The organism is Pseudomonas sp. M20 (genome assembly GCF_045037865.1).
Taxonomy (GTDB): Bacteria; Pseudomonadota; Gammaproteobacteria; order Pseudomonadales; family Pseudomonadaceae; genus Aquipseudomonas.
This window is the reverse complement of record NZ_CP173611.1, coordinates 5602746-5658128: the sequence shown is the minus strand read 5'-3', so window position 1 is coordinate 5658128 and position 55383 is coordinate 5602746. Positions and strand designations below refer to the sequence as shown.

The following is a 55383-nucleotide window of genomic DNA, read 5'->3' as shown; positions in this document are numbered from 1 at the left end:
TGACGTCGGAGGGCAGTTTCTCAACCCAAGGGTTGATCACGGGCTCAAAAGCGTAGCAGTGCGGGCAGCCGTACCAGAACAGCTCGACCACTTCGATCTTGCCAGGCTCTGCAACCGGAACCGGGTTGGCCAGTTCCACGTAAGGGGCGGCAGGGGCTTCGGCGGCTTGAGCGGTCACGCCGAACAGGCTGGCAGCGACGAGAGCGGCGCTGATGATCAGATTACGCATGCTTTACTCCTGGACAATTTTGGTCGCCTCGCGCGACCTGTTTTCAGACAGATCCTGGCGGGCATGAGTTCTGTAGTGTAACGGCAGCGGCCACAAAAAAGGGCGGCCAAAGCCACCCTTTTTATACTTGCTGCGACGGATTAATCGAGCGTTAACATTGCCGGAGATATCAACTCCTGCATTGAATCACGCAACACCCCTGTAGGAGCTGCCGAAGGCTGCGATCTTTTGATCTTCAGCCTCGCTCAACGCCCGATCCGGCGCGCTTAGTGCAAACCCTGAATGTAGCTGGAGACCGCCGCAATATCTTCGTCGCTGAGGCGCTTGGCGATGGTCTGCATGGTCATGGTGTCGCCGTCGTTGGTGCGGCCACCTTCTTCCTTGCGGAAATCGGTCAGCTGCTTGGCGATGTATTGAGCGTGTTGGCCACCCAGGTGCGGAAAGCCGGCAGCCGCGTTGCCGGCGCCGTTCGGTGAGTGGCAGCCGGTGCAAGCTGGCAGGCCCTTGGCCAGGTTGCCGCCACGGAACAGGGCCTCACCGCGTGCAACGATCTTCGGATCGGCGGCGCCGACACTGCCCTTCTGGGTGGCGAAGTAGGCGGCGATGTCGGCCAGATCCTGATCGCTCAGGTTGGTCAGCAGGCCGGTCATTTCCAGAACGGTGCGCTTGCCCGACTTGATGTCGTGCAGTTGCTTGGTCAGGTACCGTTCACCTTGACCTGCCAGTTTCGGAAAGTTTGGCGCCATGCTGTTGCCGTCCGGGCCATGGCAGGCTCCGCAAACGGCGGCTTTTGCCTGGCCCGCTGCGGCATCACCGGCAGCATGGGCGAAGCCTGAGATTCCCACGGTCAACAGCAGACTCACGATCAATTTGTTCATCAGCTAATCCAACTACGGCTAAGGGTTAAGTTATGGACCGGGTTTACTCGCTCATCCAAAGGATGATGGCTTGGTAATCCTCGGCACTGCAGTCCATGCACAAACCACGCGGCGGCATCGCCTTGAAACCCTGGGTCACGTGTTGCACCAGCGTCCCCATACCTTTCGCCAACCTCGGCGTCCAAGCTTCCTGATCGCCTCTTTTGGGCGCCATGGGTAGTTGGCCGGAATGACAGGCACCACAAACACGGTTGTACACAGCTTCCGGATCCTGTGTAGCCTGTGCGCTGTAAAGCGGCATCAAGACTCCGGCAGCCAGCAGCCATTTCGTCATAAAACGACCTTTTCAGGGTTGAGAGCGTTCTGCGTTCTAATGCGCAATCAAAGTCTGTCGCTCTCGTGAACTTCATCCTTCGCTGGGACAAAGCACACACAAAATCTGCGGCATTATATACTGGCGTCACTGAAACGGAAGCGACACCGCGTTCCGCGCCCAATCCCGGCGCCGCCCACATCGGAAATCCCATGCAACTCAAGAATCCCATCCTCGGCCTGTGCCAACAGTCCACGTTCATGCTCAGTGCCGCCAAAGTCGATCAATGCCCTGACGACGAAGGCTTCGAAGTAGCGTTTGCCGGTCGTTCCAACGCCGGCAAATCCAGCGCGCTGAACACTTTGACTCACGCCAGCCTGGCGCGCACCTCGAAAACTCCGGGTCGCACACAGCTGTTGAACTTCTTCAAGCTAGACGAAGATCGCCGTCTGGTCGACCTGCCGGGCTATGGTTACGCAAAAGTACCGATCCCGCTGAAGATGCACTGGCAGCGTCACCTTGAGGCTTACCTCGGTGGCCGCGAGAGTTTGAAGGGTTTGATTTTGATGATGGACATCCGTCATCCAATGACCGACTTCGACCTGCTCATGCTCGACTGGGCCGTTGCGGCCAGCATGCCGATGCACATCCTGCTGACCAAGGCCGACAAACTGACCTACGGCGCAGCCAAAAACACCCTGCTCAAAGTGCAGTCGGAAATTCGCAAAGGCTGGGGCGATCAAGTCACCATCCAACTGTTCTCCGCACCAAAACGCATGGGCCTGGAAGACGCCTACACTGTACTGGCCGGCTGGATGGAACTGGCAGACAAAGGCGCCGAGGCGGCAGCCGAGTAAGTCGGGATTGGGAAAAATTGGTTGTAGTGTGGTCAGGCAAGGCAAAGGTGATGCTCAAAAGCGGAGTTTAGGGGACCTAAATGAGCATTTTGAGTAGCGCCTTTAACGCAGCATGGCCGCGCTACAGCCGATTTTTGGGCAAAAAAAGCCCCGGATTTCATTGGGGAGGGAGAAATTCCGGGGTTTAAGTTCCGAACCGCTAGGGCGGGGTTCAGATATCTGCCAACACTTAACACAACATAGGAGCATCGAAGGGCTTCACCAGCCATTCAGTATCTCTGAGTAGTGTCCTTCCAGATTAGTTCAGATTTTTTTCAAAAAGCTTTGGAATAATCCCAAGCGCTTTTCGAAATAAGCAGATTTTCCGGGGCTGCCGCGACGTCATGTCGCGGCAAAACCGTATTCAAATGGCTCAGTGAGCCTCATCCCAATTGTTGCCCACACCCACTTCGACCAGCAGTGGCACATCCAGCTTCGCCGCTTCGCTCATGTGCACGCGAATCTCGGCGCTGACCTGTTCGACCAGATCCTCGCGAACCTCCAGCACCAATTCATCGTGTACCTGCAGGATGACTTTGGCGTCCAGTCCGGACGTCGCCAGCCAGTTATCCACAGCCACCATGGCCTTCTTGATGATGTCGGCGGCCGTGCCTTGCATTGGCGCGTTGATCGCCGTGCGTTCGGCGGCGGCGCGCTCCTGCGGCTTGTTCGAGTTGATTTCCGGCAGGTACAGGCGACGACCGAAGAAGGTCTCGACATAACCCTGATCCGCCGCCTGCGTGCGGGTGCGATCCATGTACTCGCGAACCCCCGGATAACGGGCGAAGTAGGTGTCGATGTAAGCCTTGGCAGTTTTGGTGTCTACGCCGATGTCCTTGCCGAGTTTCTGCGCGCCCATGCCGTAGATCAGGCCGAAGTTGATCGCCTTGGCGCCACGGCGCTGGTCGGAAGTCACCTCGTTGAGTTCGACCTTGAACACTTCGGCAGCGGTGGCGGTGTGCACGTCCAGATTGTTGCGGAAGGCGTTCATCAGGCCTTCATCTTTGGACAGGTGCGCCATGATCCGCAGTTCGATTTGCGAATAGTCCGCCGCCAGCAGTTTGTAGCCCTTTGGCGCTACAAACGCCTGACGGATGCGTCGACCTTCAGCGGTGCGCACCGGGATGTTCTGCAGGTTCGGATCGCTGGAAGACAAGCGCCCGGTCGACGCTACGGCCTGGTGATACGAGGTGTGAATACGCCCGGTGCGCGGGTTTATCTGCTCTGGCAGGCGATCGGTGTAGGTGCTTTTCAGCTTGCTCATCGAGCGGTGCTCCATCAGCACCTTCGGCAAGCGGTGATCGTCTTCAGCAAGTTTCGCCAGCACTTCTTCAGCAGTGGACGGCTGACCTTTGGCGGTCTTCTTCAGCACCGGCAGGCCGAGTTTCTCGTAGAGAATCACGCCCAGTTGCTTCGGCGAGCCGAGGTTGAATTCTTCCCCGGCGATTTCGAAGGCTTCGCGCTCCAGCGCAACCATTTTGTTGCCCAGCTCGATGCTCTGGATGCCGAGCAGCTCAGCGTCGACAAACGCGCCTTGGCGTTCGATGCGCGCCAGCACCGGCACCAACGGAATCTCGATGTCGGTCAAAACGCTGGCCAGACTCGGGATCGCGCTGAGTTTTTCGAACAGCGTCTGGTGCAGACGCAGGGTGATGTCGGCGTCTTCGGCGGCGTACGGCCCGGCCTGCTCCAGCGCGATCTGGTCGAAGGTCAGCTGCTTGGCGCCTTTGCCGGCGATGTCCTGGAAGCTCACGGTGGTGTGATCCAGGTACTTTTGCGCGAGGCTGTCCATGTCGTGGCGGGTCGCGGTGGAGTTGAGCACGTAGGACTCAAGCATCGTGTCGAAGGCGATGCCGCGCACGGTGATGCCGTTGTTCTGGTCGCCACCGATGGCGCAGTTGGCCAAAATGTTCATGTCGAACTTGGCGTGCTGGCCGACCTTCAGCTTGCTCGGGTCTTCGAGAATCGGCTTGAGCGCGCGCAGCACGGTGTCGCGATCCAACTGCTCCGGCACGCCGATGTAGGAGTGGGTCAGCGGAATATACGCGGCTTCGTTGGCCTGCACGGCGAACGACAGGCCGACCAGTTGCGCCTGCTGCGCGTCGATGCCGGTGGTTTCGGTGTCGAAGGCGAACAGTTTGGCGTTGTTGAGTTTTTCCAGCCAGACGTCGAAGCGCGCCTGATCTAGGATGGTTTCGTAAGCGGCTTCAGCAGGAACGGCAGGCGCTTCTTCTGCTGGTGCGCTGAACAGATCGCCAGCCGGCGCAGGCTCGCTGCCTGCGCTCAATTCCAGACGTTTGGCGTCGCGATCCAGATCGTTGATCCAGCTTTTGAATTCCAGCAGCGAGTACAGCTCGTAGAGCTTGGCCGGGTCTTCCGCGCCCATCTGCAAGTCATCGAGTTCGACGTCCAGCGGCACATCGACCTTGATGGTCGCCAGTTGATAGGAGAGGAACGCCATCTCCTTGTGCTCTTCAAGCTTGGCCGGCAGGGTTTTCGCGCCGCGAATCGGCAGGGTCGGGACGATGTCGAGATTGGCGTACAGCTCGGTCAAGCCGCCGTTGACGCCGACCAGCAGGCCGGAAGCGGTCTTCGGGCCAATGCCCGGAACGCCCGGAATGTTGTCGGACGAATCGCCCATCAGCGCCAGATAATCGATGATCTGCTCCGGTGCGACGCCGAATTTCTCCTTCACGCCTTCGACGTCCATCGAGCTACCGGACATGGTGTTGACCAAGGTAATGTGGCCGTCGACCAGTTGCGCCATGTCCTTGTCGCCGGTGGAGATCACCACCGGGCGATCCGCCGCCGCGCTGCTGCGGGCGAGGGTGCCGATCACGTCGTCAGCCTCGACGCCTTCGACGCACAGCAGCGGGAAGCCGAGGGCGATCACGCTCTGGTGCAGCGGCTCGATCTGCACGCGCATGTCGTCGGGCATGCTCGGGCGATTGGCTTTGTATTCGGCGTACATCTCATCGCGAAATGTCCCGCCCTTGGCGTCGAACACCACGGCGAACGGGCTGTCCGGGTACTGCTTGCGCAGACTCTTGAGCATGTTCAGCACGCCTTTGACCGCACCGGTCGGCAGGCCTTTGGAAGTGGTCAGTGGTGGCAGCGCGTGAAACGCGCGGTACAGGTAAGACGAACCGTCCACCAGGACGAGGGGGGCTTGGCTCATGAGCAGGATCAACCTTTTCGGCGGGTCCGGCGCTAGAATAGCGGGACCGTTGACGACAAAGGGACAAGGTTATCATGCGTACGTTAAATCGCTTGCTGCTGGTCGGTCTGATTGCTGCCTCACCGTTGGCCGCGATGGCGGCGGATGATGCGCCGTCGGGAGATCCTGAAGTCACCATTCGCACGGAAGGCGACAAGACGATTCAGGAGTACCGTCAAAACGGGTTCCTGTACGCGATCAAAGTCACGCCGAAGGGCGCACCACCCTACTTTCTGGTGCGTGCAGACGGGACGGATGCAAACTTCATCCGCTCGGATCAGCCGGATATGCTGATTCCGTCGTGGAAGATTTTCGAATGGAAGTAGATTTTTAATTCACCCGGCGCCGCAATTGGCGGCGCCCGTACTGGCAGTTAAAACATGTCTGTGTTCACTCCCCTGGCTCGGCCCGAGCTGGAAACCTTTCTCGCCCCTTACGGGCTTGGCCGTCTGCTTGATTTCCAGGGGATCGCCGCCGGCAGCGAAAACACCAACTTCTTTATCAGCCTGGAGCAGGGCGAGTTTGTCCTGACCCTGGTTGAGCGCGGCCCGGTGCAGGAGATGCCGTTCTTCATCGACCTGCTCGACGTGCTGCATGAAGCCGACTTGCCGGTGCCGTATGCACTGCGCACCACCGACGGCGTGGCGTTGCGTGAGCTGAAAGGCAAACCGGCGCTGTTGCAACCGCGCCTGTCCGGCAAGCACATCAAAGTCGCCAATGCTCAGCATTGCGCGCAGGTTGGCGAATTGCAGGCGCATCTGCACCTTGCGACCCAGGGCGAGCGCATGATCAAGCGCAAGACCGATCGTGGCCTCGACTGGATGCTGGAGGAGGGCACGGAGTTTCTTTCGCACCTGAGCGATGAACCGCGTGCACTGCTGCAAAAGGCGCTGGATGAAATCACCGAGCGCAAAGACAAGATTCTCGCGCTGCCGCGGGCGAATATTCATGCCGACCTGTTTCGCGATAACGCGATGTTCGAAGGCACGCACCTGACCGGGCTGATCGACTTCTACAACGCCTGTTCGGGGCCGATGCTGTATGACGTGGCGATTGCCTTGAATGACTGGTGTTCGGACGAGGACGGTTTGATCGATGGGCCGCGAGCCCGCGCGTTTCTCGGCGCCTACGCGGCGCTGCGGCCATTCACGGCTGCGGAGGCCGAGTTGTGGCCGACCATGCTGCGCGTGGCCTGTGTGCGGTTCTGGCTGTCGCGATTGATCGCGGCGGAGCAGTTCGCCGGGCAGGATGTGTTGATTCACGATCCGCAGGAGTTTGAGCAGCGCTTGGCGCAGCGGCAGCAGGTGCAAACACCTTTGCCTTTCGCGCTTTAAGATCAAAAGATCGCAGCCTTCGGCATCTCCTACAGGATTTACATCAATCCCCTGTAGGAGCTGCCGAAGGCTGCGATCTTTTTCTATGGCTTACAACGATTCCAGGCACCCGGCCAGATCATTGCCGAGCTTTTCCAGAACCTGCTCATAACCCTGAGCCGTCGCCGGGGTGTACCCGCCCAACGCATCCAGCTCAGCCAGTTTCACCGGCAGCCCGGCCACCAAAGTCTCGGCCAGACGCGGGCGCAACGGCGGCTCGCTGAACACGCAAGTCTTGCCCACTTCCTGCAACCGCTTGCGCATCGCCGCAACATGCTGCGCACCCGGCTGCACTTCCGCCGCAACGCTGAACACGCCGGTGTGCTTCAGGCCATAAGCCTCTTCAAAATAATCAAACGCCTCGTGAAAGACGAAGTACGGCTTGCCTTCAACGCTGGCCAGACGCTTCTTCAAACGCTGATCCAGTGCATCGAGACGCTCGTCGAACGCCTTGGCGTTGCTCTGATAGCGCGCGGCGTTGGCCGGGTCGGCGGCGCTGAGGTCTGCGGCCATTTTGTCGGCAATCACCCGCGCATTCACCGGCGATAACCACAAATGCGCATCCAGCGTGCCCGGGCGGTGATCGTGATCATGCTCGTCGGCGTCTTCGGTGTGGGAATGGCTGTCCTCGGCAAAACGCCGCAGTTTCATCCCTGGCAGATCCTGCACGGCGACGCTCGGCAGCGTACGACCGTTCAGCACGCGCGGCAGGAAACCTTCCATATCCGGGCCGATCCAGTAGAGCAGATCCACCGACTGCACCTTCCGTACGTCGGATGGCCGCAGCGCGTAATTGTGTGGCGAAGCACCCGGCGGCAGCAGCACTTCGGGAACCGCCACGCCGTCCTGCACGGCCGCTGCAATCAGCTGCAACGGTTTGATGCTGGTGAGGACTTTGACCTCGGCCTGAGCCGAACCGATCAGCAGAAAACTGGCGACAAAAGCCACAAAAACAGAAAAAAGTCGGGACACGATGACCACTCAAGGAGGCGAGAACGGGTAACATAATAACGTCTCTATCAAAACTCGTCGCCGCCCATGCCTATTACACCGATTGCCAGCCGTCCCCACGACCACTCTCATTGCGTACACAGCGCTTTGTCCGAGGCCGATACCTTGTGCGCCCAGAAAGGCTTGCGCCTGACCGCGTTGCGCCGCCGGGTGCTGGAATTGGTATGGCAGAGCCACAAGCCATTGGGCGCCTACGATATTCTCGCGGTGCTGAGCGAGCAGGACGGCCGCCGCGCCGCGCCGCCGACCGTGTACCGCGCGCTGGATTTCCTCCTGGAAAACGGCCTGGTGCATCGCATCTCTTCGCTCAACGCCTTCGTCGGCTGCGTGCACCCGGAACACGCGCATCAGGGCCAGTTCCTGATCTGCCGTGACTGTCACGCTGCCATCGAACTTGAGCAAAAAGTGATCAGCGACGCGATCATCAACAGCGCCAAAGACGTTGGTTTCATCGTCGAAGCGCAGACCGTCGAAGTCGTCGGCCTGTGCTCCGGTTGCCAGGGGGCTTGATGAGCAATGCGCTGATCCGTCTGGAGCAGGTCGCCGTCACGTTTGCCGGGCAGACTGTGCTGGACAACATCGAGCTGAGTGTCGAGCCGGGGCAGATCGTCACCCTGATCGGTCCCAACGGCGCTGGCAAGACCACGCTGGTGCGCGCCGTGCTCGGGCTGTTGAAACCAGACAGCGGCAGCGTCTGGCGCAAGCCGAAGCTGCGCGTCGGCTACATGCCGCAAAAACTTCACGTCGATCCGACCTTGCCGCTGTCGGTGCTGCGCTTTCTGCGGCTGGTGCCGGGCGTTGACCGTCCGCGTGCGCTGGCGGCATTGAAAGAAGTCGGCGCCGAACACGTCATCGACAGCCCGGTGCAGAGCGTTTCCGGGGGGGAAATGCAGCGCGTACTGCTCGCTCGGGCGCTGCTGCGCGAACCGGAATTGCTGGTGCTCGACGAGCCGGTGCAGGGCGTCGACGTCGCCGGGCAAGCCGAGTTGTACAGCCTGATCACCCGTCTGCGCGATCGCCATGGTTGCGGCGTGTTGATGGTGTCCCACGATTTGCATCTGGTGATGAGCACCACCGATCAGGTGGTCTGCCTCAACCGTCACGTCTGCTGCTCCGGGCATCCCGAGCAGGTCAGTGGCGATCCGGCGTTCGTTGAGCTGTTCGGCAAGAACGCGCAGAGCCTGGCGGTCTATCACCATCATCACGACCACGCTCACGACCTGCACGGTTCAGTGGTCAAAGGGCCGGTCATTGGCCAGCCTCACGTTCACGGAGACAACTGCAAGCATGGCTGATTTTCTGTTGTATGCCCTGCTTGCAGGTCTGGCGTTGGCGATCGTTGCAGGTCCGCTGGGTTCGTTCGTGGTCTGGCGGCGCATGGCTTATTTCGGCGATACCTTGTCCCACGCCGCGCTGCTCGGTGTGGCGCTGGGCTTTTTGCTGGATGTCAGCCCGACCGTTGCGGTCACCGTAGGCTGTCTGTTGCTGGCGGTGCTGCTGGTCACGTTGCAACAGCGTCAACCGCTGGCGTCTGACACGCTTTTGGGAATTCTCGCACCGAGCACGCTCTCTCTCGGTCTGGTGGTACTAAGCTTCATGCATGAAGTGCGGATCGACCTGATGGCCTATCTGTTCGGCGACCTGCTGGCGATCAGCCCGACTGATCTGGCGTGGATCCTCGGCGGCAGCGCGGCGGTGCTGGTGTTGCTGGTGACGCTGTGGCGGCCATTGCTGGCGATTACCGTGCACGAAGAGTTGGCCAAAGTCGAAGGCCTGCCGGTCGCTGGCCTGCGCATGGCACTGATGCTGTTGATCGCGGTGGTGATCGCGGTGGCGATGAAAATCGTCGGTGTGTTGCTGATTACTTCACTGTTGATCATCCCGGCAGCTGCGGCACAGCGTCACGCCCGTTCGCCGGAGCAGATGGCACTGGGCGCGAGCCTGCTGGGCATGCTCGCGGTGTGTGGCGGGCTGGCCTTGTCGTGGTTCAAGGACACCCCGGCAGGCCCGTCAATCGTTGTGACGGCGGCCGCACTGTTTCTGCTGAGTTTTGTTCTGCCCCGTCGTGGGGTGTAGACTTGGCCGCTTTTTGCGCAAATAGAGAGTCGCAGGAATGAAGCCGTTCGCCTCCCGTTATCTGCTCCTTGTCGCATTTTCAGTGCTGCTGGGCGCCTGCCAAAGTACCCCACCGGTGGTTGAAGCCCCCGATGCGCGGGCTACGGCCATCGCACAGCTGGAGCAAAGCCTGGCCAGCAGCGAACTGGCCACCGCTGAAGACCAATTGGCTGCTTTGCAGAAAGACGCCCCAAACGATCAGTCCCTTGAGCAGTACCAGCGGCAGCTTGCCGAAGCGTATCTGCGTCGCAGCCAGATCGTGTTGCAGAAGGGTGATGTGAATGCCGCCGCCACAGCATTGAGCCGTGCCCGCGTGCTGATGCCCAAAGCGCCGGCGCTGACCGGTGGCGTCAACGGCGCCATCACCGAAGCGCGCAAGGCTGAGCTGGAAAAGGCCGAAGCAGCCTTGCTGGCCGCCGAGGCGAAGCCGAAAGCCAAGGTGATCGATCCGACTGCAGAGAGCACCACGGTTGCGTTGAATATCACCGATAGTCGCAAACTTCGCCGTCAACTGGATGCGATCGCTGCTGATGTGGTGAATTATGAGTGTGGGGTGACCATTCAGGCACCACGGACGAATGACTATCCATGGTTGTCGACGTTGCTGACCAAACGGGTAAAGAAGCTGAACCCGGATTTTGATCTGAAGATTGAGAAGCAGATCGTGCGCACAGTGCCGGCGCAGATGGTTCTGAGCCCGCGTAAACCCTAAAAAGCTTCGCGAGCAGGCTCGCTCCCACAGTAGATTTTCGTCGATCACAGGAATTGTGTTCACTGAAAATCCCAATGTGGGAGCGAGCCTGCTCGCGAAAGCGTCCTCTCAGCCAGCAAAAATCTTAAGCTGGAATGGCCTTGGCCTTAGGCTCGCGATCCCAAACCCGATGCTGCCCGATCGCCGTAAAGAACGGCTTGGTTAGCGCCGGTACATCCTTGCCCTGCAACAACCCGGCATCCGCTTCCAGTTTCAGCAGATCCTGCAACTGCTTGGCATCCCCGTGCAACGCAATCGCCTTCAAATGCTTGTACGCCTCCAGCAGGTAATGCAACGCCACGCCGTCACCGCTCAACGCCTTCACCGACGCCGCACCGCCCGGCACAAACACCGCATCGAAAATAACCGACGGCATGCCTTCCATCGAAGCATCCACAGGCAACATTTTTCCGTCCGCAGTTTTCACCGGCGCCGAAGTCGGCCCCAGCAACTTGGCATGCGCACCTTCAGCCGCCAATGCCTTCTTCATCGCATCAATCGCCGCACCATCGACGCCGTTAGCAGCAAGAATCGCCACTTTTCGTGTCTTGATGTTTTCCGGCAGCAGATTCGCCTGGCTCAGTGCTGGCGAGTGATCGAATGACACCTTGCGCACATCCACCGTGCCTTTGCTCGGCGCAGGCAGACCCAGATTAGCCGCCACGCGCTTGGCCAGTTCCAGATCGATGTTGGCCAGAATCTCGTTCACTTCCCGCGCACGGATGAACTCGCGCTCAACCTTGCCCAGCTCGAAGCTGTAAGCGGCAATGATGTGCTCCTTCTCGTGATCGCTCATGCTGTTGAAAAACAGAGTCGCTTGGGAGAAGTGATCGCTGAACGACTCACTGCGCTGGCGGATCTTGTTCGCATCAATGCGCTCTGGATAACTTTCGAAACCACCGTCCTGCGCGGCCGGCGGGGTTTCTTTCGGCCAGCCGCCATCAATCGAGTTCGGCTCATACGAAGCGCGCCCCTTGTCGATCACCGAGCGGTGCTGGGCATCACGCTGGCCGTTATGAAACGGTGCGACCGGGCGGTTGATCGGCAGCTCATGAAAGTTCGGCCCACCGAGTCGGCTGATTTGCGTATCGGTGTAGGAAAACAGTCGGCCTTGCAGCAGCGGGTCATTGGAGAAGTCGATGCCCGGCACGATGTGGCCAGGGCAGAACGCGACCTGCTCGGTCTCGGCAAAGAAATTGTCCGGGTTGCGGTTCAGGGTCATTTTGCCGAGCGGCGTGATCGGCACGATTTCTTCTGGGATCAGCTTGGTCGGGTCGAGGATGTCGAAATCGAAGTCGTGCTCGTTTTCCTCCTCGATGACCTGTACGCCGAGTTCCCATTCCGGGTAATCGCCCATCTCGATCGCTTCCCAGAGGTCGCGACGATGGTAGTCGGTGTCTTTACCGGCGAGCTTCTGCGCCTCGTCCCAGACCAGCGAGCACGTGCCGGCAGTGGGGCGCCAGTGGAATTTGACGAAGCGCGATTTACCCTCGGCGTTGATCAGGCGGAAGGTGTGCACGCCGAAGCCCTGCATGCTGCGCAGGCTTTTCGGGATCGCCCGGTCGGACATCGCCCAGATGACCATGTGCGCGGACTCCGGCACCAAGGACACGAAATCCCAGAAAGTGTCGTGGGCCGAGCCGCCGGTAGGGATTTCATTGTGCGGCTCGGGTTTCACCGCGTGGACGAAGTCGGGAAACTTGATCGCGTCCTGGATGAAAAACACCGGCATGTTGTTGCCGACCAGATCGAAGTTGCCTTCATCGGTGAAGAACTTCACCGCGAAACCACGCACGTCACGCACGGTGTCGCCGGAGCCACGCGGGCCCTGCACGGTGGAAAAGCGCACGAACACCGGGGTCTTTTTCCCCGGATCCTGTAGGAAACCGGCCTTGGTCAGCGTCGAATGGTTCTCGTACGCCTGAAAGAAACCATGCGCGCCGGTGCCGCGGGCGTGAACGATGCGCTCCGGGATCCGCTCATGGTCAAAATGCGTGATCTTTTCCCGCATGATGAAGTCTTCAAGCAGCGACGGCCCACGCGGGCCGGCCTTGAGGGTGTTCTGGTTGTCGGCGATCTTCACACCCTGGTTGGTGCGCAGCGCCTGGCCGGTGGCGTCGGAGCGAAACTTTTCCAGGCTGTCGAGTTTGGCGTTGGTGTTGGCGCGATCCGGGGCATCGGTTCCGGCCATCTGGCTTTTGTCGGACGTAGGCTTCTTGCTCATCAGTCGTAAACTCCTCGGTTGACCCCGATGCTGGCCGGGGACTCTTGAGTGGTTCCCGGGCACGGTACCCAGGGTTTTCAAGTCGCTTACTTAGTGACTGATGGGCTGCTTTGGACGTTCCTTTTTTATGACCTTTGATCTTGTTATTGCCAAATCGAAGGTTAATTGCGAAATAAATGCTAAGAACCTCTATACGGACAGGCTAAAATGCGCGCCCGGCTAACCGCTGATCCTTTTCTAACGCGCCCCACAAGGTTCGCTACGTGATCGAGTTTCAAAACGTCCATAAGACTTACCGCGTCGCCGGTAAGGACATTCCCGCGCTGCACCCGACCAGTCTCTCTATCGAGAACGGGCAGGTGTTCGGCCTGATCGGCCATTCCGGTGCGGGCAAAAGTACCCTGCTGCGTCTGATCAATCGCCTGGAAGACTCCAGTGGCGGCAAGATCTACGTCGACGGCGAAGAAGTCACCGCGCTGGATGCCAACGGCCTGCGCCGTTTCCGCCAGCAAGTCGGGATGATCTTCCAGCACTTCAACCTGCTTGCCTCCAAGACCGTGGCCGACAACGTTGCGTTGCCGCTGACCCTGGCCGGCGAACTGTCGAGCAGTGACATCGACAAGCGCGTTGCCGAGTTGCTGGCGCGAGTCGGTCTGTCTGACCACGCCAAGAAGTACCCGGCGCAATTGTCCGGCGGCCAGAAGCAGCGCGTCGGCATCGCCCGCGCCCTGGCGACCAAGCCGAAGATTCTGCTGTGCGACGAGGCCACCAGTGCCCTCGACCCGCAGACCACCGCGTCGGTTCTGCAATTGCTGGCCGAGATCAACCGCGAACTGAAACTGACCATCGTCCTGATCACCCACGAGATGGATGTCATCCGTCGCGTCTGCGATCAAGTCGCGGTGATGGATGCCGGCGTAATCGTCGAGCAAGGTTCGGTGGCCGATGTGTTCCTGCATCCGAAGCACCCGACCACCAAACGCTTTGTTCAGGAAAGCGAGCAGATCGACGAAAGCGAGCAGCGCGATGACTTCGCTCACGTGCCGGGCCGCATCGTGCGTCTGACCTTCCAGGGCGAAGCGACCTACGCGCCGCTGCTCGGTACCGTCGCCCGGGAAACCGGCGTCGACTACAGCATCCTTGCCGGTCGCATCGACCGCATCAAAGACATTCCGTACGGGCAATTGACCCTCGCCGTCACCGGTGGCGACATGGAAGCGGCCTTCGCCCGCTTCACCGCCGCTGACGTTCACATGGAGGTATTGCGCTAATGGAAGACCTGATCAGTTTCTTCACCAATATCGACTGGTACGAAATCTGGCTGGCCACCGGTGACACCATGCTGATGCTCGGTGGTTCGCTGCTGTTCACCGTGTTGCTCGGCCTGCCGCTGGGCGTGTTGCTGTTCCTCTGCAGCCCGCGTCAGTTGCTGGAAAACCGTGGCCTCTACGCGTTCATGTCGCTGGCGGTGAACATCCTGCGTTCGCTGCCGTTCATTATTCTGTTGATCGTGATGATCCCGTTCACCGTGCTGATCACCGGCACGTCGCTGGGCGTGGCCGGTGCGATTCCGCCATTGGTTGTGGGTGCGACGCCGTTCTTTGCGCGTCTGGTGGAAACCGCGCTGCGTGAAGTCGATCGCGGCATCATCGAAGCGACCCAGTCGATGGGCGCGACCACGCGGCAGATCATCATCAACGCTCTGCTGCCGGAAGCCCGTCCGGGCATCTTCGCGGCGATTACGGTGACGGCGATTACACTGGTGTCCTACACGGCGATGGCCGGTGTGGTCGGTGCCGGTGGTCTGGGTGACCTGGCGATCCGTTTCGGCTATCAGCGTTTCCAGACTGACGTGATGATCGTCACCGTGGTGTTGCTGCTGATACTGGTGCAAGTGCTGCAGATGGTCGGTGATCGACTGGTCGTGCATTTCTCGCGCAAATAACCGGTTTTTGTAATCAAGAGATGAGCCGGCCATTCGCTGGCAGGCGCCAGACGGGCGCTTTGAAAAGGAGTTAGCTGAATGAAAAAACTGATCGCTGCATTCGCTGCCGTTGCGGCATTCTCGGCCCATGCCGAAACCCTGACCGTTGCTGCCACCCCGGTGCCGCACGCAGAAATCCTCGAGTTCGTGAAACCGGCGCTGGCCAAAGAAGGCGTGGAGCTGAAGGTCAAGGTGTTCACCGACTACATTCAGCCGAACGTACAGGTCGCGGAAAAGCGTCTGGACGCCAACTTCTTCCAGCACCAGCCGTATCTCGATGAGTTCAACAAGGCCAAGGGCACTAGTCTGGTTGCCGTGACCGGTGTGCACCTGGAGCCGCTGGGCGCTTACTCGAGCAAGCTCAAGGACCTGAAGGATCTGCCAAGCGGCGCCAACGTGGTGATCCCGAACGACGCCACCAACGGCGGCCGCGCGCTGTTGCTGCTGGCCAAGGCTGGCGTGATCACTTTGAAGGATCCGACCAACATCCTGTCGACCGTCAAAGACATTGCGACAAATCCGAAAGACCTGAAAATCCGTGAACTGGAAGCCGCGACCATCCCGCGCGTGCTGACTCAGGTTGATCTGGCACTGATCAACACCAACTACGCGCTGGAAGCCAAGCTTGATCCGTCCAAGGATGCGCTGGTGATTGAAGGTAATGATTCGCCGTACGTGAACATCCTCGTGTCCCGCGCGGACAACAAGGACAGCGACGCGATGAAGAAACTCGCTGCTGCGCTGCACAGCCCGGAAGTGAAGAAGTTCATTACCGAGAAGTACAAAGGCGCGGTGCTGCCGGCGTTCTGATTGGGCTGGCTGCAATGAAAAAGGGGACGCTAATGGCGTCCCCTTTTTTGTGTCTGGTGTTGGGCTTTGGACCTGCTGTGAAGCTTCCCCTCACCCCAGCCCTCTCCCGGAGGGAGAGGGGGCCGACCGAGGTGTCTTGCGTTCTACATCGACCTGACAGACCGAGTTGATTATGGATTCAGCGGATAACTTTCAGGTCGGCGTAACTCTTGAATATCCCCCAATCAGTTCCCTCTCCCTCTGGGAGAGGGCTAGGGTGAGGGGCTTTTGCCTTTAGGCGATTACTTGCGATTAAGCATGACCGGGAGTTGCGCAACCAGTTTGGCGTTATTCAACGGCGCTCGAATAAACCCACGCTGCGTCCCGTCCGGCCCGATCACTGCCAGATTGCCGCTATGGTCGACGGTGTAATTCGGCTTACTGGTATCCGCCGGAATAAACGGAATACTCACCGCATTCGCCACCTTCTGCAGTTCTTCAATCGAGGTCGGCGTCAGGCCGACAAACTGCGGATCGAAGTAACCCAGATACTGCTTCAACTGCTTGGGGTTATCGCGGTTCGGGTCAACGCTGACCAGCACGATCTGTAACTTGTCCACAGCGTCCTTGGGCAACTCGCTCTTGATCTGCCGCAGTTGCGCCAACGTGGTCGGGCAGATATCAGGGCAGAAGGTATAGCCGAAAAACAGCAGACTCCATTTACCTTTCAACTCATTGATCGCCACCGGTTTGCCGTCCTGATCGGTCATCGTCACGTCAGGCAGATTACGGCTTTGCGGCAGCAGAATGATGCCAGCGTCGATCAGCGCGGTGGGGTCGCCCTGGCCCTTGCCGCTCAGCACTTTGTTGACGGTCAGGCCGAGGATCAGCGCGATCACGGCGACGAGGATGAAGACGGTTTTCTGGGTTCGAGTCATAGGTTCAACAGTAAGTAGTGGTCTACGAGCAGGGCAATGAACAGCAAAAACAAGTACCAAATAGAGTACTTGAAGGTGTTGATCGCCGCGTGCGGCCGAGTGCCACGGTACAGCACCACGGCCCATTGCAGAAACCTTGCGCCCAGACCGAGAGCGCAGATCAGGTAGAGCACACCGCTCATGTGGATCACGTACGGCAACAGACTCACCGCCAGCAGCGCGAAGGTGTACAGCAGAATGTGCACTTTGGTGTAGTGCTCGCCGTGGGTGACCGGCAGCATCGGGATGTCGGCCTTGGCGTATTCCTCTTTGCGATGAATCGCCAGCGCCCAGAAGTGCGGCGGCGTCCAGGCGAAGATGATCAGCACCAGCAACAATGGTTCGGCGCTGACGTGACCGGTGGCGGCGGTCCAGCCAAGCAGCGGCGGTGCGGCGCCGGCGAGGCCACCGATGACGATGTTCTGCGGCGTCGCGCGTTTGAGGAAACCGGTGTAGATCACCGCATAACCGAGCAGTGAGGCCAAGGTCAGCCAAGCGGTCAGCGGATTGGTGAAAGTCAGCAACAGGGCCTGACCGAGCAACGCCAGCACCAGTGCAAACGTCAGCGCCGCCGCCGGCGAAACCCGTCCTTCAGCGAGGGGCCGTTTATGCGTGCGTGCCATCACCGCATCGATGCGCCGATCGACCACATGATTGACCGCCGCCGCGCCGCCGGCACACAACGCAATGCCCAGATTACCGAACACCAGTACCGTCCACGGCACCCCGGCGCGGGTCGCGAGGAACATGCCGACCAGCGAGGTGATCAGCATCAGCACCACGACTTTCGGTTTGGTCAGCTCCAGGTAATCACGCCAGATCGCCTGATGCGGACGTTCGCCAATCAGAATCGCCACGGCGTTTCTCCTTTAATAGTGATGGGCGCGGCGGAATGTTTGCGCGGGCTCAAGCGCCAGCGCGCGAGCACCGGTTGCTTGACCCGAACCAGACTGGTGCGCGCGTGGTAATTGACCAGCACCATGGTCAGCAACAGCGCCGCACCGCCAGCGTTATGCGCGACCGCCACCGGCAGCGGCAGATGGAACAGCACGTTGCTGATGCCGAGGGTGATCTGCGCCGCGAGGGCAATCAACACAAGACCGGCCAACCGCGTCATGCCAACCACTTTCAATTGCCAAGCGAGACCGAGCAGCACCAGCGTCACCAGCAGCGCGCCGATACGATGAGTCAGGTGAATCGCCGTGCGTGCATCGCTGTCGAGTTGCCCACCCAGATAATTCGGGCCGATGTGCTGGGTCAGGTGAAAACCGTTGGCGAAATCCGCCGGTGGCAGCCATTGCCCGTGGCAGGTCGGGAAGTCGATGCAGGCCACCGCCGCGTAGTTGGAACTGACCCAGCCACCCAGCGCGATCTGACCAATCACCAACAACAATCCCGCTGTCGCCCAATACTGCAAACGCTTGGGCACGGTCAGCGCCGGCAGCACCCCGGACAATCGCAACGTCAGTAAAAACAACAGACTCAGCGTCGCAAAGCCGCCGAGCAAATGCCCGGTGACCACCTGCGGCCAAAGCTTGAGCGTCACCGTCCACATGCCGAACGCCGCTTGTGCGATCACGACAGCCAGCAGAAACAGCGGCAGTTTCAACGGCTGCCCCGAATGACGACGGTTAACCCACGCGCGTCCGGCCAGAATCGAAATAAGCAGGCCGAGGGTGCCGGCGAAATAGCGGTGGATCATCTCGTTCCAGCCCTTGTGCGCCTCCACTGGCGAGTCGGGGTAATGCAGTTCGGCATGGGCCAGTTGGGCTTCGCTTTTCGGCACGCTGATAAACCCGTAGCAGCCCGGCCAGTCCGGACAGCCGAGGCCAGCGTGGGTCAGGCGCGTGTAGGCGCCGAGCAGCACCACAATAAGTGCCAGCAGGGTGGCAAACAGCGCGAGGCGAAATCCAGGTTTGGCCATGACGATGCCCTTATCCGATGTTCGACAGTTTCAGCAGGTGCCGCAGGTCGTTGAGCAGATCCTTGCCTTTTACATTCGGCTCGTAACGCAGTACGAGATTGCCGTGAGGGTCGATGATCCACAGTTGCGGCGTTGCTTTGTCGCCGGTTGTCTTGCTGAACACACCGGCGTCCAGCGGGTAGCGTTGCAGTTGCGGATATTCGCGGGTCAGCTTGGCGTCGTAATCAGCGCTCACCGGTTGCGCAGCAGCAAGGGCGTGGCTTGCGCGGCCGGCATCGCGACCGAGGCCGATCTGGATCTGCCGCGCCAGATACACCAGTTGCTGGCAGTCCACCGCGCATTCTTTCGGTGCGGTGACCAGTATCTGCCAGCGCTCTTCCTCCGCTTGCACGCCGAGGTCGGCGCGGGTCTGGCCGTTGCCGATCAGTTCGCCGTGATAGCTGCGACCTTCTGGCACCCAGAACTGCAATTTGTACATGCCGGTGGCGAGCACCATCGGCCCGATCACGCCAAGCACAATCAGCAATAACTGAATGCGCCCGCGACGACGGGTGGCGGCAGGCTTCGCCTCAGACATGCTGGGTGGATTCATGGCCGTTCCCATGGTGGTTCTCCTTTGCGTTGTGCAAGCCCAAATAGACGTAGAGGCCGAGCAGGGCGGTGGCCATGGCGAACCACTGCACGGCGTAACCGAGGTGTTTTTCCGGGCCCATGGCGACCACCGGCCAATCGGCCTCGTAGCTGGCCGGGCCGGATTCGGCGCGTAATTCGTAGGTGAAGCCGTCGCGCTCAAGGGTTTTCCACAGCTTGACGGGTTCGACGGCAGTGATGGTTTGCGGCCAGGTGCTGCTGACCGGGTCGGCGTGCAACTGAAAAGTGGCGCCAGGGGCGACGTAGACCCAGGCATCGACATTCAACGCTTCACTGGGCGTAGTGAATTGTGGCGGCACGCGGCGATCCGGCCACGGCAGCCAGCCGCGATTGACCAGCAGCCACAATCCGGTGCGTTGATCCTGAAAGGGTTGCAGCAACTCGACGCCGACCTTGCCGTTACGCTGGCGGTTATCCAGCAGCAAACTGTGCGCGGCATCGAACTGGCCGTGCAGATGCACGCGGCGATAGGCCGGATCGGCGCTGTTCAGCAACTCAGTGCTGGCCATCGGATCGGCCGCACGACGTTCGGCGTAACTGGCGAGCAGGGCGGTTTTCTCGGCACCACGGCTCAATTGCCAGAAGCCTAATGACACCAGCAGCGGCAGCAACAATGCCACCACCACGGTCGGTATCACGCCCGGGCGAAAACGCTTCATGGCTGCGCCACAAAGTCAGTCGTTGCGCTCGCTATACTCAATTGCATCGCCTGTCCCCCGGAGTTCTTCCCATGCTCAAAACAGCGATCGTCCTGATGCTGATTGCCACGGTGATCAGCCTGTTCAGCGGCCTGTTTTTCCTGGTCAAGGACGACAGCAGCTCGAATCGCCTGGTCATCGCCTTGAGTGTTCGGGTGGCATTGGCCGCTGCCACCGTCGGCTTGATTGCCTGGGGCTTTTACAGCGGCCAACTGGTGTCCCACGTGACGTGGTAGACACTCGCTGCAAGTGGCAAGCGGCAAGCTACAAGTTAAAAGCCTTACCGTTTTGCCTTGAAGCTTGCAGCTCGCAGCTTTTGTTGTGGCTTGCAGCTGTTGTTAGAGCACATAAACGAAGATAAACAGGCCGATCCACACCACGTCGACGAAGTGCCAATACCAGCTCGCCGCTTCGAAACCGAACTGATGTTCGTTGTCGAAATGGCCCTTCATGATGCGCATCAGCATCACAAACAGAATGATCGTGCCGATGGTTACGTGGGCGCCGTGGAACCCGGTGAGCATGAAGAACGTCGCGCCATAAATGCCCGAACCCAAGGTCAGGCCCAGTTCGTGATAGGCGTGAATGTATTCCTCAGCCTGGAAACCGAGAAACGCGCAGCCGAGCAGCACGGTGATCGCCAGCCAGATTTTCAGTACGCCGCGATGGCCCTTCTTCAAGGCATGGTGGGCGATGGTGATGGTCACGCTGGAGCTGACCAGCAGAATCGTATTGATCAGCGGCAGGCCCCACGGGCTGATGACGTCCTTGGGCGGCGGGAACAGTTTCGGGTCCGGCGTGTGCAGCAGCGGCCAGGTGAACTGGAAGTTCGGCCAGAGCATATGGGCGAGGCCTTTCGTTCCTTCGCCACCGAGCGCCGGCCCGGAGACGTGGCGCACGTAGAACAGCGCGCCGAAGAAGGCGACGAAGAACATCACCTCGGAGAAGATGAACCAACTCATGCCCCAGCGAAACGAGCGATCCAGCTGCGCGCTGTAAAGGCCCGCGCGGCTTTCCTTGATCACCGCCCCGAACCAGCCGAACAGCATGTACGCCAGCAACAGGCTGCCGACGAAAAAGATGTACGGGCCGTGGGATTCCGGCCGCGTCGCCTTCAGATCGTTGAACCAGACGGCCAGGCCGTAAACGGTGATGGCCATGCCGAAGGTGGCGATGATCGGCCATTTGCTCTGGGCCGGAACGTAATAGTGCTCATGAGTTGCCATTTATTGTTCTCCTTATCGGGCACGCTCAACCGCCAGTGTTTACAGCCACCGGCGGATGTCGGGCGGTGATATCGAACAGCGTGTAGGACAGCGTCAGGTGCTTCACATCCTTGGGCATGTCGCGGTCAACAATGAAACGCACCGGCATCTCGATCTGCTGACCGGGCTGCAGCACCTGCTGGGTAAAACAAAAGCATTCGGTCTTGTGGAAATACGCCGCCGCATTGCTCGGCGCGATACTCGGCACCGCTTGCGCACTCATCGGTTTGTCGGTGGGATTGCGCGCGATGAAGATCATCTCGTTGACCGCGCCGGGGTTGGCGGTGAGTTCGTCATGCTTGGGATAAAAGTCCCACGGCATATCGACGTTGTTGGTCGAGAGAAACTGCACGCGCACCTGGCGCGAAGTGTCGACCACTTGCTCACCCTCGTACTGTCCACCGGTCTTGCCATTGATGCCGAAGGCTTTGCACATCACATCGTAGATCGGCACCAGGGCAAAACCGAAGACAAACATCGCCACCACCACCCCGAGCAGGCGGGTGACCAGTTTTTTCAGCGAGATCGAGTCAGCCATGGTTCATGCCTCTCACCAGATCCCTTGTGGAAGCGAGCTTGCTCGCGAAGCAGACAACTCGGTGCACCAGATGAACCGCGTCATCGTTCTTCGCGAGCAGGCTCGCTCCCACAGGGAGATCTGTGTTCATTTCACTTCCGGCGGTGTGGTGAAGGTGTGATAAGGCGCCGGTGACGGCACGCTCCACTCCAGACCTTCCGCACCATCCCAAGGCTTGGCCGGTGCTGGCGGGCCGCCGCGAATGGTCTTGATGACGATGAACAAGAAGAAAATCTGCGTCGCGCCAAACATGAACGCGCCAATCGAGGAGACCATGTTGAAGTCGGCGAACTGCAGGTTGTAGTCCGGAATCCGCCGAGGCATCCCCGCAAGACCGACGAAGTGCATCGGGAAGAAGGTCAGGTTCATGCCGACAAACGACAGCCAGAAATGCAGCTTGCCGAGGGTTTCGTCGTACATGTGGCCGGTCCATTTCGGCAGCCAGTAGTAGGTCGAAGCGAAGATGCCGAAGATCGCCCCCGGCACCAGCACGTAGTGGAAGTGCGCGACCACAAAGTAGGTGTCCTGGTACTGGAAGTCCGCCGGGGCGATCGCCAGCATCAATCCGGAGAAACCGCCGATGGAGAACAGGATCACGAACGCCACGGCGAAAAGCATCGGCGTCTCGAAGGTCAGCGAGCCTTGCCACATGGTGCTGGCCCAGTTGAACACCTTCACCCCGGTCGGCACCGCGATCAGCAGCGTGGCGTACATGAAGAACAGCTCGCCCACCAGCGGAATGCCGACCACGAACATGTGGTGCGCCCAGACAATGAACGACAGGAAGGCGATGCTCGCCGTCGCGTAGACCATCGAGGTATAGCCGAACAGCGGCTTGCGCGAGAAGGTCGGGATGATCGAGCTGACGGCGCCGAAGGCCGGCAGGATCATGATGTACACCTCGGGATGCCCGAAGAACCAGAACACATGCTGGAACAACACCGGGTCACCGCCACCGGCTGCACTGAAGAAACTGGTGCCGAAGTGGATGTCCATCAGCATCATCGTCACGCACCCGGCCAGCACCGGCATCACCGCAATCAGCAGGAACGCGGTGATCAGCCAGGTCCAGACGAACAGCGGCATTTTCATCAGGGTCATGCCGGGGGCGCGCAGGTTGAGGATGGTCGCGACCACGTTGATCGCGCCCATGATCGAACTGATGCCCATCAAGTGGATGGCGAAGATAAAGAAGGTCACGCTTTCCGGTGCATACGTCGTCGACAGCGGCGCATAGAACGTCCAGCCGAAGTTCGGCCCGCCACCGGGGGTGAACAGGGTCGACACGAGGATCAGGAACGCCGCCGGCAGCAGCCAGAAGCTGAAGTTGTTCATCCGCGGCAGGGCCATGTCCGGCGCGCCGATCATCAACGGGATCATCCAGTTGGCGAGGCCGACGAAGGCCGGCATCACCGCACCGAAGACCATCACCAGACCGTGCATGGTGGTCATCTGGTTGAAGAACGCCGGTTCGACGATCTGCAGCCCTGGTTGGAACAGTTCGGCGCGAATCACCATCGCGAACGTACCGCCGAGCAGGAACATGCAGAACGCAAACCACAGGTACAGCGTGCCGATGTCCTTGTGGTTGGTGGTCAGCACCCAGCGCATCAGGCCTTTGGCGGGGCCGTGGGCGTGGTCGGCATGACCGTGGTCATCGATGACAGCGCTCATGGCCGGTCTCCTTTACGTGAGTGAATGAGGCAGGCCGGGGCGCGTTGCCCCGACCGGTTCACGAGGTACGCGATAGACCGGCTCATTTGCTTTCCGCCTGTTTCAGCTCCAGCACTTCTTTTGGCGTGACCATGTCGCCCTTGTTGTTGCCCCAGGCGTTACGTTCGTAGGTCACGACCGCTGCGATATCGACTTCCGACAGCTGCTTGCCGAACGCCGCCATGGCGGTGCCGGGCTTGCCGTGGAAGACAATGCTCAAGTGATCCTTGATCGGGCCAGTGGCAATTTTCGAGCCCTTGAGCGCCGGGAACATCGGCGGCAGGCCTTGGCCTTCGGCCTGGTGACAGGCAACGCAGGTGGTGTGATAAACCTTGTCGCCACGTTCCTTGAGTTCCTCGAGGGTCCATTCCTTGCTGGTCAGCTCTTTAAGCTGCGCGGCTTCGGCTTTGCGCTCGGCGAGCCACTTGTCGTAGTCGGCCTTCTCTTTGACCTCGACCACGATCGGCATGAAGCCATGGTCCTTGCCGCACAGTTCGGCGCACTGGCCACGGTAAATGCCGGGCTTGTCGATGCGCGTCCACGCCTCGTTGACGAATCCCGGGATCGCATCGCGTTTCACCGCGAAGGCCGGCACCCACCACGAGTGAATAACGTCGGCCGAGGTCACGAGGAAACGCACCTTGGCGCCAGTCGGCAGCACCAGCGGCTTGTCGACCTCGAGCAAGTAATGCTCGCCCTTGGTTTCCTTGTTGTGGATCTGCTCGGCGGGGGTGGCCAGGTTGCTGAAGAACTCGACGTCCTGGCCCAGGTATTTGTAGTGCCACTTCCACTGATAACCGGTGATCTGGATATCGATATCCGGCTCACTGGTGTCGTACATCTTGATCAAGGTGGCGGTCGCCGGTACGGCCATCGCCACCAGAATCAGGAACGGTACGACGGTCCAGAGAATTTCGACGGTAGTGCTTTCGTGGAATTTTGCGGCGACCTGCCCGGTAGAACGGCGGTGCACCATCATCGACCAGAACATGGCGCCGAAGACGATGATCCCGATCACCACACAGATCCAGAAAATGGTCATGTGCAGGTCGAATACTGCGTGACTGATTTCAGTCGCTCCAGGCGCCATATTTACAGTCCAGGCAGCGTGTGCCGGACTGAAAATCGACCACAACAGGAGGCCCATCCAGACGTGTGGATGTCGCATCATTGCGGGTTCCCCTTATCGTTCTTGTTATCCCGCCGGCTTTCGCCTGCGGCAAGGGAGCGGCTGCATCAGACTACGAACTTGAATCGCCGGGCCTTGCTGCGGGTGCAGTCGGGCGTCATCAGCTAACTCCATTCAATGGCGAGTATAGACAGCGACGGGAAATTGCAATGTGCGCACGTAAATCAGCTGAAACAGCTGGCACTTGCGTTCAAGGGCACGAATGGAGAAGGATGCAGACGAGTGGTGGCAAACCGATATAACGCAGGTGCATCAAGGATGAAATAATTATGACAAATGCGTCTTAGCATTTTTCGTAAGCCAGCTAAGTTATGTCTTCCCTATTTCATTGCCTTGTTTCCTGGAGTTTTCATGAACACCGCCGCATTGCGCGAGCAGATCCAAAAAGCCCAACAACACGAAAAAGAAACCGGCCTGCTGACCCGTCAGCTGGAAAGCAAGCTGCCTCATTTACACCCGGCGATCCAATTGCCGGAAGCCGACGCCAACGGTGTGCTGACGCGTTTTGTCGCCGCCTACATTGATGAAGTGCCAGACCTGCTGGATGCAGCCAATGAAGTTGCCAGGGAAGCGGGAATCGAATCGCAGATCAAACCGGTGCTGAAAATCGCCGAGCAGTATTTCCTCCAGCCGCCAGCCATCATGGCCGGGCACGTTGGCCTGGACAGCCTGCTCGACGAAGCCTATCTGGCGCACCGTTTTGTTGAAGAGGTCAACGACCTGTACATCAAGCATTTCGGCCAGCCACTGATCCCCTTGGACATGACGGTCGCTAACTTGATTGCTCACCAATTGATCGGCGAGGAATTTGCCAACCAACTGGACGAAGCGGTGCATCACGCCATCGACGAGATGCTCAACGACGAGAGTTTTGCCTTGGAGTCGGTAGAAGCCTACCGCGGCAAACTCAGCAGCCCGGACACCGGCGCCGCGTGGAAACGCTGGCCATGCATGAGCCGACGCCTGGGTGTGGGCCTGGAGCTGGACCAGCCTGCTGCCTGAGTTCACACGATCCAATGTAGGAGCTGCCGCAGGCTGCGATCTTTTGATCTTGATTGTTAAAAACAACATCAAAAGATCGCAGCCTGCGGCAGCTCCTACAGGGGTTGAGTTCAACCAGCAAATTTAGCCGGCCGCACCGATACCGGTAGTGGTTCGAATCCGTCCCTCAAGCCTGCGCTTCAACCCTCGCGACTCGATCAACAGCTTCGAGCCCTTCGCCGCATTCGCCCGGCCCCACTCTTCCAGCAACTCCAGACACGAATGGTCGATGTAGCTCAGGTTATTGAGCGGCACATGCACCGTCGTCCCCTGGGGAATGCTGCCCAGCACTTGCGTCAGCGCCGGCACCTTGAGGAAGGTCGCCGCACCGACCAGACGCAATTCCATCTCACCCTCCTGCGGCAGATCGATCAGGCTGATCTTCAATCGCGAAGCCTTGAACGCCAGTTTCAACATCGTCAGACCGAAACCGATCAACACGCCCGTCAGCAGGTCAGTGAAGATGATCGCCAGCGCCGTCGCCGCGTAGGTGAACATCGGCATGCGCCCATAACGTCCCAGGCCTCGAAACGCTTTGAGATCGACCAGTTTGAACCCGGTATAGACCAGCACACCGGCCAGGCTCGCCACCGGAATGCTTTGCAGCACACTCGACAGCAACAGCACGAACGCCAGCAGCCACAGACCATGGAAGATCGTCGAGTAACGCGTGGTCGCGCCGGCCTGGACGTTGGCCGAACTGCGCACGATCACCCCGGTCATCGGCAGCGCGCCGAGCAGACCGCAGAGCATGTTGCCGACACCTTGCGCCGACAGTTCGCGGTCGAAATCCGAACGCACGCCGCTGTGCATGCGATCCACCGCAGCGGCGGACAGCAACGTTTCGGCACTGGCGATGAAGGCCACCGCGAACGCGGCGATCAGCAGCGTCGGATCAGCCAGGCTGAGCAAGTCCGCCGGTTTCAGCCAATCGATGGCTTCGGCCAGATTCGCCGGCACCTCGACGCGTTTGACTTGCAGGGCCAGCAACAGACTTGCCCCGGTCGCCAGCCCGACACCGAGCAATGCCCCAGGAACGAAGCGCAACGAATGTGGGCGAAACTTCTCCCACAGCCACATCACCGCGATGGTCGACAGCCCGAGCAACCCGGCCTGCCAGCCAAACGACGGCAAGGCCTGCGCCACCGCCGCCGGAAACGCCGTAAGGTTATCCAGCCCCGAAGGTTTCGGCGACGCATCAAGCATCACATGCACCTGCGACAGCACGATCAAGACGCCAATCCCCGCCAGCATCCCGTACACCACCGCTGGCGCCGTGACCCGAAACCAGCAACCGAGCTTCAAGCGCCCGGCGACCAGTTGCAGGAAACCGGCGAGCAGCAGAATCGGCCCGAGCATCTCGATGCCGTGCTGGCGCACCAGTTCGAACACCAACACCGCCAGACCCGCCGCCGGCCCGCTGACCTGCAACGGCGAACCCGCCAGCCAACCGACCACCAGACCGCCGATGATCCCAGTGATCAAACCCTTGGCCGGTGGCAACCCTGACGCAATCGCGATACCCATGCACAGCGGCAACGCGACCAGAAACACAACCACTGAAGCGAGCAACTCCCGTGGCAACACCGCTTTCAATTGAGCCGCACGCATAGCGATTCTCCCGAAGTTTTCTTCAGGCATGGCTTCGCCGAACCGCTGAAACAGCGGCCGGCGTCAAACCACACAGATTTTTAGGAAGATTTAGAAGCGCGCTTTGGGCGTCGCCACCGGAATCGGATGGCTACCGTCGAGCGGCAGGAAACGTCCCTGATCCGCGTCGTAAGCTTTGATTTCGCTGGTTTCGATGTCGTAGACCCAGCCATGGATGAACAAATGACCGTTCGCCATGCGCGAGGCTACCGAAGGATGGGTACGCAAGTGCTGCAGTTGGGCGATGACGTTTTCCTCGGTGAGGATCGGCATGCTTTCTTTTTCGTCGGCGCAGTTACAGTTTTCATGCACCATGGTTTTCGCGACTTCAGCGTGGCGCAGCCAGGCTTTCACTGTCGGCATTTTTTCCAGGCTGTCCGGATTGAGCACCGCACGCATGGCGCCGCAATCGGAGTGGCCGCAGATGATGATGTGCTGCACGCCGAGCGCCAGTACCGCGTATTCGATCGCGGTGGAAACGCCGCCGTTCATCTGCCCGTAAGGCGGCACGACGTTGCCGACGTTACGGGTCACGAACAGATCGCCGGGCGAGCTGTGGGTAATCAGCTCGGGGACGATGCGCGAGTCGGCGCAGGTGATGAACATCGCCTTGGGCGCTTGGGCCGTGGCGAGTTTCTTGAAGAGTTCTTCCTGCTGTGGGAAGACCTCATGATGAAAATGCAAAAAGCCGTCTACGATCTGTCGCAGCGCTGCATCGGCGGATTCCGCTTCAGGGGTTTGCGCCGACGCAGCCAACGGCTGTTTATCCTTGTCACTCATGATTCATCCTCTTTGGCGGATTAGGGGAGTCATTCCCATGTATTCCGGTATGAAGCCAGTGGCTGTTTAAACATCCGGGTCATCCCGACCCGTCAGTCACTCGATGAACAAGGTAGCCGCCGAAACTTAACTCAAACTGAATCAAACGCTCTAGAACGTGTGTTCCAGGTCACAAAAAACGTGACTGGGTGATTTCGGCGGAAGGATTCCAACCCCTCAACCATAGGCCAATTGTCGCTAAATCAACGACATCTGGCGACCCGGCGGACAGAAGACCGTGCAATCGAGGTTATAGCCCTCGCGATGATTCAAGCCAAGACGCTTGATCGCTTTGGCAAACCGCTGCGCGAGCAGATCGGCGAACACCCCTTCACCGCGCATGCGTGCACCAAAACGGCTGTCGTAGAGTTCGCCGCCACGGCTCTGGCGGATCAGGCTCAGCACGTGCGCGGCGCGTTGCGGGTAGTGCGACTGAAGCCATTCCTCGAACAGCGGCGCCACTTCCAGCGGCAGACGCAACATCATGTACGCAGCACTTTGCGCACCGGCGGCGTGGGCTTCGTTGAGCAGATTTTCGATTTCACTGTCATTGATCATTGGAATCATCGGTGAACACAGCACACCAACGGGAATGCCTGCTTCGCGCATCACCCGGATCGCGCGCAATCGTGCCTTGGGTGCAGCGGCGCGCGGTTCGAGGATGCGTTTGAGTTCGTCGTCCAGCGTGGTCAGGCTGATCATTACGGCCACTAGCCGTTGCTGCGCCAGTTCGGTGAGCAGGTCGAGGTCGCGCAGAATCAGCGAGCCTTTGGTGATGATGGTCACCGGGTGCTTATAGCGCAGCAGCACTTCGAGGGTCTGGCGGGTGATTTTGTGTTCACGCTCGATCGGCTGATACGGGTCGGTGTTGGAACCCAGGTTGATCGGCGCACATTGATAGCCTTTCTTTCCGAGCTGTTCTTCCAGCACTTGGGCGGCGTTGGTCTTGGCGATCAGTTTCGTTTCGAAATCCAGCCCGGGTGACATGTCCCAATAGGCGTGGCTGGGCCGTGCGTAGCAATAGATGCAGCCATGCTCGCAGCCTCGATAGGGATTGATGGAACGGTCGAACGGCAAGTCTGGTGAAGTGTTACGGGTGATGATGGTTTTTGCGGTTTCGATCATCACCTCGGTGCCTTGCGTCAGCGGCACTTCCTGATACCAGCCGTCATCCTCCGCCACCGAGCGGTTCGGCGCGAAGCGGTTGTGCGGGTTACTGGCGGTTCCGCGACCGCGGGGCGGGAGAGGGTTGATCATTGGGCGGGCTCCTGATCTGTATATACATACAGTACCTGAGCGCGCCCGGTGTGATCCAGTACCGTTCAGCGATGGGATATGCGCTGACTGGCAAAGTTTATATATAAGTGCAAAGTACAATCCGAGATACATATGTCCCGTTGTCGCGCCAAGTTATCGAATATAGTCTTGGCCACTTCCATTGGCATTTGTCCGGTAACTAAATTAAAAGGATTTAATTCATGTCTTATCTCAATCAGCGTGGCGTCTTTATGCAAATGATGCTGCCCAATGCATCGGAGCCCAATACCATTGTTTCGATGCAACTTGCGCGCAAGGAACTGGGCTGGAACGCCGAGCAGGAGCTGCCCACCGAGACTCTGGTTGACTCGGACTACGTGGTGGCAGTGTCCAGCGACCGTGGCATAACGTTCACTGTTCGCACCAACAAGAACGATGTGGACGGTGATGGTGATATTGATAACGACGACAAGGCGAAGCTGATTGCATTGGCCAAGGCTTATGTAAGTATCGTTAATCCGTAAGATTGGAACTTGTTGCGATATCTGTCATTAAAAAACCCTGCATGAATGGTTCATGCAGGGTTTTTGTTTTTAATGATGATCGGTGACTTGGCCAAGATCATCAGTGGACGTAGTTTTCATATCGTCGCTGCGTAAACCCGCAACTTCTTTGGCGCTGACCGGCGCACCTTTATTACCCCAACTGCCGCGGATGAAGCTCACCACATCCGCCACTTCCTGATCCGACAGACGCCAGGCGAAGCCCGGCATGGTGAAGGTCGACGGCGCCGTGTGTGTCGCCGGCAACGTACCGCCCTTGAGCACGATGTGAATCAACGAAGTCGGGTCTTCCGATTGCAGCACCGGATTACCCGCCAGCGCCGGGAACACCCGGGTATAACCGTGGCCATCGGTGCGGTGGCACGCGGCGCAGTTGTCGATGTACACCGCAGCGCCACGCTGACTGTCATCACCGTTCCACAGCGCCTTGGCGGCTTTTTCATCGTACTGATGCGGTTGATCGTTCGGATCAGTGGCCGGCAACGACTTGAGGTAGCGGGCAATCGCCGTCAGATCGGCATCCGTCATGTATTGCATGCTGTGGGTGACCACATCGCTCATGCCGCCGAACACGGCGCTGCGATCGCTACGCCCGGTCTTGAGGAACTGCACCAGTTGCTCTTCGCTCCAGCTACCGAGGCCATCCTTGTGATCACCACGCAGACTTTTGGCGATCCAGCCTTCCAGCGGCGCACTGCCGGCGAGGAAGTTTTTGCCATCGGCCGCGCTCAGGGATTTTTCCTGCATGGTCAGGGCGCGCGGCGTATGGCAGGCACCGCAATGACCGAGGCCTTCGACCAGATACGCACCACGATCGATCACCGGGTCGGTACTCGTCGCTTTGTAGTCCTCGACCTTCGGCGCAAACATCCAGCGCCAGCCCATCAACGGCCAACGCATGCTCAACGGCCACGGAATGTCGCTGGCCTTGTTTTCCTGCGCCACCGGTTCTACGCCGTGCATGAAGTACGCGTACAACGCTTGCATGTCGGTTTCGCTGACACGCGCGTAGGACGGATACGGCATCGCCGGGTACAACGTACTGCCGTTTTTGGCGACGCCATGCCGCACGGCCTGATCGAAGTCCTCGAAGCTGTATTCACCGACGCCGGTTTTGTCCGGGGTGATGTTGGTCGAGTAGATCGTGCCGATCGGGGTTTCCATCGGCAGGCCACCGGCGAACGTTTTGCCGCCCTTGGCGGTGTGGCAGGCCACGCAGTCACCGGCGCGGGCGAGGTATTCGCCCTGTTTGATCAGACTTTGATCAACTTCAGCCGCATGAATTGCGGCACTGCCGAGCAGCGCCAGGGTCGCGATAACAAGATTTTTCATGGTCATCGCTCCTTAAGCCTGAACCAGCGGGCCGGGGTTTTTCAGGTACTGCTCGCGGATCGCCTTCGCCGACCAGTAGGTCAGTGCCGCAACCAGCCCGGTCGGGTTGTAACCCAGGCCTTGCGGGAACGCCGAGGCGCCCGGAACGAAGACGTTGTGCACGTCCCAGCTCTGTAGGTAGCGGTTCAGCGCGCTCTTCTTCGGATCGGTGCCCATGATCGCGCCACCGTTAAGGTGGGTGGTCTGGTACGACGCGGTGTTGAAGTGGTCGCCGACTTTCTTGCCGATCACCGCAATGGCTTTCGGGCCCATCGCTTCGGCGACCTTGCCCATTTTCTCGACCATGAAACGGTTCATCTTGATGTCGTTTTCCTGCCAGTCGAAGGTCATCCGCAGCAGCGGCAAACCATAGGCATCGCGGTACACCGGATCGAGATCGAGGTAGTTGCCACGGTAGGACTGATGCGCGCCGTGGGCGTCCATCGACACCTGGTGGGTGTAGTAATCGGCGGTCGCGCGTTTCCAGGCACTGCCCCACGCCGGTGTGCCCGGCGGGTTCGAAGTGCCGGCAATCGGCCGGCTGCCAGCCTGGTTGACCCACATCGGCGAGCCGCCGACGAAGCCGTGCGGGCCGTGGTCGAAGTTGTCGGCGTTGAAGTCATCCAGCGCCACGCCGTTGCCGCCGGCGCCAATGAAGTTGTTGGTGTGGGTGTCCTTGTCGAAGAACGCCTTGATGGTCGCCATGTTCTGGTAGGCAAAGTTACGCCCGACCACGCCTTCGCCAGTCTTCGGGTCGTACGGTTTGCCGATGCCGGAGAGCAGCATCAGACGCACGTTGTGCAACTGGAACGCGCCGAGAATCACCAGATCCGCCGGTTGCTCGATCTCGCGACCCTGTCCGTCGATGTAGGTCACGCCGGTGGCTTTGGATTTGCTGCTGTCGAGATTGACCCGCAACACATGCGAGTTGGGCCGCAGCTCGAAATTCGGCAGCGGCTTGAGCGCCGGCAGAATGTTCACGTTCGGCGAGGCTTTGGAATACATGTAGCAGACATAGCCGCTGCAGAAACCGCAGAAGTTGCACGGGCCCATTTGCGCGCCGTAAGGGTTGGTGTACGGCCCTGACGTATTCGCGGACGGCAGGTTGTAGGGCTTGTAACCGACTTCAGTCGCTGCTTTGCCGAACAGCTGTGCGGAGACTGTGTTTTTCTGCGCTTCCAGCGGGAACGGGTTGGAGCGATCCGGCGCGTACGGGTTGCCGCCCTTGCCCTGACCGACCAATTGGCCTTTCACCGTCCAGGCCTGGCCCGAGGTGCCGAAGACTTTTTCGGCGAAATCGAAGAACGGCTCCAGTTCTTCATAGCTGACGCCGAAGTCCTGGATGGTCATGTCCTTGGGGATAAAGCTTTTGCCGTAGCGCTCTTCGTAGTGGCTACGCATGCGCAACTCGATCGGATCGACCCGGAAGTGCACGCCCGACCAGTGCAGTCCGGCGCCGCCAACACCATTGCCCGGCAGAAACGCGCCCAACTGGCGGTTCGGCAGGGCGATGTCGTTGACGCTGTGGCGAATGGTGACGGTTTCCTTGGAGATGTCCTGAAAGAGTTTTTTACGCACGCTGTAGGTGAGTTCGTCGATCACCTGCGGATAGTTGCCGTCCGGGTAGGTGTCCTGCATCGGCCCGCGCTCCAGCGCCAGCACGTTGAGACCCGCTTCGGTCAGCTCTTTGGCCATGATCGCGCCGGTCCAGCCGAAGCCCACGATTACTGCGTCAACCTTCTTCATTACCGTTGCCATGCTTACGCCCTCTCGCCGCGAATCGAAACTGCCGGGAAGGGGTATTGCTCGTTACGTTCCACCCAATCCATGAAATCGGCGCGGGCGCCGGGGAAGCCGATCATGGTCCAGCCGACCATGCCTTTGTTGCCACCGTGGATCGGGTCGCAGAAGAACCCCTCCTTGGTGTTTTGCAGCAGCAGATTGAAGAAAATCTTCGCCGGAACCGCGTCGAACTGCGCTTTGCCGGTTTCAAGTTGCTTGAGCAAATCGTCTCGGGTAGCGCTGTCTTGCTCAGCAAATACTTTACCGTTGAGGGATTTTGCCCACTGATCCGTGGCGGCGATGCCGAGGCGATAGATCTCTTTGGGCACCAGTTTGCTCTGCCAGCCCATTTCCGGAGCGGCGTCGGCGTTGAACGGGCCTTGCATGTACCACAGCGCACCGGCGGCGTACGGCGTGTTCATCTGCCGGTCGATGTATTCCGGCACGCCGGCTTCGAGCGCGCCCGGGCCTTGGGCATCGTTGGGGATCAGCTGTGCGACGGCGGCATTGATGAACGCCCATTCTTCGGCGGTGAAATAGCTCGGCTGATACACGCTGGCATTAGCGCGAACCGGTTGCGGCGCGGGCGCAGCTGGTTTGGCTTCAGGCGCTGCTTGCAAGACGCTGCTGCCCAGACCGGTGCCAGCCAGGGTGACCACCGGAATCAGGGTCAGGGATTTGCGTAAGAATTCACGCCGCGGGTTGTCTCGACTTTCATCAGACATGGGGTGCACCTCATCAGGCATTAGGGGACAGCCGCTTCTGCGAGCGGCTTGAGGAGTTTTCGTCGCGACGTGACGGTATGACCCGGAAAATGGGGACTCGTCTGCAACATCGTGTGACAAATGGTAGCAGGCTAAGCTTCGGGATGAATCGATTCAGTGGAAAAAAACAGCGGTTTTCCGCATGCCAGTGCATGAAACCGTGCGGATTCACGATTCTTTGACAAGCGCCTCACAGGGCTTTGACCGCTCAACATCGAAGCTGCCGTTCCTCTCACCGATGAACCCCGACACGGTTACCCCAGCATGTCCCGAGTGCGTTTTTTTTCCGCTTTGTGCTTATCGCTATTGGTGCTGTTGCCCTGGATGCCTGCCCAGGCTGCGGCAACTGCGACAGTTCGTCCTGCTGATTGGGCGCAACCGGTCGAAGTGCAATACAACCTGTTCCAGATGTCGCCGACGCTCTATCGCAGCGCCTTGCCCGATGGCGGTGCGGTGCCGTTGCTGAAGAATCTGAAAGTCGCCACGGTGATCAACTTCCTTCCGGAAGCGGACAGTAATTGGTTGTCCGAGCCCGGCATCAATCAGGTGCAACTGCCGTATCGCACCAATCACGTTGACGACGCCGATGTGCTCAAGACCCTGCGGGCGATTCAGTCTGCCGAAGCCAGCGGTCCGGTATTGATGCATTGCAAACACGGCTCCGACCGCACCGGCCTGATGGCGGCGATGTACCGTGTGGTGGTGCAGGGCTGGAGCAAAGAGGATGCCTTGAGCGAGATGACTCAGGGCGGTTTTGGTGAGAGCGGGCACTTCCGCGATAGCGTGCGCTACGTGATGCAGGCCGATGTCGACAAGCTGCGCACGGCGCTGGCCAATGGCGATTGCAGTACCAGTGCTTTCGCCACCTGTTCGATGAAAAGCTGGTTCAAGTCCGCCCACGTCGAGTGATCGGTCAGTCCGGTTGCGCTGCCAGATCAGCGGCGACCGGCTGGCCCATAAAGGTTTCCAGCGCGCTGAACAGCGAAGTCGAATCACCAGAGAAGAACGCTTCACGCAGTTCCCGGCCGGTTTGCACATTGAAGACCCCATCGCGCTCAAAGCGCTTGAACGCTTCGCTGGCCAGTACGCCTGACCATTTGTAGGCGTAGACCGAGGCTTCGTAACCGGTCACCAGATAATCGAAACTGTTGGCAAGGCGGCAATACGCGGGCAATTGTAGCTGCGGTATTTGTTGTAGCACCGCTTGGAAGCACTGTTGCGCGTTTCGGCCGTTTTCTTCGCTGCGGTGCAATTCCAGATCGAATAAAGCCTCAAGCAGCAACGTAGCGGTATCGCGACTGGTGTGCGTGGCGATGGCGGCCAGCGCTGACGTTAGCCGTGTGCGGCTTAGTGGCGCACGGGTTTTGTAGTGTACTGACAGCCACTGAAGCAGCTCCTCTGAAAGACTTAATTGTTCGAACAGTTGCCCGGCGAACTCGCCCGTATCACGCCCCAGTTGCGAGATACCCGACAGGTTGTGATGGGGCGAACGGGTCAGCACCTGTTGCAGGCAATGCCCGAACTCATGGAAAAGCACGCGCAGGTCTTTATGTGAAAGTAGGCAGGGATGCTCGCTGGTCGCGGACGGGAAGTTGCAGTGGAGGATGGCGATCGGCAGGGCTGGCCGGCCCTCGGCATTGATGCGTCGGTTGCGCACAGTATTGGTCAAGGCAAAGTCAGGGGCGTCCTCGCGATGAAACGGATCAACGTAGATGTACCCCATCACCTGATCGTATTCGCTGACCTCCAACAGGCGCACATCCTCGTGCCAATGGCTGAGGTCTTGCTGCTCTGCCAGTTTGATACCGAACAGGTGTTCATTGAACTGGCAGAACCGGCGCAGCGTTTCATCCAGCGGAAAATACTCGCGAAGTCCTTTCAGTGTGCTCGCCGAGCGTTGCTGGCGTAATTGCTCAGCAAAAAACTCGAAATCCCAGGCCTGCAGTTCTGCGACACCTTGCGTTGCGGCGAATGCTTGCAGCGCCTGTATGTCCTGCTCCAGTGCGGCGCGATTGTGCTCGATCTGCTGTTTTAGAAAATGTTCGACCTGAGCGGGCGAGTTGGCCATGTGATTTGAAAGCCGCAGATGGGCAAAGCTCTCGAAACCCAGCAAACTGGCTTTTTCATGGCGTAACCCGAGTAACTTTTGCAAGACCGGACCGTTGTCGAACTGAAGAGCCTGCGGTCCTTGATCCGAGGCCCGGGTGCAATAAGCGCGGAAATACTCTTCGCGCAAACTCCGGTCTCGCGCATTTTTCATGAAGTATTCGTAAGTGTTGCGATCCAGCGTCAGCAACCAACCGCTTTTTCCCGTTCGACGCGCATTCAGCGCCAGTCGATCCTTGAGCGCGGCTGACAAGCCGTCGAGCGTCGCCGCCTGGTCAATCTGCTTGCTCCAGGCGGCATTGCTGCGCTCCAGATTGATCTGGAACAATTGCTCCTGAAGCTCGATGTCGAGGTTTATTGCGGTTAACCGCTGTCGCTGATCGGCGGGCAATTCGATGCCCGACCGACGAAAAGCGCGCAGTGTCTTGGCCAGCGACGCTTTGCGAAAGTCATCAAAGCTGTCGGCGATCGGGCTCTGCTGCAGACGTTGATACGTGTGATAAAGCTCCAGGTTCGCAGCCTTCTGCACCCGATAGCGAGCCGCAGTAATGCTGCACAGGGCGCTTTGCTCTATCCAGTCGATGTCCGTGGTTTTGACGGTCGAGAGCACTTCAATGATGCCCATGGTTTCAGCGAGCCGTGCGTCGGCTTCGGCGACGGCCACCACCAGATCATCCCAATTGGGGTGGTCGGTCTGGGTGGCGATCACTTCGGCGATGATCCGCTGATTATCGGCCACGATGGCATTGATGGCGGGTGCCAGGTGCTCGGCCTTCACGTCGGACCAGGCCGGCAGCTGCCAGCGTTGTAGCAGGGGATTGGTAGGGGGCATCGCGTCTTCCTTGACCGCAGGTTGAAAAAAATCAGCCTACGGAGAAAGCGCAAGGGCAAGGCATTAGATAGATACCACCTCGCACCGCTGATTCGGTGCGAGGCAGTCATGGCTCAATTGGGCTGGTCAGGCTTTTTTTTCAGTTTCGGGTTGGGGAAAAACTGTACGGCCTGCACGGTCTTGTCCGGCGCGGGTTTGTTCAGCGCACTGGTGTTGACCCGCGTGCCCAATTCTTTCGGCACCGACAGCCCTTGCTCGTTTAGCGTATCCGAGTAACCGCAGGCCACACATTCGCGGTGCGGCACGCCGTCCTCGTTCCACATCATCAGCTTGTCCGGTTCGCTGCACGCCGGGCAGACCGCCCCGGCGATAAAGCGCTTCTTGGTAATCACAGGCCCCTCACTCATGCTGCCGCGTCCTCACTCAGGCCGCTGTGGCGCAACAGTGCGTCAATCGATGGCTCACGGCCACGGAAGTCGACGAACAGCACCATCGGCGCCTGCGAACCGCCGCGCGCCAGAATCGCTTCGCGGAAGGCGCGGCCGGTTTCTGCGTTGAGCACGCCGTCTTCTTCAAACTTCGAGAAGGCATCGGCCGACAGCACTTCCGCCCACTTGTAGCTGTAGTAACCCGCCGCGTAACCGCCGGCAAAGATGTGCGCGAAGCTGTTCGGGAAGCGGTTGTAGGCCGGCGGACGCATCACCGACACTTCGTCGCGAACGCCTTCCAGCACTTGCAGCGGATTGCGGCCGTCACCGTGGGTGGCGTGCAGTTCGAAGTCGAACAGCGAGAACTCGAGCTGACGGACCATCATCAGGCCGGACTGGAAGTTCTTCGCCGCGAGCATTTTTTCGAGCAGGTCCTGAGGCAGCGGCTCACCAGATTCGTAGTGACCGGAAATCAGCGCGAGACCTTCCGGCTCCCAGCACCAGTTTTCCATGAACTGGCTTGGCAGCTCGACCGCGTCCCACGCCACGCCGTTGATCCCGGAAACACCGGCGTGATCAACGCGAGTCAGCAGGTGGTGCAGGCCATGACCGAATTCGTGGAACAGCGTGGTCACTTCGTCGTGGGTCAGCAGCGCAGGCTTGCCGCTGTCGGCCGGGGTGAAGTTGCACACCAGATTGGCCACCGGGCTTTGCAGCACGCCGTCGACGGTACGACGACGGTCGCGGGCGCCGTCCATCCACGCCCCGCCACGCTTGTTGGCGCGGGCATAAAGGTCGAAGAAGAAGCGGCCGACGTGCTGGCCGTTTTCCTTGATTTCGAACAGGCGCACGTCCGGGTGCCAGGTGTCGAAGCGCTTCTGCTCGGCGATCTCGATGCCGTACAGACGCTGAACGATGGCAAACAGACCGCCCAGCACTTTGTCGATCGGGAAGTACGCACGCAGGGTTTCCTGGGCAACGCTGTAGCGCTGTTCACGGAGCTTTTCGCCGTAGAAACCGCTGTCCCAGCTTTGCAGATCGGCGCAGCCCTGTTCGGCGGCGTAGGCGCGCAGCTGTTGCAGATCCTGCTCAGCGAACGGCTTGCTGCGCTTGGCCAGATCGCGCAGGAAGCTCAGTACCTGATCGCTGGATTCGGCCATTTTCGTGGCCAGGCTCAGCTCGGAGAAGCTGGCGAAACCCAGCAGCTTGGCCAGTTCCTGACGCAGATCGAGGATCTCTTCCATCACCGGGCCGTTATCGTTCTGACCGGCGTTCGGGCCTTGATCCGAGGCGCGGGTGCAGTAGGCGGCGTAGACTTCTTCACGCAGCGCGCGGTCTTGCGCGTAAGTCATCACCGCGTAGTAGCTCGGGAATTCCAAGGTGATCAGCCAGCCATCGAGGCCTTTGGCTTGCGCGGCGGCAGCCATTTGCGCCTTGGCCGAATCGGTCAGGCCGGCGAGGGCGGCTTCGTCGCTGACGTGCTTGGTCCAAGCCTGCGTAGCGTCGAGCAGTTGGTTGGAGAAGCGGCTGCCCAGCTCGGACAGTTTGCTTTGCACTTCGGCGTAGCGTTTCTGCTCGGCTTCCGGCAGGTCGATACCCGACAGACGGAAGTCACGCAGAGCGTGTTCCAGAATAGTCTTTTGCGCCACGTCGAAACCAGCGGCTTCCGGGCTGTTGGCCAGCGCTTCATAAGCCTGGAACAGCTCGCGGTTCTGGCCCATCTCGGTGGAGTAGGCGCTCAGGGCAGGCAGGCACGACTCGTAAGCTTCGCGAAGCTCGGCGCTGTTGCACACGGCGTTGAGGTGGCTGACCGGGCTCCAGGCAGCGCCGAGACGGTCATTGAGTTCGTCCATCGCCAGTACCAGGCCGGCCCAGGTCGGGTTATGGACTTGGCTCTTGAGGATTTCGGCGATGGCGGCGCGGTTGTCGGCCAGGATCGTTTCGATGGCGGGCAGGACGTGTTCGGCACGGATCGTGGAGAACGGTGGCAGGTCGTAGGACTGCAGCAGAGGGTTGTTCACGCTCACGGTTGGCACCTTGGCTGGGGAAACATTGCCCCATCTTAATTACAATCGGCATCATCCGCAGCTATCGGCGACAGAGAGAGAAATTATCGTGTCCGTTCGCAAGTACCAGAATCACACCCCCAGCCTGAGCAAAGGCGCCTTTGTCGACAGCTCGGCGGTGGTGATCGGCGACGTCGAAATCGGTGAAGACAGCTCGGTCTGGCCGCTGACCGTGATCCGCGGCGACATGCACCGCATCCGTATCGGCGCGCGCACCAGCGTCCAGGACGGTTGCGTGCTGCACATCACCCACGCCGGCCCGTTCAACCCGGACGGCTTCCCGCTGCTGATCGGCGATGACGTCACCATCGCCCACAAAGTCATGCTGCATGGCTGCAGTGTTGGCAGCCGCGTGTTGATCGGCATGGGCAGCATTGTCATGGACGGCGCGGTGGTCGAGGACGATGTGATCATTGGCGCCGGCAGCCTGGTGCCACCGGGCAAGCGTCTGCAAAGCGGCTTCCTCTATGTGGGTAGCCCGGTGAAACAGGTGCGAGAACTCACCGACAAGGAAAAAGCCTTCTTCACTTACAGCGCGGCGAACTACGTGAAGCTCAAGGACCTGCATCTTGCCGAAGGTTACGACCAGCTCTGAATTGCCTTACAACTGCTCAGGATTTCTCATGCATTACCAGACCGTACTGTTCGACCTCGATGGCACCCTGACCGACCCGCGTGAGGGCATCACCCGTTCCATCCAGTTCGCCCTCGCCAAGCTCGGCATCGATGAGCCGGACTTGACCAAGCTGGAACACTTCATCGGCCCGCCGTTATTGCAGGCGTTCATGCAGTTTTACGGATTCGATGAGGCCAAGGCATGGCAGGCGGTGAATTTCTATCGCGAGCGCTTCAAAGTGACGGGCCTGTACGAGAACCGTGTGTTCGATGGCGTCACGCCGTTGCTGGAAACCCTCAGTGGCCAAGGCCGGCAGCTGTATATCGCCACCTCGAAGCCGTGGGAATTTGCCCGCGAGATTGCCCGGCATTTTGATTTTGCCCGGCACTTCAAGGTGATTTACGGCAGTGAGCTGGATGGCACACGGACCAACAAGGTTGAGTTGATTGCGCATCTGATCAAGGAAGAAGGGCTGGACCCGGCGAATACGTTGATGATCGGTGACCGTAAACATGATCTGATCGGGGCGCGCAGCAATGGGCTGGATGCGGCGGCGGTCGGTTATGGGTTTGGCAGTTTCGAAGAGTTGAGTGCCGAGGCGCCGGCTTATCACTTTGAAACGCTGGACGAGTTGCATCAGGCGTTTCTGCGGCGCTGATCAGTACGCCTTCGCTGGCAAGCCAGCTCCCACAGGTGAGCGATGTGCTCAGGCTCACCGCTGTCCCTGTGGGAGCTGGCTTGCCAGCGATGAGGCCAGATCAGCCACTGATATCTCATCATCTGCCAATGCTTTCAGTGCCGCTTTACGCTCAGTCACCGGTAACCCACCCAACCGCTCTACCTCAGCATAAAATCTCAGCCAATCCCCCCCGACCTTTTTGAACAACGCCGCAAACGCCGGCACCCACTGGTCATACAAACCAAACGGCAGCAACCGCGCATTGTTCAGCGGCGCGTTCACCCAGGCGTCGTAACGCTTGTCCCCGGCCCACTGGCTGTCCCTCATCATTCTGTATTTGCGGCGAAACTGCTCGAACTCGGCCGCTTTACGTTCGCGCATCAGCTCGGTCGCTAATGGCTGTGTATAAAGCTTCTCCAGCCGTGAACGGGTATCGAGCACCAACTCAATAAACTGATCGCGTTGTTTCAGCCGTGAATCGGTGTCCGCCGGCAACCCCCGAAACGCTCGCCACTGCCGCGTGCCTTCCTGCTCGACAAACGTGGCAAATGACTCGTTGAACTCGGTGTCGTCCTTTACATAGAAGCGCTGATGCGCCAGCTCATGAAAAATCAGCGTGGCCAGACGCTCATCGCCCCAGCCCATCATCGAGTTAAGGATCGGGTCATTGAACCAGCCCAGCGTCGAATAGGCCTCAACGCCGCCAATCGAAACGTCCATGCCCTGCAAACGCTGGATCGCCGCTTCACCCCGCGCCGCGCTCTGGCTGTAGTAACCGCGATAGGCCACACAACCGGCAATCGGGAAGCAATGGTTCTGTGGCGTCAGGGAGAACTCCTGAGTGGCGAACACATTCCACACCACGTACGGGCGATGGATGTCGGCGTAAAGGCGATAGCTCTCGTTATCCGGCAGGTGCAGATGTTCGCTGGCAAAGGCGCGGGCTTTTTGTGATTGCGCCAAATGTGCGCGCAGTGTCTCGTCGCGGCTCGGGTCATTGATCACCTTTTCCACTGGCTCCCGCGCCCGCAGCAATTGCAGCTGGCCGCTGGCCAACTGAGCGTAATAGCTGACGCTGGCGCAACCGTTGAGCAACAAAAACAACACACCCGGAAACAAAACCCGAAAAACGCGATCAAGTAACCCAAGGCTTGGAAACGGCCTGATCAAAATAAGAAATCCCCCGGAGAGTCTGTCCGCAAGACTATCCCGCCTTAAGGAGCACCGCTATGCGCATGTTGATGCTGTCAGGAGGCCTGCTGACGCTGGCCGGTTGTGCCGGATTCGGAATGCCCGATCCTGACCCTTCGCAAGCCTGGATCGATCTCGATGCCCGGCAGCAGGATACGGCGCTGCAAGCATTGCAGGTCGATACCCAGGCAACCACCGATAAACGCTACTTCGAAGTGCAGCCCGGCAGTCATGAATTGAAGGTGCGTTATCAGTTTCCGGTGGAGGCGACCAACATCGGTCCCGACGCTGAGCCGCTGTGGCGCGATTGCCAGTTGAGCGTGAAATTCAAGGACTTCAATGCTGGCCATCGCTACCAGTTGCAGGCCGGCAGTATCGGCTTCCGGCCATGGGCCAAGCTTTATGACGAGCAGCGCAAAGTGGTCGGTCAGGGCATGCCGGCAGGCTGTCAGCGCACCTGAACGGCGCTATGCTGAGTATTCAGATCAGTGGATATTCGTCATGCGCCAGTTGCTGTTGTTGCTCGTTGCCAGTCTTGTGGCCGGTTGTCAGACGCCATTGCCCCCGGTCGATCCGCACATGGCCTGGGTCGATTTTTCGACGCCGACGCCCGGCGGTAAAGTGCTCATGGCCGAGCGCCTCGACAAACAGCGACTGAATGACGGGCGCTACTTTCAGGTCACCCCGGGCAGCCACGAATTGCGCGTGCGGTTTGATTTCGAAGTGTTTGGCGGTGGTGGCGCGCTGATGACCGGGCCGGTGGAGCGGTTGTGCTACATGTACATCCGCTATGACCATTTCGAGGCCGGCCAGCGTTACACGCTGGAGGGCCGCTCGCTGGCGTTCACCCCAAGTGCCCGGCTGTACAACGCCAAGCGCGAGATTGTCGCCGAGGATCACGACTACAACTGCATTATCTGAGGCGACTCAGCTGTCGTTCTTCTGATAGATGATCGCTTTGGTGCCGTTCTCGCATGAACCGACCACCATGGCGATGTCATGTTTTGCGGCCTCTTCTTTGCTTACGATTTCCAGTGTGTAGGACGGCACTGCTTTAGCCTGAATCTTGACTTCGATCTCTTCCTTGAGTTTTTCGCAGTTTTTGGGTGCCGCAATTACCGAGGTGGCCAGTGCACTGCAGAGAATCGCCAAGCCAATACGTTTCATGAGTGAAGCTCCCTGAGGCAGCGCGCACGGGCGTGCGCTGAAGCTGCTGTCATTGATTCGACCATACTTTTACAGCGAGGGTTCTGACTTCGCTCACAAGTTGTGTTTTCGGTTTCAAACTCCGGGTTGATTGTGAAATCGCCTTCGCGAGCAAGCTCGCTCCCACATTGGTTCTGGCTAGACCCGTTCATTGTGGGAGCGAGCTTGCTCGCGAAGGCGTCGGCAAAGCCAACGCCTGATTCGAACCTTAAGAAATCAGCGAAGCCTCAAGCGTAATCTTCGCATTCAGCACTTTCGACACCGGGCACCCTTCCTTGGCCTTGTTGCTCAGCTCTTCAAACTGCTCCTGCGTCGCTCCAGGGATCTTCGCCTTGAGGATCAGCTTCACCGCCGTGATCGCGAACCCGCCCTCCACCTGATCGAGGGTCACTTCCGCCTGAGTATCAATGCTGTCGGCCTTCAGCCCCGCATCGCCCAGAATCATCGAAAACGCCATGGAAAAACAGCCAGCATGCGCCGCGCCGATCAGTTCCTCCGGGTTGGTACCTTTGCCGCCCTCAAACCGGGCCTTGAACCCGTACGGCGCTTCTCTGAGGACACCGGTTTCGGTGGAGATGGAGCCGATGCCGGTTTTCAGATCGCCTGCCCAATGTGCGGATGCTTTCTTCACGATAGCCATGTCTGCCTCCTCAAGATCTGGCGCGGAAACGCCGCGCCGTCGTGGTTTTTACTTGCAAGGCTTCTGAGGATAGACGCCGCAGCAAAGTTCAGCCCGGCTGAATCGTTGACTTTTTTAGTAGGAAATTTCATCACCGCTATTGAAACTCGGGTATATGCCCTCATTGCACAAAACACGCTTATGGATTTGGCAGGTTTTCGTTCGCAAGAAAAACCTGCCTCCCCACTCGGAGACGCAGGTTTATGAAACAACTGTCCGACGTAAAATTTTCCACCCTCGATCTGGTACCGGTGCGCGAAAACGGCAGCCCGGCGCAATCGCTGCGCAATTCGCTGGATCTGGCACAGCACGTCGAGAAATTCGGCTACACGCGATTCTGGGTGGCCGAACATCACAACATGGACGGCATCGCCAGTTCCGCGACATCGGTTTTGCTGGGCTATCTGGCTGGCGGTACGTCGACCATACGTGTCGGCTCCGGCGGCGTGATGCTGCCCAATCATGCGCCGCTGGTGATCGCTGAGCAGTTCGGCACCTTGGAAAGCCTGTATCCGGGTCGGATTGATCTCGGTCTGGGCCGCGCGCCCGGTTCCGATCAGATGACTGCTCGGGCGCTGCGCCGTGAGCGCTCCGGCAGTGCCGATGATTTCCCCGAAGACGTCGCCGAACTGGTGCGCTACCTCGGCCCGCGTACCCCGGATCAGCGTGTGATCGCGATGCCGGGCACCGGCACCAATGTGCCGATCTGGTTGCTGGGTTCCAGCCTGTTCAGTGCTCAACTGGCCGGTGAGCGCGGCTTGCCTTACGCCTTCGCCTCGCATTTCGCCCCGCGTTTCATGCACGAGGCGATCCGCGTTTATCGCAATCACTTCAAGCCTTCGGCGGTGCTCGACAAGCCGTATGTGATGCTCGGTGTGCCGCTGGTGGCGGCGGATACCGACGAGCAGGCGGACTACCTGGCGACGTCGGTGTATCAGCGCATTCTGGCGTTGATGCGTGGGCAGAGCCTGGTGCAGCGTCCACCAGTGACAACCATGGACGGGCTGTGGTTGCCGCATGAGCGTGAAGCCGTCGGTGATTTCCTGGGACTGGCGATGGTCGGCAGCCCGCAGAAGATCCGCGCCAAGCTGGAGGTGCTGGTTGAGCAGACGCAGGCGGATGAGCTGATTTTCACCAGTGATCTCTACGAGCACGCTGATCGTGTGTATTCGTACGAGTTGTTGGCGCAAATAATGAAGGGCTGAAAGGCACCCTCACCCTAGCCCTCTCCCAGAGGGAGAGGGGACTGACCGGGTTATATGTTCGAGATACATCGACCTGAAATAACGAGTCGTACTCAGGATCTGAACAGCCCCCCCCCGATCGGCTCCCTTTCCCCCTCGCCCCTAGGGGGAGAGGGCTGGGGTGAGGGGGTTCGATTTCAAACACACCAAAAGCCCCAAAATCCCAGATACAAAAAAGCCGACGCATTCACGTCGGCTTTTGTATTTCAGGCGCGATCAACCGCGTTTGTAAACGATTTCCTTGGTGCCACCTTCGCAGGTGCCAACGACCTTGGCGCCAGCATCTGCGCCCTTGTCGACAATCTCCAGCGAATACCCGGAAGCACCCTTGGCATCAATCTTCGCCGCGATCTCGCTTTTCAGCTCTTCACAAGGCTTACCGGCAGCAAACGCACCACCCGCAAGGCTCAACAAACCTACTGCCAAAATGAACTTCTTCATCGGTCGCACTCCCTGGTCGGATTGAAAGAGGCGGGCATCAGGTCATCCACCCGATGCACTCACCCTGTAGCGCTTTGCCATTCCTATGGCACTCGGCCAGCGCGCAAGTTCAGAAGACTAGACCAAACTCAGCTGCTGGCAATCTTGAAGCCGACTTTCAGCGTCACCTGAAAGTGCGCTGCCTTGCCGTCCTTGATGTGACCACGGGTTTCGGTCACTTCAAACCATTCCAGGTTGCGAATGGTCTTGTTGGCTTCAGCAATTGCGTTGTTGATGGCGTCTTCAATGCTGCTGGTCGACGAACCGACCAGCTCGACTTTTTTGTACGTGTGATGGTCACTCATAACGATCTCCTTGGCGTGTGGAATTGAGACTAGCAGTGAATCTGCACTGTTGATTTCGGCGGCTTTGCGCAGACGAAGTTCAGATTTTCTGCACTTTCTCAAACCGCTGAAGTCCCAACCAACACACGCCACTCATCACCAATGCAGGAGAGCCACCATGGCCAACACCTCTTTACGTAAAGCCTCGTTGCAAAGCATGGAAGCCGAGATCGAGAGTCTGCTCAAGTCGTTGGAGAGCCTGAAGGACGACGCTTCGGACGAGTCGCGCAAGACCCTCAAGGCGCTGAAAAGCAATGCCGAAAGTGCGCTGAAACATTCGCGTCACCTGCTCAGCGATGCCTATGAAGAAGTCAAAGTGAAAACCCGCGAAACCGGGATCGCCACCCGTGATTACGCTCAGGAACATCCATGGACGACGGCCGGTGTGGCCGTCGGTGCGATCGGTCTGCTCGCGGCTTATTTGCTGTTCAAGCGCGGTGAGTGATCGCTCTGGCGCAACTCGTTCTTGAGCCATTGCGCCAGTTGCCGAGCGCGCCCGTCTGCGGCGCGCTTGGGTAGCCATAACGCCAGTTGTGCCGGGGTTTCACAGAAACCCCATGGCGCAACCAGGCGACCGGCTTTCAAGTCTTCTGTCACCAGCGGCTCCGGCGCGATGGCCACGCCGAGACCGGCCACTGCGGCCTCCAGCAAATAATACAAATGCTCAAAACCTTGCCCGAGCTTCAGCGCTTTTGCGTCAAGGTCGCTTTGCTGTGCCCAGCTTGGCCAAGCTTGTGGGCGAGAAGTTGTGTGCAGCAGCGGTTCATTGAGCAGCGCTGAGGCTGGCGCCGTTCGCAGGCGTTGATAGCCGCTGAACAGTGGACTCATGACCGGGCCGATGCGTTCTGCAGCCAATTCGTAAACCTGCATGTCTGCCGGCCATGGCGGCTCGGCGAACAGCAGCAAAGCATCCAGCCCCGGACGTCGTGGATCGAGATCGCCTTCACCCGCCGATAGATGCAAACGCAAATCCGGAAGATCGGCATTCAATCGGCCCAAACGCGGGATAAACCAGCGCGCCAGCAGGCTTCCAGAGCAGCCGAGTACAAACGGCGCATCCGCCATGCTTTGCGTCAATTCAGCGCAAACACTGCGAAGCCGATCAAAAGCCTCGCCGCTGGCATCACGCAGACGCATGCCTGCATCTGTGAGTTTCAAGCCGCGCCCGTCTTTAACAAACAAGCTGACGCCCAAGTGTTCTTCGAGCACTTTCAGCTGACGGCTGACCGCACCATGGGTGACGTGCAGCTGTTCGGCGGCCTGACTGACGCTGTTCAATCGGGCCGTGGCTTCGAACGCACGCAAGGCGTTCAGCGGAGGAAGATCATGGCTCATGGTATCTGTGAGTTTTCCTGACAGGTTGTGGCGATCTTATCGGTTTTCAGCTTAGAAGGTCAGGGGTAGAGTGGTCGTCATTGTCTCTTGACCCGAATTCACCTGGAGCGACTCATGACCCAGACTTCGAACACCTCTGATCTGCGTAACGGCCCGGACGATAACGGCCTGTTCGGCTCGTTCGGTGGCCGCTACGTGGCGGAAACCCTGATGCCGTTGATCCTCGATCTGGCCCGTGAATACGAAACGGCCAAGGAAGATCCGGCATTCAAAGAAGAATTGGCCTACTTCCAGCGCGACTACGTCGGACGTCCGAGCCCGCTGTATTTCGCCGAACGCCTGACCGAGTTCTGCGGCGGCGCGAAGATTTATCTCAAGCGCGAAGAGCTGAACCACACCGGCGCGCACAAGATCAACAACTGCATCGGCCAGATCCTGTTGGCGCGGCGCATGGGCAAAAAACGCATCATCGCCGAGACCGGCGCCGGCATGCACGGCGTGGCCACTGCCACCGTCGCCGCACGTTTCGGTCTGGATTGCGTGATCTACATGGGCACCACTGACATCGAACGTCAGCAGGCCAACGTATTCCGCATGAAGCTGCTCGGCGCTGAAGTGATTCCGGTGGTTGCCGGCACCGGCACTCTGAAAGACGCGATGAACGAAGCCCTGCGTGACTGGGTAACCAACGTCGACAGCACCTTTTACCTGATCGGCACCGTTGCCGGCCCGCATCCTTATCCAGCGATGGTTCGCGACTTCCAGGCCGTCATCGGCAAGGAAACCCGCGACCAGTTGCAAGCGCAGGAAGGCCGTCTGCCGGACAGTCTGGTGGCGTGCATCGGTGGCGGTTCCAACGCGATGGGCCTGTTTCACCCGTTCCTTGACGACAAAAGCGTCGAAATCATCGGTGTTGAAGCCGCCGGTTACGGCATTGAAACCGGCAAGCACGCGGCGAGCCTCAATGGCGGCGTCCCGGGTGTGTTGCACGGCAACCGTACCTTCCTGCTGCAGGACGACGACGGCCAGATCATCGACGCTCACTCGATTTCCGCCGGCCTCGATTACCCAGGCATTGGTCCTGAACACGCGTGGTTGCATGACATCGGCCGCGTTCAGTACACCTCGGTGACCGACGACGAAGCTCTGGATGCATTCCACAAATGCTGCCGCCTGGAAGGGATCATTCCTGCCCTGGAAAGCGCCCACGCCCTAGCTGAAGTGTTCAAGCGTGCACCGAAGCTGCCGAAGGATCACCTGATGGTGGTCAACCTCTCCGGTCGTGGCGACAAAGACATGCAGACCGTCATGCACCATATGGAACAGTCCCAGCAGGAGAAACACTGATGAGCCGCCTGCAAACCCGCTTTGCCGACCTCAAGGAACAGAACCGCGCTGCGCTGGTGACCTTCGTCACCGCCGGTGATCCGGACTACGACACCTCGCTGGCGATCCTCAAGGGCTTGCCGGGTGCTGGCGCCGACGTGATCGAGCTGGGCATGCCGTTCACCGATCCGATGGCCGACGGCCCGGCGATTCAACTGGCGAACATCCGTGCGCTGGGCGCCAAACAGAACCTGCTGAAAACCCTGCAAATGGTTCGTGAGTTCCGTGAAGGCAACAGCGACACGCCGCTGGTGTTGATGGGCTATTTCAACCCGATTCACATGTATGGCGTCGAGCGCTTCATCGCTGATGCGAAAGAGGCTGGTGTCGATGGCCTTATCGTGGTCGACATGCCACCTGAGCATAACGCCGAGCTGTGCGACCCGGCACAGGCTGCCGGTCTGGACTTCATCCGTCTGACCACGCCGACCACTGACGACGCGCGTCTGCCGAAGGTGCTCAATGGCAGCTCCGGTTTCGTTTACTACGTGTCGGTGGCCGGTGTGACCGGTGCCGGTGCAGCAACGCTGGAGCACGTCGAAGAGGCGGTGACCCGTCTGCGTCGTCATACCGATCTGCCGATCAGCATTGGTTTCGGTATCCGCACCCCAGAGCAAGCAGCGGCCATTGCTCGTCTGGCAGATGGTGTTGTGGTGGGTTCGGCGTTGATCGATCACATCGCCAACGCAACGACGCCAGCCCAGGCCATCGACGGTGTACTGAGCCTGTGCTCGGCACTCTCCGAAGGCGTGCGTAAGGCCCGCGTCAGTTGAAGGTAAAGTTCCTGATACAGAGGAATTAGCGCTTCGCGGCACAGACTAAATGAGCAAGACCGAGGGCTTCAGAACATCGTTCTGAAGCCTTTTTTGCTGTTTGTGCCGTGAGGAAATACCCGATGAAAATGCCGAAACGTCTGATGGTCGGACTGGGCGTGCTGATGATCAGCGCGACGCCGCTGCTGGCCAGCGCTGATCAGCGCGACGATCACGACCACGGCGGCCCGCAGCAGGGCCAGCACGATAACCGCGGCGACAATCACGGTGACGACCACCGTGGCCCACAGAATGATCACCGTGGTGGTCCGCCGCCGCACGACTTCGGCCCGGTGCGCCAGACCATTCGTGACAATCATGGCTACTTCGTACGCGGTGCACCGCCACCTCCGGGCATTCATTTGGAGCGTGGCCGGCCGTTGCCGCACGGGTATTACGGCGAGCGTCTGGATAATCGTGCGCTAGGTCGTTTGCCGGTGTATCCGGGCTACGAATGGCGTCGGGCGGGAGGCGATATCGTGCTGATCGCGGTGGGTACCGGGATCGTTTACGAGATTCTCGACGGGGTTTTGTATTAATCCTTACTCAGTCAAAATATCGCAGCCTGCGGCAGCTCCTACATGGGATTGTGTAGGAGCTGCCGCAGGCTGCGATCTTTTGCTTCAGGGCAGTTCCAGGCCCCCAGAGGCTTTGTGCAATTTGCGCAGATGCGCGCCGATCTGCTTCACATTCTCCTCACTGGCGGCAATCTCCGCAGCACGCTTGGGTTCCAGCAACTTACGTACTTCTGCGTCCAGATCACCCGACAGGGCCAGCAGCTTCTTCTGTCGCTGACTGCTCTCCGCTTCGAGTCGAGTGAACTCGGTCGGCTGTGGCAATCCGTAACCCTTGGAATCGAGCAATTCCGCCGGACGACTAAGGAATCCGCTGTTGGCGAGAATCTCCTGCAACGTCGCGTTGGCCTTGTCCATGCCGCCGTTTTCCAGCTCGCGCGCACCGAGGTAACGCTGCTTGACCTCGTCTTGTGCCAGCAGCAACTGGCGCCGATAACTGGCCTGCTCCAACAGCAGCAGTGCGGCGCTGGTGCGCAAGTCGGCGCGCTCGAACCACTCACGGCGTTCTTCGGCTGTCAGCGAAAGCCATTCTTCAACGGTGTTCTGCTTGATCGGCAATTGCTTCTTCAGCACATCGAACATCGCCTGATAGCGATCGCGGAACGAGTCGAAGCGGTAACCCAGACGCAACGCTTCTTTCGGATCATCCAGCACGCTGGTGTCCGCCAGGCCACGGCCCTTCATCACCTCCAGCAAACCGTTGGGCATGATGCTGTCCAGACCCACGAACTGGTTGTTGTTACTGCCGCTGCGCAACAGCTTCAGGCCTTCCACCGCACAGTTGTTGGAGAGGAAGAAGTAGTTGCCGTCGTAGCTCCAGTGCATTTCGGCCGCATGCTCGACTACGCCTTCGATCTCGTCCCGTGACAGGTTCAGCGGCACTGAGGCGAGGCTGCGCAGTTCGGTCTTGGTGTATTCGTCGATGACCTGCGCGAGCGGCAACACGAACAGGCGCGACGGGTATTTGCCGACCAGTCCGTCCCAGCTCGACAGCTGCACATCACCGACAAAGGCGCGGTAGGACAACACCAGATGCTGATCCAGATCGAGCCGGCAATCCGGGCCACGTGGACGGCCGGGTGCGCAAATCACCAGACGCAACATGCTGTGGCCCCAGCGGCTGACCCAGTTCTGATTGGCCTCGGCCAGCAGATAGTCGACGGCATAGACCCGTTCCGGATCAACTTGCCCCAATGGCTGTTTGGCGAAGTCGTTGCCAGCATTGAGGAAGGAGAAGGTCTTGCTGCAGGTATCTTTGGCCGGCGGTGCCCAGCCGAAGTGTTGCTGGTAATAGCGATACAGCGCCGGGCGGCGGCAGGCGTAGCTCGGGTCGAGGAGGAAATACTCCATGTTGACCGCGACGAACTCCTTGGGACTGGAGATTTCGTACAGGTCCGGGCTGCGAGCGATTTGCCGGTTGTGTTGTTCACGTTCACCACGACGACCGACGTATTGCTGCCAACCAGCGAGGTCGAGCAGGCGCGGATCATCGCTGAGGGTGAAGCGCCGGCCATTCTGGCCACGGCATTCGTCGGGAATGCCGATCAGCCCGGCGCTGTTGAAACGTCGGGTGCAGCGCTGGATCAGCGTGCGCTCGGCGTCCGGCCACAAGCGCGCACGATCGTAAATGTGGGTGATCTCATGCAGCACCGTGGCGAGCAGTTCCTGGCGCACAGTGCCGTGGGGGCGATTGGTTTTTTCTTTGGCTGCGCTGCCATCGGTGAGGCCCGCAAGCAGTTTGCGATTCAGATCGAGTTCGGAAACCAGCGTGGCCTGGCCATAGGCATTGCCGGGCATGTCATCGGTCCAGCCGACATCGATACGCCGATCCAGCCGCTCGATAAAACTCGGCGGCAGCTTTTGCATCGCCTCATCGATCAGCGCCTGGCTGGCCTGTTGTTGGGCGGGGCTCAGACCGTCGGTCTTGAGCCGCAATTGCAGGCCGGCGTGGGCGCTGTTGCCAAGTAGCAACAACGCCCCGGCAAGCAGCCAGGCGCCGATTGACTTCACAGTGCGAGGATGGCTTCGGCGAGAACCTGATCGCTGGCGTCACGCGCTTCCGGCACACGAGTGCGCAGGGTGTTCAGCGCTGCTTCCAGATGCGCGCCGCGGATATCGCCGTTGGTGGCGACAAAACTGGCAGCGTCATCGTGGGCTTCGCGGATGATTTTCGAGTCGCGAATCGACGTGGTGGTGTCGGAAGTGAAATCGATGGTGCGCTGGGAGGCACGAACGATGATGTTACTGGTGGCTACCAGGGTGTGCGCCTGGGCCACATCGGCCAACAAAAACAGGCCAAGGGCGGCAGCAATCAGCGGGCTACGCATGGAACGACTCCGGAGGGGCAAGGATAACTGGGGAACAGGATAACTATTGGACGAGAATTGCCTCTGCCAGTTCAAGGTCACTGACATGAAGTTTCGGCCGGGTTTTGCGCAAGTAATGCAGCGCGGATTCCAGACGAGCACCTCGCCATTCACCGTCACTGGCAACAAACGCGGCGGCATCATCGTGGGCCGCGAGCAGTAGTTTACGGTCGAAAGGTGCGGAAGACACCATGCTGGTGGCGTAACCACTGACGACGGTGCCTTGGGTCGATGCGTTGAAAGCATCAAAGGCATTAACCGGCGCCGTCCAGCAGGCGGTGAACAATACGGAGGGAATCAGTAGATTTGGAAGAAAGCGCATCGGACTCGGTAATTTTTAGTGAGCCCAAAGGCTAGCGCAATGCCCGGGCCAGAGCCAGCGCCGAAACATCGGGACACGACCGGCGTGTCCCGATTGGTACCTGGCGCTTAGATCGTCAGGATGGCCTGCGCCAGTTGTGCGTCAGTAGCTTGCAGCTGTGGCGCCTGATGACGGATGTGATCCAGTGCGCTTTCCAGTTTCACGCCACGGATTTCGCCTTCGCTGGCCACGAAGCTGGCAGCGTCGTCACGGGCGGCAAGGACAATTTTGTCATCACGGAACGACGACGTGACGTCGGAGGTGGCGTCGGAAGAGGATTTCAGAGCGCCGACAACGGCGTCGGTGGTCACGATGAAGCTGGTGGCGCTGGCGTTGGCAGCCACGGCCAGCAGGGCGGCGGCACTGAGCAGACGAAGACGGGACATGGTGTAACTCCTGTGGATAAACCGTATTGAGAGGTGGCTCGGTATCTGAGGAGTCAGACGCCAGTGACACAGCATTCGCCACGTTCTGCGTGGATATTAGGCCTGCTTTGCGGGATTCGCACAGTGGGCAGAGTGCTAGCGCCAGAAGGGTTTATCCAGCTCATGGAGGCGATCGGCGTGGCTGAGGCCAAGATCGGCGAGATCCCGACCGTCGAGCTGGGACAGCAAGCGCCGCGTCCTGGCGCGCTCCAAGAACTCCCACAGGCTGCGAAACAAGCGCCGTAGAGCATTGGGGCGAGCAACCAGCAGGCTCGAAGTTTCTGAAACATCCTGTAAGTCTTTCATGGCGTATTCCTTTTACCGGTGAAGGCGGAAGGTCATGTTGAGCGTGTGACAGACAAAGATGCAGATACACTAGCGCTAAATTGTACTGGTTAAGATTTAGAAAAATTAAAACTGTATCTGTATGAGCAGTAGACAGCTGTATTGAGACTTTCGAGAACCTGAAACGACAAAACCCGTCGCGGTTTCCCGCGACGGGTTTTGTTTGTTCAATTCGGGTTGCTGGCGGTGGGTCTAACGACCAGAGCCAGCGACGCTACTTAGCGCCAGAACGGCTTGCTCAGCTCTTCGTAGCGTTGTGCTTCGCTGATACCGGCATCAGCCAGCAGACGCGAATCCAGACGAGCCAGTTGATGGCGGCTGGAGATGCGGCGCTGCCACAACATCAGGTTGGCGATAACGCGCAGAGGCAGGGAAGCCTGGGTGTTTACAGCTTTGTCTTCGAAGAACAGTTCGGAACTGAGTGTACGTTCCATGGTTGACATCCTTCCGCTTGTGGCGGGATCAGGTAGTGGTTTGACTGGTGCCCATGATCCTCTCGTTTGCCTAGTCTCTCTAGATACAGTTCAACTGTATTGTGAGTGACCAGTTAACTGTTTATAGGGGGTGTACGGGTCAAATTTGAGCAAACTGTACCTGTCCGCACTCAAGTGGTGCGTTTTTGCTCGATTCAAGGAAAAGGGTAGGTAAATGCTGTAGGAAAAGACCGGTACAGAAGTACAGTTTTTGTCAGTCTTGAGGGTTGGAACAATCCGCTGACGCAAACTGTGTTTGCATCAGCGGTTTATCTGTGTGAACTACACCGCCAGCATGCGTCCGGTTTCTTCCAGATTCATGTGCCAGCTCAAGGCTTCACGCAGGATGTGCGGGGTGTGACCACCAATTGCACAGGCCTTCGTGAAGTAATCATTCAGTGCCTGACGGAAGTCCGGGTGAACACAGTTATCGATGATCACTCGCGCACGCTCCCGTGGCGCCAGGCCGCGAAGGTCCGCCAACCCCACCTCGGTCACCAGAATGTCGACGTCATGCTCGGTGTGGTCAACGTGGCTGACCATCGGCACCACGCTGGAAATCGCGCCGCCCTTGGCGATCGACTTGGTCACGAACACCGCCAGATGCGCGTTACGCGCGAAGTCACCGGAACCGCCAATGCCGTTCATCATTCGCGTGCCGCAAACGTGGGTGGAGTTGACGTTGCCATAGATGTCGAACTCCAGCGCCGTGTTGATGCCGATGATGCCCAGGCGCCGCACGACTTCCGGGTGGTTGGAGATCTCCTGCGGACGCAGTACCAGTTTGTCCTTGTACTTCTCCAGATTGCCGAACACGTCGCTGTTGCGGCGCTCCGACAACGTGATCGAGCTGCCCGACGCAAAACTCAGCTTGCCGGCGTCGATCAGGTCGAAGGTCGAGTCCTGCAGCACTTCGGAGTACATGGTCAAATCTTCGAACGGCGAATCGATCAGGCCACACATCACCGCGTTGGCGATGTTGCCGATCCCCGCCTGCAACGGGCCGAGCTTGTTGGTCATGCGCCCGGCGTCGACTTCCTGCTTGAAGAAGGTGATCAGGTGATCGGCGATGGCATTGGTGTCGACGTCCGGCGACGACACGGTGGACGGCGAATCCGCCTGCTGGGTGATGACGATGGCGACAATCTTCTCCGGCGGAATCGGAATCGCCGTGCTGCCGATGCGGTCGTCGACTTTTACCAGCGGGATCGGCGTGCGCGTCGGGCGGTAGGTCGGGATATAGATGTCGTGCAGGCCTTCGAGGTTGGCGTTGTGCGCCAGGTTGATCTCGACGATCACCTGTTTGGCGAAAATCGCGAAGCTTGCCGAGTTGCCCACCGACGTGGTCGGCACAATGTGACCTTGCTCGGTGATGGCCACGGCTTCGATGACCGCGATGTCCGGCAGTTTCAG

The 55383-nt window shown here is 59.3% G+C and carries 60 protein-coding genes (2 of these 60 running past the window's edge); 23 read left to right on the top strand and 37 right to left on the bottom strand.

Annotated elements, in window-relative coordinates; translation table 11 throughout:
• The 3 genes from ACI514_RS25040 to ACI514_RS25030 form a co-directional block, all read right to left on the bottom strand.
• Window positions 1–229 carry the 5' portion of a thiol:disulfide interchange protein DsbA/DsbL gene (locus ACI514_RS25040; protein WP_160054503.1) on the bottom strand. Its footprint begins 413 nt before the window's first position, so only the first 229 of its 642 coding nucleotides appear in the window; its start codon is at window positions 227–229; its stop codon lies off the left edge, out of view.
• 266 nt (window positions 230–495) lie between these two features.
• Window positions 496–1107, bottom strand: coding sequence for a cytochrome c (locus ACI514_RS25035; RefSeq protein WP_160054505.1), 612 nt, complete (start codon window positions 1105–1107; stop codon window positions 496–498).
• A 43-nt stretch (window positions 1108–1150) separates the two neighbouring features.
• Window positions 1151–1441, bottom strand: a complete 291-nt coding sequence (locus ACI514_RS25030) for a cytochrome c5 family protein (RefSeq protein ID WP_038365005.1) — start codon at window positions 1439–1441, stop codon at window positions 1151–1153.
• Window positions 1442–1632: 191 nt separating this feature from the next.
• On the opposite strand from ACI514_RS25030, the gene yihA reads away from it, so the two are divergent.
• Entirely contained in the window at window positions 1633–2277 is a 645-nt protein-coding gene (gene yihA / locus ACI514_RS25025) for a ribosome biogenesis GTP-binding protein YihA/YsxC (RefSeq protein WP_405122582.1), read from the top strand.
• 412 nt (window positions 2278–2689) lie between these two features.
• Here the strand turns inward: yihA and polA are convergent, their stop codons facing one another.
• The gene (polA, locus tag ACI514_RS25020; protein WP_405122581.1) at window positions 2690–5494 is read right to left on the bottom strand and encodes a DNA polymerase I; all 2805 of its coding nucleotides are present in this window, start codon (window positions 5492–5494) and stop codon (window positions 2690–2692) included.
• 74 nt (window positions 5495–5568) lie between these two features.
• On the opposite strand from polA, the gene ACI514_RS25015 reads away from it, so the two are divergent.
• Together ACI514_RS25015 and ACI514_RS25010 are read left to right on the top strand one after the other, a co-directional pair.
• A complete protein-coding gene (locus ACI514_RS25015; RefSeq protein ID WP_064389732.1) occupies window positions 5569–5859 on the top strand; it encodes a DUF2782 domain-containing protein in 291 nt (96 codons plus the stop codon).
• 54 nt (window positions 5860–5913) lie between these two features.
• Entirely contained in the window at window positions 5914–6867 is a 954-nt protein-coding gene (locus tag ACI514_RS25010; RefSeq protein WP_405122580.1) for a homoserine kinase, read from the top strand.
• Between the two features lie 90 nt (window positions 6868–6957).
• On the opposite strand, the gene znuA is transcribed toward ACI514_RS25010, so the two are convergent.
• Entirely contained in the window at window positions 6958–7878 is a 921-nt protein-coding gene (znuA, locus tag ACI514_RS25005) for a zinc ABC transporter substrate-binding protein ZnuA (RefSeq protein WP_174244423.1), read from the bottom strand.
• Window positions 7879–7944: 66 nt separating this feature from the next.
• Here znuA and ACI514_RS25000 point away from each other — a divergent pair, with 66 nt between their 5' ends.
• Genes ACI514_RS25000 through ACI514_RS24985 form a run of 4 tightly spaced genes read left to right on the top strand, consistent with a single transcriptional unit; the run spans window position 7945 to window position 10744 of the window.
• Window positions 7945–8427 (top strand): Fur family transcriptional regulator, encoded by a 483-nt coding sequence (locus ACI514_RS25000; RefSeq protein ID WP_007911760.1) that lies wholly within the window; start codon window positions 7945–7947, stop codon window positions 8425–8427.
• Window positions 8427–9212: a zinc ABC transporter ATP-binding protein ZnuC gene (znuC, locus tag ACI514_RS24995; RefSeq protein ID WP_008081224.1), complete on the top strand. Its 786-nt coding sequence runs from the start codon at window positions 8427–8429 to the stop codon at window positions 9210–9212. Before ACI514_RS25000 ends, znuC begins: the two co-directional genes overlap by 1 nt.
• Window positions 9205–9993, top strand: coding sequence for a zinc ABC transporter permease subunit ZnuB (gene znuB / locus ACI514_RS24990; protein WP_007911758.1), 789 nt, complete (start codon window positions 9205–9207; stop codon window positions 9991–9993). The genes znuC and znuB overlap by 8 nt, the downstream gene beginning before the upstream one ends.
• A gap of 37 nt (window positions 9994–10030) precedes the next feature.
• Window positions 10031–10744 carry a PA5502 family lipoprotein gene (locus ACI514_RS24985; RefSeq protein WP_160054511.1) on the top strand — a complete coding sequence of 238 codons (714 nt, stop codon included), beginning with the start codon at window positions 10031–10033 and terminating at the stop codon, window positions 10742–10744.
• A gap of 124 nt (window positions 10745–10868) precedes the next feature.
• Here ACI514_RS24985 and katE read toward each other — a convergent pair whose 3' ends face one another.
• Window positions 10869–13010 carry a catalase HPII gene (gene katE / locus ACI514_RS24980; protein WP_405124244.1) on the bottom strand — a complete coding sequence of 714 codons (2142 nt, stop codon included), beginning with the start codon at window positions 13008–13010 and terminating at the stop codon, window positions 10869–10871.
• Window positions 13011–13270: 260 nt separating this feature from the next.
• Between katE and ACI514_RS24975 the strand changes: the two genes are divergently transcribed.
• The 3 genes from ACI514_RS24975 (at window position 13271) to ACI514_RS24965 (ending at window position 15801) form a co-directional block, all read left to right on the top strand.
• The gene (locus tag ACI514_RS24975; RefSeq protein ID WP_405122579.1) at window positions 13271–14278 is read left to right on the top strand and encodes a methionine ABC transporter ATP-binding protein; all 1008 of its coding nucleotides are present in this window, start codon (window positions 13271–13273) and stop codon (window positions 14276–14278) included.
• The gene (locus ACI514_RS24970) at window positions 14278–14952 is read left to right on the top strand and encodes a methionine ABC transporter permease (RefSeq protein ID WP_160054515.1); all 675 of its coding nucleotides are present in this window, start codon (window positions 14278–14280) and stop codon (window positions 14950–14952) included. Before ACI514_RS24975 ends, ACI514_RS24970 begins: the two co-directional genes overlap by 1 nt.
• A 78-nt stretch (window positions 14953–15030) precedes the next feature.
• Entirely contained in the window at window positions 15031–15801 is a 771-nt protein-coding gene (locus ACI514_RS24965; protein ID WP_095125096.1) for a MetQ/NlpA family ABC transporter substrate-binding protein, read from the top strand.
• 281 nt (window positions 15802–16082) lie between these two features.
• Here the strand turns inward: ACI514_RS24965 and ACI514_RS24960 are convergent, their stop codons facing one another.
• Genes ACI514_RS24960 through ACI514_RS24940 form a run of 5 tightly spaced genes read right to left on the bottom strand, consistent with a single transcriptional unit; the run spans window position 16083 to window position 19991 of the window.
• A complete protein-coding gene (locus ACI514_RS24960; RefSeq protein ID WP_007911741.1) occupies window positions 16083–16718 on the bottom strand; it encodes an SCO family protein in 636 nt (211 codons plus the stop codon).
• Window positions 16715–17614 carry a heme o synthase gene (gene cyoE, locus ACI514_RS24955; RefSeq protein ID WP_160054517.1) on the bottom strand — a complete coding sequence of 300 codons (900 nt, stop codon included), beginning with the start codon at window positions 17612–17614 and terminating at the stop codon, window positions 16715–16717. Before cyoE ends, ACI514_RS24960 begins: the two co-directional genes overlap by 4 nt.
• On the bottom strand, window positions 17602–18681 hold the full coding sequence (locus tag ACI514_RS24950; protein ID WP_405122578.1) for a COX15/CtaA family protein: 1080 nt from the start codon (window positions 18679–18681) through the stop codon (window positions 17602–17604). The genes cyoE and ACI514_RS24950 overlap by 13 nt, the downstream gene beginning before the upstream one ends.
• A gap of 10 nt (window positions 18682–18691) precedes the next feature.
• Window positions 18692–19285 (bottom strand): hypothetical protein, encoded by a 594-nt coding sequence (locus ACI514_RS24945; RefSeq protein ID WP_405122577.1) that lies wholly within the window; start codon window positions 19283–19285, stop codon window positions 18692–18694.
• A complete protein-coding gene (locus ACI514_RS24940; RefSeq protein ID WP_405122576.1) occupies window positions 19251–19991 on the bottom strand; it encodes an SURF1 family protein in 741 nt (246 codons plus the stop codon). Before ACI514_RS24940 ends, ACI514_RS24945 begins: the two co-directional genes overlap by 35 nt.
• A 71-nt stretch (window positions 19992–20062) precedes the next feature.
• Between ACI514_RS24940 and ACI514_RS24935 the strand changes: the two genes are divergently transcribed.
• Entirely contained in the window at window positions 20063–20266 is a 204-nt protein-coding gene (locus tag ACI514_RS24935) for a twin transmembrane helix small protein (protein WP_102902573.1), read from the top strand.
• Between the two features lie 102 nt (window positions 20267–20368).
• On the opposite strand, the gene ACI514_RS24930 is transcribed toward ACI514_RS24935, so the two are convergent.
• The 4 genes from ACI514_RS24930 to coxB all read right to left on the bottom strand — a co-directional run bounded on the left by ACI514_RS24930 (window position 20369) and on the right by coxB (window position 24756).
• Window positions 20369–21256, bottom strand: a complete 888-nt coding sequence (locus ACI514_RS24930) for a cytochrome c oxidase subunit 3 (RefSeq protein ID WP_405122575.1) — start codon at window positions 21254–21256, stop codon at window positions 20369–20371.
• 25 nt (window positions 21257–21281) lie between these two features.
• Window positions 21282–21833 carry a cytochrome c oxidase assembly protein gene (locus ACI514_RS24925; RefSeq protein ID WP_007911727.1) on the bottom strand — a complete coding sequence of 184 codons (552 nt, stop codon included), beginning with the start codon at window positions 21831–21833 and terminating at the stop codon, window positions 21282–21284.
• A gap of 126 nt (window positions 21834–21959) precedes the next feature.
• Entirely contained in the window at window positions 21960–23546 is a 1587-nt protein-coding gene (ctaD, locus tag ACI514_RS24920; RefSeq protein WP_008081194.1) for a cytochrome c oxidase subunit I, read from the bottom strand.
• 82 nt (window positions 23547–23628) lie between these two features.
• Window positions 23629–24756, bottom strand: a complete 1128-nt coding sequence (gene coxB, locus ACI514_RS24915) for a cytochrome c oxidase subunit II (RefSeq protein WP_405122574.1) — start codon at window positions 24754–24756, stop codon at window positions 23629–23631.
• A gap of 369 nt (window positions 24757–25125) precedes the next feature.
• Here coxB and ACI514_RS24910 point away from each other — a divergent pair, with 369 nt between their 5' ends.
• Window positions 25126–25776: a hypothetical protein gene (locus tag ACI514_RS24910; protein WP_095049530.1), complete on the top strand. Its 651-nt coding sequence runs from the start codon at window positions 25126–25128 to the stop codon at window positions 25774–25776.
• Window positions 25777–25899: 123 nt separating this feature from the next.
• On the opposite strand, the gene ACI514_RS24905 is transcribed toward ACI514_RS24910, so the two are convergent.
• The 3 genes from ACI514_RS24905 to ACI514_RS24895 form a co-directional block, all read right to left on the bottom strand.
• Entirely contained in the window at window positions 25900–27426 is a 1527-nt protein-coding gene (locus tag ACI514_RS24905; RefSeq protein ID WP_405122573.1) for a SulP family inorganic anion transporter, read from the bottom strand.
• A 90-nt stretch (window positions 27427–27516) separates the two neighbouring features.
• Window positions 27517–28245, bottom strand: a complete 729-nt coding sequence (locus ACI514_RS24900) for a carbonic anhydrase (protein ID WP_007911720.1) — start codon at window positions 28243–28245, stop codon at window positions 27517–27519.
• Window positions 28246–28482: 237 nt separating this feature from the next.
• Complete coding sequence (locus ACI514_RS24895; protein ID WP_405122572.1) at window positions 28483–29541, bottom strand: PA0069 family radical SAM protein; 1059 nt, start codon at window positions 29539–29541, stop codon at window positions 28483–28485.
• A gap of 221 nt (window positions 29542–29762) precedes the next feature.
• Here ACI514_RS24895 and ACI514_RS24890 point away from each other — a divergent pair, with 221 nt between their 5' ends.
• Window positions 29763–30065, top strand: coding sequence for a hypothetical protein (locus ACI514_RS24890; RefSeq protein ID WP_405122571.1), 303 nt, complete (start codon window positions 29763–29765; stop codon window positions 30063–30065).
• Between the two features lie 69 nt (window positions 30066–30134).
• Here ACI514_RS24890 and ACI514_RS24885 read toward each other — a convergent pair whose 3' ends face one another.
• The 3 genes from ACI514_RS24885 to ACI514_RS24875 are packed head-to-tail and all read right to left on the bottom strand — an operon-like array spanning window position 30135 to window position 33982.
• On the bottom strand, window positions 30135–31436 hold the full coding sequence (locus ACI514_RS24885) for a c-type cytochrome (protein WP_405122570.1): 1302 nt from the start codon (window positions 31434–31436) through the stop codon (window positions 30135–30137).
• Window positions 31437–31448: 12 nt separating this feature from the next.
• Window positions 31449–33233: a GMC family oxidoreductase gene (locus ACI514_RS24880; RefSeq protein WP_405122569.1), complete on the bottom strand. Its 1785-nt coding sequence runs from the start codon at window positions 33231–33233 to the stop codon at window positions 31449–31451.
• Window positions 33234–33235: 2 nt separating this feature from the next.
• Window positions 33236–33982: a gluconate 2-dehydrogenase subunit 3 family protein gene (locus ACI514_RS24875; RefSeq protein ID WP_405122568.1), complete on the bottom strand. Its 747-nt coding sequence runs from the start codon at window positions 33980–33982 to the stop codon at window positions 33236–33238.
• Between the two features lie 303 nt (window positions 33983–34285).
• Here ACI514_RS24875 and ACI514_RS24870 point away from each other — a divergent pair, with 303 nt between their 5' ends.
• On the top strand, window positions 34286–34930 hold the full coding sequence (locus ACI514_RS24870; RefSeq protein ID WP_160054544.1) for a dual specificity protein phosphatase family protein: 645 nt from the start codon (window positions 34286–34288) through the stop codon (window positions 34928–34930).
• A 4-nt stretch (window positions 34931–34934) separates the two neighbouring features.
• Here the strand turns inward: ACI514_RS24870 and ACI514_RS24865 are convergent, their stop codons facing one another.
• The 3 genes from ACI514_RS24865 to prlC all read right to left on the bottom strand — a co-directional run bounded on the left by ACI514_RS24865 (window position 34935) and on the right by prlC (window position 39414).
• A complete protein-coding gene (locus ACI514_RS24865; protein ID WP_405122567.1) occupies window positions 34935–36959 on the bottom strand; it encodes a M3 family metallopeptidase in 2025 nt (674 codons plus the stop codon).
• A gap of 113 nt (window positions 36960–37072) precedes the next feature.
• Window positions 37073–37366, bottom strand: a complete 294-nt coding sequence (locus ACI514_RS24860; protein ID WP_150652827.1) for a YheV family putative zinc ribbon protein — start codon at window positions 37364–37366, stop codon at window positions 37073–37075.
• Complete coding sequence (prlC, locus tag ACI514_RS24855; protein WP_405122566.1) at window positions 37363–39414, bottom strand: oligopeptidase A; 2052 nt, start codon at window positions 39412–39414, stop codon at window positions 37363–37365. The genes ACI514_RS24860 and prlC overlap by 4 nt, the downstream gene beginning before the upstream one ends.
• Window positions 39415–39502: 88 nt before the next feature.
• Between prlC and ACI514_RS24850 the strand changes: the two genes are divergently transcribed.
• Window positions 39503–40048 carry a gamma carbonic anhydrase family protein gene (locus tag ACI514_RS24850; RefSeq protein WP_405122565.1) on the top strand — a complete coding sequence of 182 codons (546 nt, stop codon included), beginning with the start codon at window positions 39503–39505 and terminating at the stop codon, window positions 40046–40048.
• A 28-nt stretch (window positions 40049–40076) separates the two neighbouring features.
• Window positions 40077–40727: an HAD family hydrolase gene (locus ACI514_RS24845; RefSeq protein ID WP_095049518.1), complete on the top strand. Its 651-nt coding sequence runs from the start codon at window positions 40077–40079 to the stop codon at window positions 40725–40727.
• Window positions 40728–40781: 54 nt separating this feature from the next.
• Here ACI514_RS24845 and ACI514_RS24840 read toward each other — a convergent pair whose 3' ends face one another.
• Window positions 40782–41918 (bottom strand): aminopeptidase, encoded by a 1137-nt coding sequence (locus ACI514_RS24840; protein WP_405122564.1) that lies wholly within the window; start codon window positions 41916–41918, stop codon window positions 40782–40784.
• Between the two features lie 59 nt (window positions 41919–41977).
• On the opposite strand from ACI514_RS24840, the gene ACI514_RS24835 reads away from it, so the two are divergent.
• Window positions 41978–42400, top strand: coding sequence for a hypothetical protein (locus ACI514_RS24835; protein WP_405122563.1), 423 nt, complete (start codon window positions 41978–41980; stop codon window positions 42398–42400).
• A 40-nt stretch (window positions 42401–42440) separates the two neighbouring features.
• Window positions 42441–42860 (top strand): hypothetical protein, encoded by a 420-nt coding sequence (locus ACI514_RS24830; RefSeq protein WP_160054556.1) that lies wholly within the window; start codon window positions 42441–42443, stop codon window positions 42858–42860.
• Between the two features lie 6 nt (window positions 42861–42866).
• Here the strand turns inward: ACI514_RS24830 and ACI514_RS24825 are convergent, their stop codons facing one another.
• Together ACI514_RS24825 and ACI514_RS24820 are read right to left on the bottom strand one after the other, a co-directional pair.
• A complete protein-coding gene (locus ACI514_RS24825) occupies window positions 42867–43106 on the bottom strand; it encodes a DUF1161 domain-containing protein (protein ID WP_160054558.1) in 240 nt (79 codons plus the stop codon).
• A gap of 247 nt (window positions 43107–43353) precedes the next feature.
• Window positions 43354–43785: an OsmC family protein gene (locus ACI514_RS24820; protein ID WP_160054560.1), complete on the bottom strand. Its 432-nt coding sequence runs from the start codon at window positions 43783–43785 to the stop codon at window positions 43354–43356.
• A 242-nt stretch (window positions 43786–44027) separates the two neighbouring features.
• On the opposite strand from ACI514_RS24820, the gene ACI514_RS24815 reads away from it, so the two are divergent.
• The gene (locus tag ACI514_RS24815) at window positions 44028–45029 is read left to right on the top strand and encodes an LLM class flavin-dependent oxidoreductase (RefSeq protein ID WP_405122562.1); all 1002 of its coding nucleotides are present in this window, start codon (window positions 44028–44030) and stop codon (window positions 45027–45029) included.
• A 255-nt stretch (window positions 45030–45284) separates the two neighbouring features.
• Here the strand turns inward: ACI514_RS24815 and ACI514_RS24810 are convergent, their stop codons facing one another.
• Both ACI514_RS24810 and ACI514_RS24805 read right to left on the bottom strand, forming a co-directional pair.
• Window positions 45285–45509: a DUF1161 domain-containing protein gene (locus ACI514_RS24810; protein WP_160054564.1), complete on the bottom strand. Its 225-nt coding sequence runs from the start codon at window positions 45507–45509 to the stop codon at window positions 45285–45287.
• A 128-nt stretch (window positions 45510–45637) separates the two neighbouring features.
• Window positions 45638–45853, bottom strand: coding sequence for a dodecin (locus ACI514_RS24805; RefSeq protein WP_016985551.1), 216 nt, complete (start codon window positions 45851–45853; stop codon window positions 45638–45640).
• 157 nt (window positions 45854–46010) lie between these two features.
• On the opposite strand from ACI514_RS24805, the gene ACI514_RS24800 reads away from it, so the two are divergent.
• Window positions 46011–46337 carry a YqjD family protein gene (locus tag ACI514_RS24800; RefSeq protein ID WP_007911686.1) on the top strand — a complete coding sequence of 109 codons (327 nt, stop codon included), beginning with the start codon at window positions 46011–46013 and terminating at the stop codon, window positions 46335–46337.
• On the opposite strand, the gene ACI514_RS24795 is transcribed toward ACI514_RS24800, so the two are convergent.
• Complete coding sequence (locus tag ACI514_RS24795) at window positions 46310–47227, bottom strand: LysR family transcriptional regulator (protein WP_160054566.1); 918 nt, start codon at window positions 47225–47227, stop codon at window positions 46310–46312. The genes ACI514_RS24800 and ACI514_RS24795 overlap by 28 nt on opposite strands.
• Before the next feature lie 114 nt (window positions 47228–47341).
• Between ACI514_RS24795 and trpB the strand changes: the two genes are divergently transcribed.
• From trpB to ACI514_RS24780, 3 genes are all read left to right on the top strand, one after another.
• Window positions 47342–48574: a tryptophan synthase subunit beta gene (trpB, locus tag ACI514_RS24790; protein WP_160054568.1), complete on the top strand. Its 1233-nt coding sequence runs from the start codon at window positions 47342–47344 to the stop codon at window positions 48572–48574.
• Entirely contained in the window at window positions 48574–49386 is an 813-nt protein-coding gene (gene trpA / locus ACI514_RS24785; protein WP_160054570.1) for a tryptophan synthase subunit alpha, read from the top strand. The genes trpB and trpA overlap by 1 nt, the downstream gene beginning before the upstream one ends.
• 122 nt (window positions 49387–49508) lie before the next feature.
• Complete coding sequence (locus ACI514_RS24780) at window positions 49509–49964, top strand: anti-virulence regulator CigR family protein (RefSeq protein ID WP_160054572.1); 456 nt, start codon at window positions 49509–49511, stop codon at window positions 49962–49964.
• Between the two features lie 84 nt (window positions 49965–50048).
• Here ACI514_RS24780 and ACI514_RS24775 read toward each other — a convergent pair whose 3' ends face one another.
• From ACI514_RS24775 to ACI514_RS24745, 7 genes are all read right to left on the bottom strand, one after another.
• Complete coding sequence (locus tag ACI514_RS24775) at window positions 50049–52010, bottom strand: DUF4105 domain-containing protein (protein WP_160054573.1); 1962 nt, start codon at window positions 52008–52010, stop codon at window positions 50049–50051.
• Window positions 52007–52327, bottom strand: coding sequence for a DUF2388 domain-containing protein (locus ACI514_RS24770; protein ID WP_007911662.1), 321 nt, complete (start codon window positions 52325–52327; stop codon window positions 52007–52009). Before ACI514_RS24770 ends, ACI514_RS24775 begins: the two co-directional genes overlap by 4 nt.
• Before the next feature lie 43 nt (window positions 52328–52370).
• Window positions 52371–52688 (bottom strand): DUF2388 domain-containing protein, encoded by a 318-nt coding sequence (locus ACI514_RS24765; RefSeq protein ID WP_077575231.1) that lies wholly within the window; start codon window positions 52686–52688, stop codon window positions 52371–52373.
• Window positions 52689–52795: 107 nt separating this feature from the next.
• A complete protein-coding gene (locus ACI514_RS24760) occupies window positions 52796–53113 on the bottom strand; it encodes a DUF2388 domain-containing protein (protein ID WP_007911658.1) in 318 nt (105 codons plus the stop codon).
• 135 nt (window positions 53114–53248) lie between these two features.
• Entirely contained in the window at window positions 53249–53458 is a 210-nt protein-coding gene (locus ACI514_RS24755; RefSeq protein ID WP_160054575.1) for a DUF1127 domain-containing protein, read from the bottom strand.
• A 257-nt stretch (window positions 53459–53715) separates the two neighbouring features.
• Complete coding sequence (locus ACI514_RS24750) at window positions 53716–53931, bottom strand: DUF1127 domain-containing protein (protein WP_007911656.1); 216 nt, start codon at window positions 53929–53931, stop codon at window positions 53716–53718.
• Between the two features lie 321 nt (window positions 53932–54252).
• Window positions 54253–55383: the 3' portion of an acetyl-CoA hydrolase/transferase family protein gene (locus tag ACI514_RS24745; RefSeq protein ID WP_123593397.1), read on the bottom strand. Its footprint extends 363 nt past the window's final position; 1131 of the gene's 1494 nt are visible here — the last part of the coding sequence; its start codon lies off the right edge, out of view — the gene reads right to left on this strand; it ends in the stop codon at window positions 54253–54255.

Coding starts and splice junctions, on each gene's coding strand:
- ACI514_RS24830 (WP_160054556.1), top strand. CDS start 42,441: ATGCGCCAGTTGCTGTTGTTGCTCGTTGCCAGTCTTGTGGCCGGTTGT.
- ACI514_RS24890 (WP_405122571.1), top strand. CDS start 29,763: ATGTCTTATCTCAATCAGCGTGGCGTCTTTATGCAAATGATGCTGCCC.
- znuC (WP_008081224.1), top strand. CDS start 8,427: ATGAGCAATGCGCTGATCCGTCTGGAGCAGGTCGCCGTCACGTTTGCC.
- ACI514_RS24925 (WP_007911727.1), bottom strand. CDS start 21,833: ATGGCTGACTCGATCTCGCTGAAAAAACTGGTCACCCGCCTGCTCGGG.
- ACI514_RS24930 (WP_405122575.1), bottom strand. CDS start 21,256: ATGGCAACTCATGAGCACTATTACGTTCCGGCCCAGAGCAAATGGCCG.
- ACI514_RS24940 (WP_405122576.1), bottom strand. CDS start 19,991: ATGAAGCGTTTTCGCCCGGGCGTGATACCGACCGTGGTGGTGGCATTG.
- ACI514_RS25000 (WP_007911760.1), top strand. CDS start 7,945: ATGCCTATTACACCGATTGCCAGCCGTCCCCACGACCACTCTCATTGC.
- ACI514_RS24800 (WP_007911686.1), top strand. CDS start 46,011: ATGGCCAACACCTCTTTACGTAAAGCCTCGTTGCAAAGCATGGAAGCC.
- ACI514_RS24905 (WP_405122573.1), bottom strand. CDS start 27,426: ATGCGTGCGGCTCAATTGAAAGCGGTGTTGCCACGGGAGTTGCTCGCT.
- ACI514_RS24780 (WP_160054572.1), top strand. CDS start 49,509: ATGAAAATGCCGAAACGTCTGATGGTCGGACTGGGCGTGCTGATGATC.
- ACI514_RS24820 (WP_160054560.1), bottom strand. CDS start 43,785: ATGGCTATCGTGAAGAAAGCATCCGCACATTGGGCAGGCGATCTGAAA.
- ACI514_RS24870 (WP_160054544.1), top strand. CDS start 34,286: ATGTCCCGAGTGCGTTTTTTTTCCGCTTTGTGCTTATCGCTATTGGTG.
- ACI514_RS24865 (WP_405122567.1), bottom strand. CDS start 36,959: ATGCCCCCTACCAATCCCCTGCTACAACGCTGGCAGCTGCCGGCCTGG.
- ACI514_RS25030 (WP_038365005.1), bottom strand. CDS start 1,441: ATGACGAAATGGCTGCTGGCTGCCGGAGTCTTGATGCCGCTTTACAGC.
- ACI514_RS24810 (WP_160054564.1), bottom strand. CDS start 45,509: ATGAAGAAGTTCATTTTGGCAGTAGGTTTGTTGAGCCTTGCGGGTGGT.
- yihA (WP_405122582.1), top strand. CDS start 1,633: ATGCAACTCAAGAATCCCATCCTCGGCCTGTGCCAACAGTCCACGTTC.
- ACI514_RS24805 (WP_016985551.1), bottom strand. CDS start 45,853: ATGAGTGACCATCACACGTACAAAAAAGTCGAGCTGGTCGGTTCGTCG.
- ACI514_RS24985 (WP_160054511.1), top strand. CDS start 10,031: ATGAAGCCGTTCGCCTCCCGTTATCTGCTCCTTGTCGCATTTTCAGTG.
- ACI514_RS24825 (WP_160054558.1), bottom strand. CDS start 43,106: ATGAAACGTATTGGCTTGGCGATTCTCTGCAGTGCACTGGCCACCTCG.
- trpA (WP_160054570.1), top strand. CDS start 48,574: ATGAGCCGCCTGCAAACCCGCTTTGCCGACCTCAAGGAACAGAACCGC.
- ctaD (WP_008081194.1), bottom strand. CDS start 23,546: ATGAGCGCTGTCATCGATGACCACGGTCATGCCGACCACGCCCACGGC.
- coxB (WP_405122574.1), bottom strand. CDS start 24,756: ATGATGCGACATCCACACGTCTGGATGGGCCTCCTGTTGTGGTCGATT.
- ACI514_RS24900 (WP_007911720.1), bottom strand. CDS start 28,245: ATGAGTGACAAGGATAAACAGCCGTTGGCTGCGTCGGCGCAAACCCCT.
- ACI514_RS24755 (WP_160054575.1), bottom strand. CDS start 53,458: ATGAAAGACTTACAGGATGTTTCAGAAACTTCGAGCCTGCTGGTTGCT.
- ACI514_RS24770 (WP_007911662.1), bottom strand. CDS start 52,327: ATGCGTAGCCCGCTGATTGCTGCCGCCCTTGGCCTGTTTTTGTTGGCC.
- ACI514_RS25010 (WP_405122580.1), top strand. CDS start 5,914: ATGTCTGTGTTCACTCCCCTGGCTCGGCCCGAGCTGGAAACCTTTCTC.
- ACI514_RS25035 (WP_160054505.1), bottom strand. CDS start 1,107: ATGAACAAATTGATCGTGAGTCTGCTGTTGACCGTGGGAATCTCAGGC.
- trpB (WP_160054568.1), top strand. CDS start 47,342: ATGACCCAGACTTCGAACACCTCTGATCTGCGTAACGGCCCGGACGAT.
- ACI514_RS24970 (WP_160054515.1), top strand. CDS start 14,278: ATGGAAGACCTGATCAGTTTCTTCACCAATATCGACTGGTACGAAATC.
- ACI514_RS24845 (WP_095049518.1), top strand. CDS start 40,077: ATGCATTACCAGACCGTACTGTTCGACCTCGATGGCACCCTGACCGAC.
- ACI514_RS25015 (WP_064389732.1), top strand. CDS start 5,569: ATGCGTACGTTAAATCGCTTGCTGCTGGTCGGTCTGATTGCTGCCTCA.
- ACI514_RS24875 (WP_405122568.1), bottom strand. CDS start 33,982: ATGTCTGATGAAAGTCGAGACAACCCGCGGCGTGAATTCTTACGCAAA.
- ACI514_RS24960 (WP_007911741.1), bottom strand. CDS start 16,718: ATGACTCGAACCCAGAAAACCGTCTTCATCCTCGTCGCCGTGATCGCG.
- ACI514_RS24895 (WP_405122572.1), bottom strand. CDS start 29,541: ATGATCAACCCTCTCCCGCCCCGCGGTCGCGGAACCGCCAGTAACCCG.
- ACI514_RS24860 (WP_150652827.1), bottom strand. CDS start 37,366: ATGAGTGAGGGGCCTGTGATTACCAAGAAGCGCTTTATCGCCGGGGCG.
- ACI514_RS24765 (WP_077575231.1), bottom strand. CDS start 52,688: ATGCGCTTTCTTCCAAATCTACTGATTCCCTCCGTATTGTTCACCGCC.
- ACI514_RS24910 (WP_095049530.1), top strand. CDS start 25,126: ATGAACACCGCCGCATTGCGCGAGCAGATCCAAAAAGCCCAACAACAC.
- ACI514_RS24880 (WP_405122569.1), bottom strand. CDS start 33,233: ATGGCAACGGTAATGAAGAAGGTTGACGCAGTAATCGTGGGCTTCGGC.
- ACI514_RS24795 (WP_160054566.1), bottom strand. CDS start 47,227: ATGAGCCATGATCTTCCTCCGCTGAACGCCTTGCGTGCGTTCGAAGCC.
- znuB (WP_007911758.1), top strand. CDS start 9,205: ATGGCTGATTTTCTGTTGTATGCCCTGCTTGCAGGTCTGGCGTTGGCG.
- ACI514_RS24935 (WP_102902573.1), top strand. CDS start 20,063: ATGCTCAAAACAGCGATCGTCCTGATGCTGATTGCCACGGTGATCAGC.
- ACI514_RS24750 (WP_007911656.1), bottom strand. CDS start 53,931: ATGGAACGTACACTCAGTTCCGAACTGTTCTTCGAAGACAAAGCTGTA.
- ACI514_RS24815 (WP_405122562.1), top strand. CDS start 44,028: ATGAAACAACTGTCCGACGTAAAATTTTCCACCCTCGATCTGGTACCG.
- ACI514_RS24950 (WP_405122578.1), bottom strand. CDS start 18,681: ATGGCCAAACCTGGATTTCGCCTCGCGCTGTTTGCCACCCTGCTGGCA.
- ACI514_RS24945 (WP_405122577.1), bottom strand. CDS start 19,285: ATGGGAACGGCCATGAATCCACCCAGCATGTCTGAGGCGAAGCCTGCC.
- polA (WP_405122581.1), bottom strand. CDS start 5,494: ATGAGCCAAGCCCCCCTCGTCCTGGTGGACGGTTCGTCTTACCTGTAC.
- ACI514_RS24835 (WP_405122563.1), top strand. CDS start 41,978: ATGCGCATGTTGATGCTGTCAGGAGGCCTGCTGACGCTGGCCGGTTGT.
- ACI514_RS24885 (WP_405122570.1), bottom strand. CDS start 31,436: ATGAAAAATCTTGTTATCGCGACCCTGGCGCTGCTCGGCAGTGCCGCA.
- ACI514_RS24760 (WP_007911658.1), bottom strand. CDS start 53,113: ATGTCCCGTCTTCGTCTGCTCAGTGCCGCCGCCCTGCTGGCCGTGGCT.
- ACI514_RS24965 (WP_095125096.1), top strand. CDS start 15,031: ATGAAAAAACTGATCGCTGCATTCGCTGCCGTTGCGGCATTCTCGGCC.